The sequence below is a fragment of the Escherichia sp. WS1451 genome, assembly GCF_046487365.1.
Classification (GTDB): Bacteria; Pseudomonadota; Gammaproteobacteria; order Enterobacterales; family Enterobacteriaceae; genus Escherichia; species Escherichia coli.
Genome location: NZ_JBJQJP010000007.1, coordinates 173,015 through 216,373 on the forward strand (window position 1 = coordinate 173,015; position 43,359 = coordinate 216,373).

Annotated in this window: 44 protein-coding genes, 9 tRNA genes and 1 pseudogene (1 of these 54 running past the window's edge); 36 read left to right on the forward strand and 18 right to left on the reverse strand. The window is 48.3% G+C overall.

The features are described 5' to 3' along the window. From cobS to ldtA, 3 genes are all read left to right on the forward strand, one after another. Positions 1–576, forward strand: partial view of an adenosylcobinamide-GDP ribazoletransferase gene (gene cobS, locus ACJHX7_RS11785; RefSeq protein ID WP_001333892.1) — the 3' portion only. Its footprint begins 168 nt before the window's first position; the window shows 576 of its 744 coding nt (coding positions 169–744); the start codon falls outside the window, past its left edge; its stop codon occupies positions 574–576. 11 nt (positions 577–587) lie between these two features. Further along, on the forward strand, positions 588–1,667 hold the full coding sequence (gene cobT / locus ACJHX7_RS11790) for a nicotinate-nucleotide--dimethylbenzimidazole phosphoribosyltransferase (protein ID WP_061092885.1): 1,080 nt from the start codon (positions 588–590) through the stop codon (positions 1,665–1,667). 61 nt (positions 1,668–1,728) lie between these two features. Next, a complete protein-coding gene (gene ldtA / locus ACJHX7_RS11795; protein ID WP_000986329.1) occupies positions 1,729–2,664 on the forward strand; it encodes a L,D-transpeptidase in 936 nt (311 codons plus the stop codon). Positions 2,665–2,719: 55 nt separating this feature from the next. Here the strand turns inward: ldtA and ACJHX7_RS11800 are convergent. Continuing rightward, positions 2,720–2,795 (reverse strand) — tRNA-Asn (locus ACJHX7_RS11800). 325 nt (positions 2,796–3,120) lie between these two features. Here ACJHX7_RS11800 and nac point away from each other — a divergent pair. Both nac and cbl read left to right on the forward strand, forming a co-directional pair. Then, entirely contained in the window at positions 3,121–4,038 is a 918-nt protein-coding gene (gene nac, locus ACJHX7_RS11805; RefSeq protein ID WP_001011472.1) for a nitrogen assimilation transcriptional regulator NAC, read from the forward strand. A gap of 101 nt (positions 4,039–4,139) precedes the next feature. Continuing rightward, positions 4,140–5,090: an HTH-type transcriptional regulator Cbl gene (gene cbl / locus ACJHX7_RS11810; RefSeq protein ID WP_032171479.1), complete on the forward strand. Its 951-nt coding sequence runs from the start codon at positions 4,140–4,142 to the stop codon at positions 5,088–5,090. Between the two features lie 37 nt (positions 5,091–5,127). On the opposite strand, the gene ACJHX7_RS11815 is transcribed toward cbl, so the two are convergent. Continuing rightward, positions 5,128–5,203: transfer RNA gene (locus ACJHX7_RS11815), tRNA-Asn, on the reverse strand. Between the two features lie 160 nt (positions 5,204–5,363). Between ACJHX7_RS11815 and yeeO the strand changes: the two genes are divergently transcribed. After that, a complete protein-coding gene (gene yeeO, locus ACJHX7_RS11820) occupies positions 5,364–6,851 on the forward strand; it encodes a toxic metabolite efflux MATE transporter YeeO (RefSeq protein ID WP_094029880.1) in 1,488 nt (495 codons plus the stop codon). Between the two features lie 100 nt (positions 6,852–6,951). Then, a tRNA-Asn gene (locus ACJHX7_RS11825) sits at positions 6,952–7,027 on the forward strand. A 450-nt stretch (positions 7,028–7,477) separates the two neighbouring features. On the opposite strand, the gene ACJHX7_RS11830 is transcribed toward ACJHX7_RS11825, so the two are convergent. The 3 genes from ACJHX7_RS11830 to shiA form a co-directional block, all read right to left on the reverse strand. Continuing rightward, a complete protein-coding gene (locus ACJHX7_RS11830) occupies positions 7,478–8,194 on the reverse strand; it encodes a YebC/PmpR family DNA-binding transcriptional regulator (protein WP_000532923.1) in 717 nt (238 codons plus the stop codon). 341 nt (positions 8,195–8,535) lie between these two features. Beyond that, complete coding sequence (gene amn, locus ACJHX7_RS11835) at positions 8,536–9,990, reverse strand: AMP nucleosidase (RefSeq protein ID WP_094029881.1); 1,455 nt, start codon at positions 9,988–9,990, stop codon at positions 8,536–8,538. Positions 9,991–10,091: 101 nt separating this feature from the next. Further along, on the reverse strand, positions 10,092–11,408 hold the full coding sequence (shiA, locus tag ACJHX7_RS11840) for a shikimate transporter (RefSeq protein ID WP_000378562.1): 1,317 nt from the start codon (positions 11,406–11,408) through the stop codon (positions 10,092–10,094). 314 nt (positions 11,409–11,722) lie between these two features. On the opposite strand from shiA, the gene ACJHX7_RS11845 reads away from it, so the two are divergent. Next, positions 11,723–12,775 (forward strand): glycosyltransferase family 9 protein, encoded by a 1,053-nt coding sequence (locus tag ACJHX7_RS11845; RefSeq protein WP_094029882.1) that lies wholly within the window; start codon positions 11,723–11,725, stop codon positions 12,773–12,775. A gap of 260 nt (positions 12,776–13,035) precedes the next feature. On the opposite strand, the gene ACJHX7_RS11850 is transcribed toward ACJHX7_RS11845, so the two are convergent. From ACJHX7_RS11850 to mtfA, 3 genes are all read right to left on the reverse strand, one after another. Then, a complete protein-coding gene (locus ACJHX7_RS11850) occupies positions 13,036–20,409 on the reverse strand; it encodes an Ig-like domain-containing protein (RefSeq protein WP_123007015.1) in 7,374 nt (2,457 codons plus the stop codon). A 312-nt stretch (positions 20,410–20,721) separates the two neighbouring features. After that, positions 20,722–20,797, reverse strand: a tRNA-Asn gene (locus tag ACJHX7_RS11855). 100 nt (positions 20,798–20,897) lie between these two features. Beyond that, positions 20,898–21,695, reverse strand: coding sequence for a DgsA anti-repressor MtfA (gene mtfA / locus ACJHX7_RS11860; RefSeq protein WP_001302302.1), 798 nt, complete (start codon positions 21,693–21,695; stop codon positions 20,898–20,900). Between the two features lie 93 nt (positions 21,696–21,788). Between mtfA and ACJHX7_RS11865 the strand changes: the two genes are divergently transcribed. Next, positions 21,789–21,878: transfer RNA gene (locus ACJHX7_RS11865), tRNA-Ser, on the forward strand. A 27-nt stretch (positions 21,879–21,905) separates the two neighbouring features. Here ACJHX7_RS11865 and ACJHX7_RS11870 read toward each other — a convergent pair. From ACJHX7_RS11870 to ACJHX7_RS11910, 9 genes and pseudogenes are all read right to left on the reverse strand, one after another. Next, positions 21,906–22,956 (reverse strand): annotated as a pseudogene (locus ACJHX7_RS11870) (tyrosine-type recombinase/integrase). Next, complete coding sequence (locus tag ACJHX7_RS11875; RefSeq protein WP_000096344.1) at positions 22,956–23,159, reverse strand: DUF4224 domain-containing protein; 204 nt, start codon at positions 23,157–23,159, stop codon at positions 22,956–22,958. The pseudogene ACJHX7_RS11870 and the gene ACJHX7_RS11875 overlap by 1 nt, the downstream one beginning before the upstream one ends. Before the next feature lie 58 nt (positions 23,160–23,217). Then, complete coding sequence (locus ACJHX7_RS11880; protein ID WP_096318097.1) at positions 23,218–25,689, reverse strand: exonuclease; 2,472 nt, start codon at positions 25,687–25,689, stop codon at positions 23,218–23,220. A gap of 92 nt (positions 25,690–25,781) precedes the next feature. Then, complete coding sequence (locus ACJHX7_RS11885; protein ID WP_001090187.1) at positions 25,782–25,973, reverse strand: DUF1482 family protein; 192 nt, start codon at positions 25,971–25,973, stop codon at positions 25,782–25,784. Continuing rightward, a complete protein-coding gene (gene dicB, locus ACJHX7_RS11890; RefSeq protein WP_000449192.1) occupies positions 25,970–26,158 on the reverse strand; it encodes a cell division inhibition protein DicB in 189 nt (62 codons plus the stop codon). Before dicB ends, ACJHX7_RS11885 begins: the two co-directional genes overlap by 4 nt. A 568-nt stretch (positions 26,159–26,726) precedes the next feature. Further along, complete coding sequence (gene ydfC, locus ACJHX7_RS11895; RefSeq protein ID WP_001171942.1) at positions 26,727–26,945, reverse strand: protein YdfC; 219 nt, start codon at positions 26,943–26,945, stop codon at positions 26,727–26,729. 29 nt (positions 26,946–26,974) lie between these two features. Then, entirely contained in the window at positions 26,975–27,103 is a 129-nt protein-coding gene (gene ydfB / locus ACJHX7_RS11900; protein ID WP_000344928.1) for a protein YdfB, read from the reverse strand. A gap of 1 nt (position 27,104) precedes the next feature. Then, positions 27,105–27,260: a DUF1391 family protein gene (locus ACJHX7_RS11905; protein WP_000379575.1), complete on the reverse strand. Its 156-nt coding sequence runs from the start codon at positions 27,258–27,260 to the stop codon at positions 27,105–27,107. 265 nt (positions 27,261–27,525) lie between these two features. After that, a complete protein-coding gene (locus tag ACJHX7_RS11910; protein WP_000362153.1) occupies positions 27,526–27,945 on the reverse strand; it encodes a hypothetical protein in 420 nt (139 codons plus the stop codon). Positions 27,946–28,045: 100 nt separating this feature from the next. On the opposite strand from ACJHX7_RS11910, the gene ACJHX7_RS11915 reads away from it, so the two are divergent. The 21 genes from ACJHX7_RS11915 to ACJHX7_RS12015 all read left to right on the forward strand — a co-directional run bounded on the left by ACJHX7_RS11915 (position 28,046) and on the right by ACJHX7_RS12015 (position 38,481). Then, entirely contained in the window at positions 28,046–28,327 is a 282-nt protein-coding gene (locus tag ACJHX7_RS11915) for a transcriptional regulator (RefSeq protein ID WP_000391950.1), read from the forward strand. Next, complete coding sequence (locus ACJHX7_RS11920; protein ID WP_000693888.1) at positions 28,311–28,736, forward strand: toxin YdaT family protein; 426 nt, start codon at positions 28,311–28,313, stop codon at positions 28,734–28,736. Before ACJHX7_RS11915 ends, ACJHX7_RS11920 begins: the two co-directional genes overlap by 17 nt. Positions 28,737–28,758: 22 nt before the next feature. Beyond that, the gene (locus ACJHX7_RS11925) at positions 28,759–29,721 is read left to right on the forward strand and encodes a helix-turn-helix domain-containing protein (protein WP_000095673.1); all 963 of its coding nucleotides are present in this window, start codon (positions 28,759–28,761) and stop codon (positions 29,719–29,721) included. A 6-nt stretch (positions 29,722–29,727) separates the two neighbouring features. Next, a complete protein-coding gene (locus ACJHX7_RS11930) occupies positions 29,728–30,474 on the forward strand; it encodes an ATP-binding protein (RefSeq protein ID WP_000788950.1) in 747 nt (248 codons plus the stop codon). Positions 30,475–30,495: 21 nt separating this feature from the next. Next, complete coding sequence (locus ACJHX7_RS11935; RefSeq protein WP_000450998.1) at positions 30,496–31,266, forward strand: DUF1627 domain-containing protein; 771 nt, start codon at positions 30,496–30,498, stop codon at positions 31,264–31,266. Positions 31,267–31,281: 15 nt separating this feature from the next. Beyond that, positions 31,282–31,707: a DUF977 family protein gene (locus tag ACJHX7_RS11940; protein WP_001151165.1), complete on the forward strand. Its 426-nt coding sequence runs from the start codon at positions 31,282–31,284 to the stop codon at positions 31,705–31,707. 174 nt (positions 31,708–31,881) lie between these two features. Further along, the gene (locus tag ACJHX7_RS11945; protein WP_000150294.1) at positions 31,882–32,547 is read left to right on the forward strand and encodes an epoxyqueuosine reductase QueH; all 666 of its coding nucleotides are present in this window, start codon (positions 31,882–31,884) and stop codon (positions 32,545–32,547) included. Between the two features lie 236 nt (positions 32,548–32,783). Beyond that, positions 32,784–32,939, forward strand: coding sequence for a type I toxin-antitoxin system toxin HokD (gene hokD, locus ACJHX7_RS11950; protein WP_000813254.1), 156 nt, complete (start codon positions 32,784–32,786; stop codon positions 32,937–32,939). 143 nt (positions 32,940–33,082) lie between these two features. After that, positions 33,083–33,475, forward strand: a complete 393-nt coding sequence (locus tag ACJHX7_RS11955) for a hypothetical protein (RefSeq protein WP_000737634.1) — start codon at positions 33,083–33,085, stop codon at positions 33,473–33,475. Between the two features lie 296 nt (positions 33,476–33,771). Continuing rightward, the gene (locus ACJHX7_RS11960; protein ID WP_024175747.1) at positions 33,772–34,050 is read left to right on the forward strand and encodes a hypothetical protein; all 279 of its coding nucleotides are present in this window, start codon (positions 33,772–33,774) and stop codon (positions 34,048–34,050) included. Between the two features lies 1 nt (position 34,051). Further along, positions 34,052–35,101 (forward strand): DUF968 domain-containing protein, encoded by a 1,050-nt coding sequence (locus ACJHX7_RS11965; RefSeq protein WP_024177899.1) that lies wholly within the window; start codon positions 34,052–34,054, stop codon positions 35,099–35,101. Positions 35,102–35,113: 12 nt separating this feature from the next. Continuing rightward, the gene (locus tag ACJHX7_RS11970; RefSeq protein ID WP_001217424.1) at positions 35,114–35,473 is read left to right on the forward strand and encodes a RusA family crossover junction endodeoxyribonuclease; all 360 of its coding nucleotides are present in this window, start codon (positions 35,114–35,116) and stop codon (positions 35,471–35,473) included. Then, positions 35,470–36,159, forward strand: a complete 690-nt coding sequence (locus ACJHX7_RS11975; RefSeq protein ID WP_001064900.1) for a bacteriophage antitermination protein Q — start codon at positions 35,470–35,472, stop codon at positions 36,157–36,159. The genes ACJHX7_RS11970 and ACJHX7_RS11975 overlap by 4 nt, the downstream gene beginning before the upstream one ends. Positions 36,160–36,353: 194 nt before the next feature. Then, positions 36,354–36,429 (forward strand) — tRNA-Ile (locus ACJHX7_RS11980). Between the two features lies 1 nt (position 36,430). Beyond that, positions 36,431–36,507: transfer RNA gene (locus ACJHX7_RS11985), tRNA-Lys, on the forward strand. A gap of 2 nt (positions 36,508–36,509) precedes the next feature. Then, positions 36,510–36,585, forward strand: a tRNA-Thr gene (locus ACJHX7_RS11990). A gap of 3 nt (positions 36,586–36,588) precedes the next feature. Next, positions 36,589–36,663: transfer RNA gene (locus ACJHX7_RS11995), tRNA-Gly, on the forward strand. A gap of 292 nt (positions 36,664–36,955) precedes the next feature. Then, a complete protein-coding gene (locus ACJHX7_RS12000) occupies positions 36,956–37,171 on the forward strand; it encodes a class II holin family protein (protein ID WP_000839572.1) in 216 nt (71 codons plus the stop codon). 4 nt (positions 37,172–37,175) lie between these two features. Then, positions 37,176–37,490, forward strand: coding sequence for a DUF1327 domain-containing protein (locus ACJHX7_RS12005; RefSeq protein WP_000193292.1), 315 nt, complete (start codon positions 37,176–37,178; stop codon positions 37,488–37,490). A gap of 55 nt (positions 37,491–37,545) precedes the next feature. Continuing rightward, a complete protein-coding gene (locus ACJHX7_RS12010; RefSeq protein ID WP_001274714.1) occupies positions 37,546–38,079 on the forward strand; it encodes a lysozyme in 534 nt (177 codons plus the stop codon). A gap of 216 nt (positions 38,080–38,295) precedes the next feature. Beyond that, positions 38,296–38,481, forward strand: coding sequence for an Rz1 family lipoprotein (locus ACJHX7_RS12015; RefSeq protein ID WP_001228685.1), 186 nt, complete (start codon positions 38,296–38,298; stop codon positions 38,479–38,481). 240 nt (positions 38,482–38,721) lie between these two features. Here the strand turns inward: ACJHX7_RS12015 and ACJHX7_RS12020 are convergent, their stop codons facing one another. After that, positions 38,722–39,207, reverse strand: a complete 486-nt coding sequence (locus tag ACJHX7_RS12020; RefSeq protein WP_001114684.1) for a GNAT family N-acetyltransferase — start codon at positions 39,205–39,207, stop codon at positions 38,722–38,724. 244 nt (positions 39,208–39,451) lie between these two features. Here ACJHX7_RS12020 and ACJHX7_RS12025 point away from each other — a divergent pair, with 244 nt between their 5' ends. The 6 genes from ACJHX7_RS12025 to ACJHX7_RS12050 all read left to right on the forward strand — a co-directional run. Next, positions 39,452–39,652 carry a hypothetical protein gene (locus ACJHX7_RS12025; protein WP_000671993.1) on the forward strand — a complete coding sequence of 67 codons (201 nt, stop codon included), beginning with the start codon at positions 39,452–39,454 and terminating at the stop codon, positions 39,650–39,652. A gap of 7 nt (positions 39,653–39,659) precedes the next feature. Then, on the forward strand, positions 39,660–40,010 hold the full coding sequence (locus tag ACJHX7_RS12030) for an HNH endonuclease (protein ID WP_001140099.1): 351 nt from the start codon (positions 39,660–39,662) through the stop codon (positions 40,008–40,010). A gap of 148 nt (positions 40,011–40,158) precedes the next feature. Next, positions 40,159–40,641 carry a phage terminase small subunit P27 family gene (locus ACJHX7_RS12035; RefSeq protein WP_001317918.1) on the forward strand — a complete coding sequence of 161 codons (483 nt, stop codon included), beginning with the start codon at positions 40,159–40,161 and terminating at the stop codon, positions 40,639–40,641. After that, entirely contained in the window at positions 40,641–42,398 is a 1,758-nt protein-coding gene (locus ACJHX7_RS12040; RefSeq protein WP_001140902.1) for a terminase large subunit, read from the forward strand. Before ACJHX7_RS12035 ends, ACJHX7_RS12040 begins: the two co-directional genes overlap by 1 nt. Before the next feature lie 11 nt (positions 42,399–42,409). After that, the gene (locus tag ACJHX7_RS12045; RefSeq protein ID WP_000478567.1) at positions 42,410–42,592 is read left to right on the forward strand and encodes a hypothetical protein; all 183 of its coding nucleotides are present in this window, start codon (positions 42,410–42,412) and stop codon (positions 42,590–42,592) included. Further along, positions 42,592–43,359, forward strand: a 768-nt coding sequence (locus tag ACJHX7_RS12050) for a phage portal protein (protein ID WP_227481694.1), incomplete at its 3' end; no start/stop codon positions are given. The genes ACJHX7_RS12045 and ACJHX7_RS12050, both read left to right, overlap by 1 nt.

The window sequence follows — 43,359 nt, forward strand, 5'->3', positions numbered from 1 at the left end:
GCATGGTGTGGCGCACCACTGGCGGCACTGTTTAGCGTACTTGTGCTGGCGCTGATGACCGGGGGATTCCATCTGGACGGCCTCGCTGATACCTGTGATGGCGTATTTTCTGCACGTAGCCGCGATCGCATGTTGGAAATCATGCGTGATAGCCGTTTAGGCACCCACGGCGGTCTGGCATTGATTTTTGTGGTACTGGCAAAGATTCTGGTGTTAAGCGAGTTGGCTCTGCGTGGCGAACCGATCCTTGCATCGCTGGCGGCAGCATGTGCGGTCAGCCGCGGGACTGCCGCATTATTGATGTATCGTCATCGTTATGCGCGGGAAGAAGGGCTTGGCAATGTGTTCATTGGCAAAATTGATGGGCGACAAACCTGCGTCACACTCGGCTTAGCCGCTATTTTTGCTGCCGTATTATTGCCGGGTATGCATGGTGTGGCTGCTATGGTGGTGACGATGGTGGCGATTTTCATCCTCGGTCAGCTTCTCAAACGTACGCTGGGCGGGCAAACCGGCGATACGCTGGGAGCAGCCATAGAGCTTGGTGAACTGGTCTTCCTGCTGGCACTGCTATAAAGAGACGTGACATGCAAACACTTGCCAATTTACTGAATACGATCCCTGCCATCGATCCTGCCGCTATGTCGCGTGCACAACGGCATATTGACGGGTTACTCAAACCTGTTGGTAGCCTGGGAAGGCTGGAGGCGCTTGGCGTACAACTGGCGGGAATGCCGGGGTTGAATGGCATACCGCATGTGGGCAAAAAAGCGGTACTGGTTATGTGTGCCGATCACGGCGTCTGGGAGGAAGGGGTCGCTATTTCCCCAAAAGAAGTCACAGCCATTCAGGCTGAAAATATGACCCGCGGAACAACCGGCGTGTGTGTGCTGGCAGCACAAGCGGGCGCTAACGTCCACGTAATTGATGTTGGTATTGATACTGCTGAGCCTATCCCCGGGCTTATCAACATGCGTGTCGCACGAGGTAGCGGCAATATTGCTTCAGCTCCGGCAATGAGTCGCCGTCAGGCTGAAAAGTTGCTTTTGGACGTCATATGTTATACGCGGGAGCTGGCAAAAAACGGTGTCACGCTGTTTGGTGTAGGTGAACTGGGGATGGCAAACACGACACCGGCAGCAGCAATAGTCAGCACAATCACTGGCCGGGATCCTGAAGAAGTGGTTGGGATTGGCGCAAACCTGCCGACAGATAAACTGGCTAATAAAATTGATGTTGTGCGCCGGGCGATTACGTTGAATCAGCCAAATCCGCAGGATGGCGTTAATGTTCTGGCAAAAGTGGGTGGATTTGATTTGGTCGGAATGGCTGGCGTGATGTTAGGCGCTGCTTCCTGCGGTTTACCCGTGTTGCTGGATGGATTTCTTTCTTATGCTGCTGCGCTCGCAGCCTGCCAGATGTCTCCTGCGATCAAACCGTATCTCATTCCTTCTCACCTGTCGGCAGAAAAAGGGGCGCGTATTGCGCTGTCGCATTTGGGGCTGGAGCCTTATCTCAATATGGAGATGCGTTTAGGTGAGGGGAGTGGCGCAGCTCTGGCGATGCCCATCATCGAAGCTGCCTGTGCGATATATAACAACATGGGCGAACTTGCTGCCAGTAATATTGTTCTACCGGGGAATACGACTTCTGATTTGAACAGTTAAAAACGAAAAGTCTGATAAAAGCTATACTTAACGGATAGCTTTCGCGACTTAGGAAAGGGACATGATGCGTCGTGTAAATATTCTTTGCTCATTTGCTCTGCTTTTTGCCAGCCATACTAGCCTGGCGGTAACTTATCCATTACCTCCAGAGGGTAGCCGTTTAGTGGGGCAGTCACTTACTGTAACTGTTCCTGATCACAATACCCAGCCGCTGGAGACTTTTGCCGCACAATACGGGCAAGGGTTAAGTAACATGCTGGAAGCGAATCCGGGCGCTGATGTTTTCTTGCCGAAGTCAGGTTCGCAACTCACCATTCCGCAGCAACTGATTTTGCCCGCCACTGTTCGTAAAGGGATTGTGGTTAACGTCGCTGAGATGCGTCTTTATTACTACCCACCAGACAGTAATACTGTGGAAGTCTTTCCTATTGGTATCGGCCAGGCTGGGCGAGAAACCCCGCGTAACTGGGTGACTACCGTTGAACGTAAACAAGAAGCTCCAACCTGGACGCCAACGCCGAACACCCGGCGCGAATATGCGAAACGAGGGGAGAGTTTGCCCGCATTTGTTCCTGCGGGGCCCGATAATCCCATGGGGCTGTACGCGATTTATATTGGCAGGTTGTATGCCATCCACGGTACCAATGCCAATTTTGGTATTGGACTTCGGGTAAGTCAGGGCTGTATTCGTCTGCGCAATGACGATATCAAATATTTGTTTGATAATGTTCCTGTAGGTACTCGTGTTCAAATTATTGATCAGCCAGTGAAATACACAACGGAACCGGATGGTTCAAAGTGGCTGGAAGTTCATGAGCCGCTGTCGCGCAATCGTGCAGAATATGAGTCTGACCGAAAAGTGCCATTGCCGGTAACCCCATCTTTGCGGGCGTTTATCAACGGGCAAGAAGTTGATGTGAATCGCGCAAATGCTGCGTTGCAACGTCGATCGGGAATGCCTGTGCAAATTAGTTCTGGTTCAAGACAGATGTTTTAAGAGCGTTGGTAATTAGCAAGCAAAAAGCCTGCTAGAAAGCAGGCTTTTTTGAATCTGGCTCCTCTGACTGGACTCGAACCAGTGACATACGGATTAACAGTCCGCCGTTCTACCGACTGAACTACAGAGGAATCGTGTGAACGGGGCGCATATTAATGGCAGTACATGGTGATGTCAAAGGGTGAAATGCATTTTTTTGTTTGTTTGCTGTCAATTTCAACAAAGTGGTGAGCTTTCAATCTTATTGGTAATGAACCATCGTGGTGCATACCCTTCTTTTATGGGGCAGGGGAACGCGACAGCTGATAAAAAGAGCCAATGACGAATCTATCATAATCTCTTATTTGACAGTTGGTTAGCTTGTACATCAACGCCAAAATAAAACTGGCAAGCATCTTGCAATCTGGTTGTAAGTAATGGCGGCACTTGGGCCGATTCTTAAAAACCGGAGGCAACATGAACTTCAGACGCCTGAAATACTTCGTAAAAATTGTAGATATTGGTAGCCTGACCCAGGCTGCTGAAGTATTGCATATCGCACAACCAGCGCTCAGCCAGCAGGTTGCCACACTCGAAGGTGAGTTAAATCAACAACTTTTGATTCGCACAAAACGGGGCGTTACGCCAACTGACGCCGGAAAAATTCTCTATACCCATGCGCGGGCCATTTTACGTCAGTGTGAGCAGGCCCAACTGGCGGTGCATAACGTTGGTCAGGCATTATCGGGGCAAGTCTCGATTGGCTTTGCGCCAGGAACCGCTGCGTCATCCATCACCATGCCCTTATTACAGGCGGTTCGCGCTGAATTCCCGGAGGTCGTTATCTATCTTCATGAAAATAGCGGAGCAGTGCTTAACGAAAAACTGATAAATCACCAACTCGATATGGCGGTGATTTATGAGCATTCCCCTGTGGCTGGTGTATCCAGTCAGGCTTTACTGAAAGAAGATCTTTTTCTGGTAGGAACTCAAGATTGCCCGGGGCAAAGCGTTGATGTTAATGCTATTGCGCAAATGAACCTTTTTCTCCCAAGTGATTACAGTGCTATTAGACTTCGTGTTGATGAGGCTTTTTCCCTACGGCGACTCACGGCAAAAGTCATTGGTGAAATTGAGTCTATTGCCACGCTTACCGCAGCGATTGCCAGCGGCATGGGCGTTGCAGTATTACCCGAATCGGCCGCGCGTTCGTTATGTGGCGCAGTAAATGGTTGGATGTCACGCATTACCACTCCTTCCATGAGTCTCTCTTTGTCATTAAATTTACCCGCCAGAGCGAACTTATCACCACAGGCGCAAGCAGTGAAAGAGTTGTTAATGTCAGTGATGAGTTCTCCAGTGATGGAAAAAAGGCAGTGGCAATTGGTGAGCTAAGCGTTATATCGGGATGGAATAAGATGCGGGTTTTTATTATTTGTTATGCCGGGCATTAGACTTTAACAATAACGGGATATCTGAACTGCCCGGAGTTTACCGTGAATTTCCAACAACTAAAGATAATCCGCGAGGCTGCACGTCAGGATTACAACCTGACAGAGGTTGCGAATATGCTTTTTACCTCACAGTCAGGCGTTAGCCGTCATATTCGGGAACTGGAGGATGAACTTGGCATCGAAATATTTGTTCGACGAGGTAAGCGACTGCTGGGCATGACTGAACCGGGCAAAGCATTACTGGTCATTGCAGAACGTATTCTGAATGAAGCCAGTAATGTTCGTCGGCTTGCAGACCTGTTTACCAACGATACGTCTGGCGTTCTCACTATTGCAACGACGCATACTCAGGCACGTTATAGCTTGCCTGAGGTCATTAAAGCTTTTCGCGAACTTTTCCCGGAGGTTCGGCTCGAGCTGATCCAGGGTACGCCACAGGAAATTGCGACGTTGTTGCAAAATGGCGAAGCTGATATTGGTATCGCCAGCGAGCGTTTGAGTAATGACCCGCAGCTCGCCGCCTTCCCGTGGTTTCGCTGGCACCATAGTTTGCTTGTTCCACTCGATCATCCCTTGACGCAAATTACACCGTTGACGCTGGAATCAATAGCAAAGTGGCCGTTAATTACTTACCGACAGGGGATTACGGGGCGCTCACGTATTGATGACGCATTTGTCCGCAAAGGTTTGCTGGCAGATATTGTATTAAGTGCGCAGGATTCTGATGTCATTAAAACCTATGTTGCTCTTGGGCTGGGGATCGGATTAGTTGCCGAACAATCCAGTGGTGAACAAGAGGAAAAGAATTTAATCCGTCTGGATACGAGGCATCTTTTCGATGCTAATACTGTCTGGTTGGGACTGAAGCGAGGGCAACTTCAACGTAACTATGTCTGGCGCTTTCTGGAACTTTGTAATGCAGGACTGTCAGTTGAGGATATCAAGCGCCAGGTGATGGAGAACAGTGAAGAGGAAATTGATTATCAGATATAGCAAAAAGCCCGCTATAAAAGCGGGCTTTTCAGAAATTTGGCTCCTCTGACTGGACTCGAACCAGTGACATACGGATTAACAGTCCGCCGTTCTACCGACTGAACTACAGAGGAATCGCTGTTGAGGCACATCTTAACGGCGAAAAATCTTTTGTCAAACCCGATTTTTAAATTTCCCAACCGTTTGCCGTTTCTATCAACAGTTTGTTGCATTTGCAGACAATTTGTTGGCGAAAATCTTTGCAGCTTTGCTGATTCTCCCTCATTATTTGAAATGTGGTTTCACTTTCTGCAATTAAGGTCGGCTTTGAATATCTCCTCTGCTTTACGCCAGGTTGTTCACGGCACTCGCTGGCACGCCAAACGCAAGAGTTACAAAGTGTTGTTCTGGCGCGAGATAACCCCGCTTGCTGTTCCTATCTTCATGGAGAACGCCTGTGTCCTGTTGATGGGGGTCCTGAGCACTTTTCTGGTCAGCTGGCTGGGAAAAGATGCGATGGCCGGCGTGGGATTGGCGGACAGCTTCAATATGGTCATTATGGCTTTTTTTGCTGCTATCGATCTTGGTACTACTGTCGTTGTGGCATTTAGTCTCGGTAAGCGGGATCGACGACGAGCGAGGGTGGCGACGCGGCAGTCATTGGTGATCATGACGTTGTTTGCCGTACTGTTGGCAACGCTTATTCATCATTTTGGCGAACAAATTATTGATTTCGTCGCGGGTGATGCCACGACAGAAGTTAAAGCACTGGCGTTGACTTATCTGGAGCTGACGGTACTCAGTTATCCAGCAGCTGCCATCACTTTGATTGGTAGCGGGGCACTTCGTGGTGCAGGGAATACGAAAATACCGCTACTGATTAACGGTAGCCTGAATATTCTTAATATTATTATTAGCGGCATATTGATTTACGGCCTTTTCTCCTGGCCGGGACTGGGATTTGTCGGGGCTGGGTTGGGTTTAACCATTTCTCGTTATATTGGCGCAGTTGCAATTTTGTGGGTGCTGGCGATTGGTTTTAATCCTGCGCTAAGGATTTCGTTAAAGAGCTATTTTAAACCGCTGAATTTTAGCATTATCTGGGAAGTCATGGGGATTGGTATTCCAGCGAGTGTCGAATCAGTGTTATTTACCAGTGGTCGGTTATTAACCCAAATTTTCGTTGCCGGGATGGGGACCAGTGTTATTGCCGGAAATTTTATCGCGTTTTCAATTGCGGCTCTTATCAACTTACCCGGAAGTGCGCTCGGCTCTGCTTCTACGATCATTACAGGCCGAAGGTTGGGGGTAGGGCAGATAGCGCAAGCAGAGATTCAGTTGCGGCATGTGTTCTGGCTGTCCACTCTTGGATTAACGGCCATCGCCTGGCTAACGGCTCCCTTTGCCGGGGTTATGGCATCGTTTTACACCCAGGATCCACAGGTTAAACATGTCGTTGTGATTCTGATTTGGCTAAATGCTTTATTTATGCCTATTTGGTCTGCCTCATGGGTGCTACCCGCTGGATTTAAGGGTGCTCGCGATGCACGTTACGCCATGTGGGTTTCTATGTTGAGCATGTGGGGTTGCCGGGTTGTAGTCGGTTATGTGCTGGGAATCATGCTTGGCTGGGGTGTGGTTGGTGTCTGGATGGGAATGTTTGCCGACTGGGCTGTGCGGGCCGTGCTGTTTTACTGGCGAATGGTTACTGGACATTGGCTGTGGAAATATCCTCGACCTGAGCCGCAAAAGTGTGAAAAAAAGCCAGTTGTGTCGGAATAAACGACAAAGTGCAGATTATTTCAGCAAACGATTTCAAATTTAAAAAACAGGCTTTGACATTGTGGATGAGCGTCGCTAATATTCGCCTCGTTCTCACGATTCCTCTGTAGTTCAGTCGGTAGAACGGCGGACTGTTAATCCGTATGTCACTGGTTCGAGTCCAGTCAGAGGAGCCAAATTTTAGTTTTGAGACATCTCTATGAGTCTCAAGACAGTTAAAAAATAAAAATTATTTTTACCCGGTTACCTTGTAAAAAAGTGACCGGGTTTTTTGATTTCTGTGTTTCGTGCGCTTAATCGAGTCTCACGCTTCAGTGAGCAAATTGCCCCCCAACAGACATCACGATTCGCAAGGTCAAAAACTTCGTTCCGTGAAGTACCGTACAAAGGTATAGAGAAAAATACCTTATGCTGGATGTCGCTGTCGCGTTTTTATCGGGAAACTATGCGTAATTGCCACTTTGCCTTCTGTAATCAGAAAAAGAAAACCTGGAATTTTAATAAATATTATTTCTCTGGGACCGGTATTTTTATAATCAATATGACGAGTTGAATATTATATTTTTTATAAGAATTATATGAGATTAAAGAAATCTGCCATAAAGACAGATTTCTTTAAAATATAATTAGAGATTTGCGACGTTATGATAAACTTTTTGAACATCGTCGTCATCTTCAAGGGCATCAACAAGCCCTTCAAAGATTTCTAAATCTTCTGGGGAAAGCTCAACTTCAGATTGAGCAATCATTTCTAATTCTGTTGTTGAGAACTCAGTGATTCCAGCTGCTTTTAGAGCCGCGATTCCTTTATGAAGGTCAGTAGGTTCAGTATAAATAACAATATTACCTTCTTCTTCAGTCACATCACGAACATCAACTTCAGCTTCAAGTAAAATTTCAAAAATATGGTCAGGGTCTGTTCCTTTAAATACAATCACACCCGTATTGTCAAACATATAGCTGACAGAACCTGCCGCTCCGATATTGCCGCCTTTTTTATTGAAAATTGTGCGAACGTTAGCAATCGTACGGTTAACATTTGAAGTCAAGGTCTCGGCGATAATCATTGAGCCATTAGGACCAAAGCCTTCATAACGGCCCTGCACGAACGTTTCATCTCCGCCGCCTTTGGCTTTATCAATTGCTTTATCAATAACATGCTTTGGAACTTGTGCCTGCTTTGCTCGTTCAATAACGAATTTTAAAGATGTGTTTAATTCTGGATCGGGTTCACCTTGTTTAGCAGCAGCATAGATTTCTACACCGAATTTTGCATAAATTTTAGACGTTGCACCGTCTTTAGCCGTTTTTTTAGCAACAATATTGGCCCATTTACGTCCCACTGGAATGATCTCCTCGAAAATTTATTTACATTACTGGTAAATCGTTAACATGTGTTAATTCGGCATATTATATCATAACAGGAAAAATCTCGTCTATTAGAAATAAAAATATTCTAAAGCCATAATATTATATTTAATCTCATAAAAACTAATGTCGTTGGCGGATTTTTTTATAATTGTGTTTTGAAAGCATACTTGCTTTTAATATGTGGAAATCATTAAGGCTAGAATAAAACTCGTATCCGCCCCAGGAAGCAAACAGCCTGCTTTATTGCAGGCTATTTGCTGGATGACTTACTAAATCCTTCACATCTATTCCTGATAAAAAGGAACAGAACTTATTACCGGAACGGCGGTTCATTAAAGGTTCGTAATTTACGTGAATGCAGTCGGTCGCCTTCTGCGCGCAGCAAATCGATCGCCCGAATGCCAATTTGCAGGTGTTCGGAAATAGCGCCTTCATAAAAACGGTTAGCCTGACCAGGAAGTTTAATCTCACCATGCAACGGTTTATCTGAAACACACAGTAGTGTCCCGTATGGCACGCGGAAACGATATCCTTGCGCGGCAATGGTTGCACTTTCCATATCAATTGCTACGGCCCGGCTTAAGTTAAAACGAAGTGCAGAAGCTGAGTAACGTAATTCCCAGTTCCTGTCATCTGTGGTTACCACAGTGCCAGTACGTAGCCGCTGTTTAACTTCCTCACCGGGCCTGCCGCTGACTAACTTGGTAGCGTCATAAAGCGCACGTTGCACTTCAGCAATGCTCGGAATAGGAATATCGGGCGGCAGTACCGCATCAAGAACGTGGTCATCGCGTAAATAAGCGTGTGCAAGTACATAATCTCCAATGGCCTGGCTTTCACGTAAGCCACCACAGTGACCAATCATCAACCAGACATCCGGGCGTAGCACCGCCAGATGATCGCAGATGGTTTTAGCATTTGACGGTCCCACGCCAATATTCACCAGAGTAATACCCTGACCATCGGCGGTAATTAAATGCCATGCTGGCATCTGGTGTTTTTTCCATGCAAGGTCGGAAATGGCTTCTTCTGGCGCTTCGGTTTCGGCGGTGATCCAGTTCCCGCCAGCACAAGAAAGGGCAATGTAGGGACTATCAGGGTCGAGGATCTGGCTGCATCCCCAACGAACGAATTCATCCACATAACGTGTGTAGTTGGTAAACAAGACGAACGGCTGAAAATGTTCAACTGGCGTACCGGTATAATGGCGCAACCGCGCGAGGGAAAAATCGACGCGGCGCGCATCAAAATGCGATAGCGGGGAGAATTCAGTTGGATGATAAATGCCGTCTGCAGTTTCATCGCCAATTTGCGCCAGTTCTGTTGTCGGGAAGTAGCGAGTTAACCCAGCGCTCATTGAGCGATCAAGTGTCAATTCAGAGCCATCGATGACATAAGGATAAGGGATTTCATGCTGCGAGGGTTGCACCGAGATATGCGCACCATAATCCTGATACAGCAACGTAAGTTGTTCATTGAGATACGAACGAAAGAGAGTAGGGCGAGTAATCGTGGTGGTGTAGCTGCCTGCGTGGGTAAAACGACCAAATGCGCGCGTTTTGGGGGGATTGGTTGTGCTACCGTCCCAGGTTACGGTCAGTGATGGATAGACAAAAAGACCTTGTTTGCGGGCGTTTTCATCAGGTAATTCGCCACTTGTAATATATTTGCCAATGGCGTTGCGTAAAGCGACTACAGATTGCTCATACAGCGTGTCGAGTTTATCCAGTGCCTGAGCTGGGGTCAGACCGGAGCCCTTATTATTCATGTGTGTCTCCTGTTCCATACAATTACCGCACTTCCGATAGTATGTCACAGGAATGTGAAACAAAAGTGTAAGGCGAAGATCGGATGATCTTCGCCAGGCTATTAAGCGCGTTGATTGTCTTTCATCAACAAAGCGGTCATTGCGGAAATCAGGCATCCAGCCAGTAAATAAATGGCGACGCTATGCCAGTTCCCGGCAAAGTAAGTGATAAGTGCAGCGGCAATGAAAGGTGTAAATCCACCGCCAACCACACTGGCAACCTGATATCCGACTCCAGCGCCACTATAGCGATAACTGGCACCAAACATTTCGGTAAACATCGGTTGTTGCACGCACACCACCATGTCATGCGCAATGTTTGCCAGCATTATGGAGAAGAAAACTATCCAGAAAATAGATTGTGCTTCAAGCGCCATAAAGAAAGGAAATGCGCTCAACGTTCCGATCAACGCGCCTGTGATATAAACCCTGCGGCGACCAAAACGATCGGCAAGCCAGGCAAAACAGGGAATTGTCAGGCAGCTTAATCCACCGACCAGCAAACCAATATTAAGGAAAAGTTCGCGCGGTAACCCCATATTCTGGGTTGAATAATTAAGTGCAAAGGCAGTAACGATGTACATCGTCAGCAACTCGCACAGTCGTAGCGCAATAATCTTCAGGAAAGCACCGGGATGTCGTAATAGTGCTTCGATAACCGGGATGCGTTTTTTCGCGGCCGCTTGATTATGTTGCTGTTGTTCAAATTCCGCGGACTCCTCCATGCCATTACGCACCCACAATGCCCCCAGTACCAGTACGATGCTAAACAGGAAAGGAATGCGCCAGCCCCAGCTTAAAAACTGTTCGTCAGTCGTCATCATACTGATCAATGAAACCAGTCCGGTTGAAAGCAGCAAACCTACTCCGTAGCCAACTTGTACACCGCTACTGTAAAAGGCTTTTTTATTTTTCGGCGCACTTTCAACGGAAAGTAACGCCGCGCCTCCCCATTCGCCGCCGACGGCAAATCCCTGAATGGCACGCAGCGTCACCAGTAAAATGGGGGCCCACCACCCAATAGTCGAGAATGAAGGAAGAATACCAATCAAGGCTGTCGCGATACCCATCATCCAGACGGTTAGCATTAACATGCGCTTACGTCCCAGTCGGTCGCCAAAGTGACCGAAAATGACACCGCCGAGCGGACGGAAAAGGAAGCCGACACCAAAGGTGGCAAATGCGGCGAGCGTTCCCATAGCCGGGCTTACTTGCGGGAAAAACTCGCGATTAAACACCAGTGCGGCGGTAATGCCATAGAGTAAAAAATCATACCAGTCGACGACGGCACCAGCGAAACTGCCTAACGCAGCTCGTCGGGCGCGACTTAACGAAAGCGTCCCTTCATCGGGACGAGTGGAGATGAGCGTGGAGTCCATAATGATCCTGTTTGTACTGTCTTTTTATAATTAGTATGGAAAAGGTAACTCACATTGCCGTCGATCTATAAACGAACCTTATGAGACTACCTCGACAGAGCGCATCTGCAAATGATTTTATGGCTGATTTACGGCAACATGAAAAATTCGCTGGAAGATGAAAGCGCAGGAGTTGCTGGTGTTGTTTAAGGATTAAGCAGAGGATCCACAGATTCGAGATATGAAACATAAAAGTCCGCATATGCACAAAATTGCGCCCTGATGAGTCTGATAAACTGCATTGCATTATAACCAGTAGGGAGGCGGGGTTAGTTATGTTTTTAGCATCATTGTTGAGACGTATTGCATTTAGTTACTACGATTATAAAGCTTTTAATTTCAATATTGAAAAAACAGAGTTTGTTGTTATCCATATTCCCGATCAGATTGGCGATGCTATGGCCATCTTTCCAGTTATTCGGGCGCTTGAATTGCATAAAATTAAACATCTTTTAATTGTTACGTCGACAATTAATTTAGAAGTCTTTAACGCGCTCAAACTTGAACAGACTAAATTAACATTAGTCACAATGACTATGCAGGATCACGCAACATTAAAAGAAATAAAAGATTTAGCGAAGAACATAACACAGCAATACGGTACGCCGGATCTTTGTATAGAGGCGATGCGTAAAAAGAACCTGAAAACGATGATATTTATCAGTCAGTTGAAAGCAAAAACGAATTTTCAGGTTGTTGGTTTAACCATGAAGTGCTATTCCCCTTTGTGTAAGAGCGCGTCCCGGATGGATCAGAATCTCCGGGCTCCTGTACCCATGACATGGGCATTTATGATGCGTGAGGCGGGTTTTCCAGCAGTCAGGCCAATATATGAATTGCCACTAAGTAAGGATGTACTCGATGAGGTGCGCGAGGAAATGCGATCGTTAGGATCTTACATTGCGCTTAATTTAGAAGGTAGCTCGCAGGAACGTACATTTTCATTATCGATTGCAGAAAATCTAATAGAAAAAATTCAAAGTGAAACAGATATACCAATAGTGATCGTTCATGGACCAAAAGGGGAAGAAAAAGCCAGGGTGTTAGTGGATTGTTATAATAATGTCTACCGTTTATCCTTATCACCCTCGATTAAACGTTCAGCAGCAATCATAAAAGATGCTTATATCGCAATAACTCCTGACACCTCAATATTACATATGGCAAGTGCCTATAATACCCCCGTTGTTGCAATTTATGCTGATTACAAAACGCGATGGCCAGCAATGGCCGATGTTTCGGAGTCAGTCGTCGTTGGGAAAAAAATTGACAATATAAGTCTGGATGAATTCGCAAAGGCATTAAAAAGTGTTTTGGCGAGAATATGAAGCAGTACGTATGCAAAGTAATGCCGATCTGTTATGAACGGTGGTGTCATCAATACCCTGAGGCTGGTTAATCATCACAGAAGCCAGCCTTTGGATCAAAGCTGTACTCACCGGATACAACCATAGTCACACCGAACGCGAATCTGGCGGTATCGCATTTTTATTTATTCATTTTCTGTGAGAGAAGGGCAAGTTCTGTAGAGGGAATGTAAAAAAGAGTGCCCCGAATGGAGCACTCTTTAAGAAATTATAGCGGAAAATCAGAGGTTTTTATAACATGTCGCATGAGCAAACCCAAGCTTTTCAAATACACTTTGCTCACCTGTTGCCAGAGAAATTACGTATTGTTCGCTTGAGTTTGCGGGACTAGATGACCAATACATATTTGATTGAAAACCAGCTTCAGTCGTGTAATGCCCCATATCTCCCCATTCACTGTACAGTGACCCGATGCCTCGGGAACGACTATGGTTTAAATGGTCTCCAAGGGGAAGTGTGTAGCCATTGCTACTGCAAAAATTTTCAGCAAGGCTGTATATCATGAAAGCATCGCCGGCGTTCACCCACCAACTCTTCACTCGGATTTCGTATATATAGCTAGGGCCGCCTGTTTTTGGCGTCGCCGTAATCCTCTCCCATTTGCTGCCGACATTTTTAAATGTCACTTTACCGGTAGCATCAACATCGACCCAGGAGCCAGAGCTTGAAAACTCATAATCAGCCGCCGTTTTTCCTGGAGCAAAGTTGTCATTATTCAACTGATAATACGCCCCAGTGAATCCCTGCGAAGGGAATGTAGTTGTTGGTAGGTTAGCACCATTGACTAACACTGTACCGCTCATTATTTTGTCTTCTGCGCGAGTGAATTGTATTGTGGTACTCAGACCCGCTTGATGAACACCATTCAATACAGGGATCAGCGTTGCGATACCCTCTCCGCCTCCTGTAACAGTGGCTTTGTAATCACCGTTGATATTTTGACTGTAATCTATTGCGCTAATTTTCACATAGGGCACGTTAGTACCTGATTGCACAAATTCCATCCCTTCAGAAACTTTGATCGGATTGCCTGATATATCGTACAAAACAAGATGTAGCTCAGCACTATCGGTATAGTCCCCTTTCAGTGATGACCGATTGTTCTTAAGGACGGACTGCGAGGCGTCAGCCGAGCCTGCCACCAGCGTTATATCTACTGTTTGCATTCCACCAGCGGTCGTGACTGCGCTTACCGTGACGCTACCTGTCATCGCTCCTTTCACGCTTGTTGTCGCGATTCCGTTTTGATCGGTCACCGCTGTTAATGACGTTAATGTGGCAGAGCCGCTTTTTAAGGCGAAGTACACAGTGAGACCTTCGATCAGGTTACCACTGCCATCCTCAACCGTTGCCTTTAAGGTACTTAAATCACTGTTGGTGGCGGCGATAGTCGATGGATCTGCGATAAAGCTGGCAACATGTGCGGTGCTTGAGTTGCCAGTGACTTTCACGGTTGTCTGTGTCTGTATTGTTACACCGTTATGGAACGATGCAGTCACCGTATATGTACCGACTTTATTGCTGGTCAGAACGACTGGTGCTTGACCTGAAGAGTTGGTTCTCACTTTTCCGCCACTTAACGTTGCACCTTCTGGCGTTACGCTAAAGTTGATGACCTGACCCTCCACTGGCGTGCCATTTGCAGAAGTTAGCGTTGCCGTCAGAGTTGCACCTGTTGGGGAATTGACACCGATAAGCGGGCTGGGCGCCGTGAGTGTCAGTTTTTCATCAATAGCCTCCAGTTGTTTCTCAAGTGAGGCTCCATTCGCCAGTGATGCTTTCACCATATACGAACCGTTTCTTTCGGGCGTCATAGTGACCTCGGCTATACCCTGCGTATTAGTAGAGACCGTATTCTGGCTGATGATCATTTGCGAGGATGGTTCTGCACTGAATGTGACGGGTTGATGCGTAACCGGGTTGCCAAACTGGTCGTTGACGTGAGCTTTAACTGCTACGTCTTGTGCGACCATTACCTGACCTTCAGGTATCTCCAGACTGGTAATCGTCGCAGAATTAACATCTGCACTGGCATTCAGTAATCGTGAGATGACTTCAGTCGGTTTATCTGCCAAAGAGGCTGAAACTGTTTTCAGTCCGACCTCGGTGCTTGTCACAAGAATTTCAGCGAAACCCTGATCATCCGTTTCAACGCTGGTGCTGCTTAGCGTGACGGAGGTTCCGCGGAAATTAACTTTTATGCCTTTTACCGGGTTGCCGTTAGCGTCAGTGACGCTTGCCGTCATGGTCGCGCCCTCGGTCGTGCTGACGACGAATGAGTATACAGAGGTTAAGGAGGCCAGTTTTGCGGTACCTGCATCGCCAATCAACGTCACCTGTTTCGCATCACTGACACCATAATTGTTCACGCTAACTGTCACGGGATAGGTGCCGGATTTTGTACCGCTCAGTGTAACTTCAGCCTTGCCGTTGATGTCAGTAATGGCGGAACCGCCTTGTCCGAGAGTAAAGCTTGCACTCACATCTGCCGGTAGCGTGAATGTCACCGCCTCATTGGCTAACGGGTTGCCGTTTCCATCAGTCACTGTTGCCTGAAGTATGGTCATTCCAATGTTATTGGCGATAAAGTTGTTTTCGGTAACGTTAAGATTAACCTGCGCAGTGAGCGTATCCGCAATAAAGTTCACCACCAACTGCTCACTCTTACCGCCAGCCATCGATGCTGTAACAGTATGAGCGCCTGCTTTTGTACCTTTCAGCGTGACTTTCGCTTTGCCTTCAGTATCAGTAATCGCTTTACCGCCATCGCTCAGCGTGAAGTTCGCCCTCACATCTTCCGGCAGAGTAAATGTTACCTCAGTGTTGGCTATCGCATTGCCCTCTGTATCAGCGACTGTTGCTGTGAGTGTCGTGAGATCGTTATTGTCGGCAATCACCGGATCCTTCGAGGCTGCCAGCGTGATTTCAGCATTCGCGACGTTCGGCACATAGGTCACTGTTTGTTGCATCGAATCGCCATTGTCGAGGGTTGCCGTCACTTGATAAACCCCGGCTTTTGTAGCGGTAAAGCTTGCGTAAAAATAGCCGTAGTAGTTGGTAGTATATATACCGTTATTACTGAGGGTCACGCCTTCACTTGGTGAAACGCTGAGGGTTACCTGATGCTGGGGTACACCATTGCCGTAATTATCCTTCACCTCAATATACAGACTGGTTGTCTCGCCTGCGGAGACTGTATCAAAAAGTGCATGTAGCAAGGTGAGATGTGCTGTAGACGCATCCGCGTTGACATTAATTGATGTGCTAAGCGTGGAGTTACCATTTTCCAGACTGGCCTCAACGGTATCCGGTCTCGCTCCTGATTCTATCGAGGAGCGGGTATTGGTATAAGTGACGGTTGCCTTACCCTGTTCGTTCGTTACGGCTTGGCCGCCATTCGTCATTTCGGCAGAGTTTGTTCGGCTGGTGAAGTTCACAGTCACACCTTTCACCGGAAAGCCATTATTATCAACGACTGTGGCGGTAATGACGCTGCCGGTGCTGTTCTGCGGGGTACCGGCGATTATGCTGTCTGGGACAGGCGTCAACTCGATAATTTTTGCCGCCGCTGTGTCGCCAATAAAATGCACAGTTTTGTTGTCGCTGGCACCAGTATTAGCCAGTGATGCAGTGACCGTCTGCTCACCAAAGGCAACGCCTGCGAGAGTGGCCTGCGCGATGCCAGACTCATTGGTATTACTCACTCCCGGGGTCAGGGTGAGTCCTGAAGAGGCTGAGCTGAATGTTACCGGAAGATTGTTCACCTCATTGTCGAACTGATCTTTAACCGTTGCAGTTAGCGTTGCGTTATCGACGCCATTACCTGTGATCTCATCTTTTGACATCTGCAGGACAACCTGAGCCGAGGTTTTGTCCGCCACAAACGTTACCGGCTGCGAATCACTGGTATTGTTATTACCCAGCGTTGCGGTAACCGTATGCGTGCCCGCTTTTTTGCCTTTGAGCGTGACATGCGCTTCGCCATTGGCCTGAGTGATGGCAATACCGTTATTTTCGAGGGTAAAGTTTGCCGCAACGTCCTGTGGCATGGTGAAGTTCACCGTTATTCCCGCCACCGGATGATTCGACGGATCTTTCACCGTTGCCGTCAGCTGCACGCTGTCACTGTTATTCGTCACCACCTGTTGAGCAGGGATATTCAGCGTGACCTGCGCGTTGCTGGCATCGGGCGCAATATTGACTGTCTTCGTACCGTTGTTGCCGTTAGGTAGTGTGGCTTCGGCTGTATGAACACCCAAAACCGTGCCCTTAAGGGTAACTTCAGCAATACCGTTCTCATTAGTATTACGCGCGTTCAGACTCAGTTGCGTGTCTGCGGGAGAGGTGCGGAAGACTACTGACAGATTTTTAACCACGTTATCAAAAGGATCTTTCACTGTTGCTGTCAGAGTCGTCTCATCCACGCCATTCCCAATGATTTCCGCTTTCGATGTTTGTAGAGCGACAACCGCTCTGTCTTTATCCGCCACAAACGTCATTGGCTGTGCATCGCTGACATTGCTGTTAGCCAGACGAGCCGTGATCATATGCGTGCCCGCTAACGTGCCGGTCAGGGAGGCGATTGCAATCCCGTTGCTATCCGTCATGCCTTTTCCGCTGTTGCTAATCGAGAACCGACTTGCGACGTCGTTTGGCACAGAGAAAGTGATTTCTTTATCTTTTAGTGGGTTGCCATTTTTATCCTGCAAGGTTGCCGTCAGCTGTTGAGGCGCTGTGTCGGTGACGGTGATCTCGCCTGGGGGCACACTGAGGGTCAGGGATGCAGTACTTTGATCACCGATAAAAATCACCTGTTGATTAGCCTGAGAACCAGAGCCCACAGAGGCCGTAACCGTATAATCACCATTTTTCAAACTGGTCAGCGTAGCTGTGGCGATCCCGTCGTGGCTATTCACTTCGGTTTGGCTCAGTTTCGCTGCTGCTGAATTAACATTGAAGGTGACCTTGACGTCATTGAGCAGGTTGCCTTTTGCATCCCGGACTGTCGCGGTCATGGTGGCGCTGTCATTGCCGTCAGCGACCACTTCATTTTTCGACTTTTGCAGATCAACCTGCGCGGTACTCGAGTCACCGACAAAACTGACGATTAACGTTTGTTTCACGCCATTTTCAAGGGTGACTTCAACCGTGTTGTCTTCCTGCTTACTACTTTTCAGATCAAAATTCGCCAGACCATTAACATCCGTTTTTGCGGTGTTTTGATTGTGAAAGGAAGTTGCCGATCCGCTTAATACCGCAAACGTGACGGTATGATCATTGATTGGGTTGCTTCCCTCATCAGCGACATTGACCGAGACGGTGTTTGCTGCATTCTCATTGGCGAGCACACCATTATTGCTGGCAGATAATGTCGCAATTTTCGCTGACTGCGGGTTGGCGTCGATGATAAATCCAGCGGTATGCAAATCTTCATTCCAGTTTTGCATTAACAGCTTCGCAGTAAGCCCACTGCCTTTGGTATAGGCGGTATAGGTTGCCTTGTAGACGCCATCTGCGGTTTCTTTCCAGTCTGTAGTGACACCAGGTTTCACGTTGTCGATGCTGACTGCGGTATTCAGTTGCTGTTTTTGTTCCTTAACAGGTTTGTCATTTTCATCTCTCAGTTCTACCGTCACCTCGATAGGATTCCCGGAGAGATAACGGTCCTTATCAATCTTAATTGACGAGTGAGTTCGGGATGACGAAACAGAAATGATATTCACCACGGCGGGGGCTTTAGCCGCATCCACACCGTTCAGCTGTGGCATCAGCGTCAGCGTGCCAGACATCGCTCCTGTGGTCAGGATCTGGGTATAGCTTCCGTCACCATTATCTTTCCAGTCAGAAAGGGTGATGTCCTGAACACCTTCGTGACGCGTCGAGAGCACCAGCCCGATAACAGGATTACCTGCTGCATCATGCGCAATAAAAGTCAGTGTGGCGGTTGAATGGGAATCCGCACTCAATGTTTGGGTACTTAACGATATCGAGGAATCTTTCTGGCTTAGCGTAGGTGCCTGAACGACTACCATGCTTTGTTCGCGATTCGACAAATTGCCTTTGACATCTTCAGCGGTGACTTCAATCGGCCAGGTGTTATCGGTTTCTGGCGTACTGGTGAACCGGTACGGCGGCAGGGTAACCAGAATATCTTTACCCGTTGTGACCACTTTACCACCGGCAGCTTCCAGAGCGGTGGCTTCGACGTTATAGCCTTTCAGGGCATATTTGGTTTGTAGCGACGAAACCAATGATTTCACTTCTCCTGACTTCCCTGTCACGGGGTCTGTCAGGGTCAGGCGAACCAGTTCTTTTTTGCGATATTCCAGAACGATGTTGTTGTTGCGATCCACCAGATCATAACGGCTGCCTGCAAGGCTACGCCGTGCAGCGATTTCATTCGGGTCAAGCTGTTTCTGCATTGCGCTGCCAGGTTGCCAGGTAAAATCGACGGCAAAACGGGTGTCATTTTCGCCCTGTTTACCCTGGCGTTGCTCCGCGCTGAAGGTCATCAGCGGGAAGGGGGTATAGTTAAGTCCAGCGGTTATGGCATGAGGATTACTTTGCCGATCGTCTTTATCGAACAGGGCCACTTCATCGCCATAATACTGTTCATAGACCAGTTTACCGCCAAGGTGCGGCCAGGCGGGTAACCAGCCTTCTGCGCGTACATCCCAGCCATTGGCCGGGCGTGCTTCATAATCGTTGTCCAGTTCAGGTGCGCTGCGCCAGTTGGTCAGTCGCAAATAGCCGTTACTGCTTAATTTTAGATAGTCGCGCCAGTACTCCGCGCCAATGCCGGCGCGGGAGTGGTAACGGCTAAGATCGTGGTCGAAAAAGAAGTTGATGCCCGACATCCATGTGGGAGTGAAATGACGCCAACCCAAGCCGTTGTTAATCTGCGTACGCTCGTCAGTACGGTGGAGAGTATGCTGGCTGAAAAAGAGATTATCAGGCGTTTCATACCACGGGTGGAGAAAATCGAACTGGGAATTCTTCAGGCTAAAATCTTCATCCACGCCCAGCGTGATTCTTGCGGTACCGAAGCGGCTTAACCAGTCTGTCATTGCGCCAGATGCCTGAGAAGAGGCCCATCCACGCGCCATATTGGCCGCTTGCTCGCTGTTCATATCTTCGGCGAGCAGAGACCCGATTTGCTGTGAAGTACTGGCTATCTGTTGCTCAAGGTTGTCACTGCTATTACCCGGCGGCGGGGTTAATTTTTTTTCACTAACTTGTGCCGGGACATCCAGTTCATCACCCTGGCGGACATTATCAAAACCTCGAGCAAACGTACGAAACTGGTTGAGTTTGCGTAACTCAGCCACCGAAATACCGAAACGTTCGGCAACGCTTTGGGCCGATTCCAGCGCTCCAAGGGTGTAGGGCACCGTATTGGCATTTGCAATGGCGATTTGTGCAGGAACTGGTTGTTGGGTTGCGGCGTTTACCACACCTTGTGCTGCCACAGTCATAGGGAACACAAGTTGAGTTACCAGGCAGATACCCGCAGTTAAGCGGCGTAGTTTAATACCCATCCCGCATAAAATTTGTCGGTCATTTATTTCTTCTCCACTTCTCTTCTTCGTAGCCATGCTTACCTTCCCTGAACGAGCTAACATAAATGCGCCCTTTCTAGCACAGCGAAAAAAAGTAAATCCTGATAGCAATATGATTGAAAATTAATAACTTTTCGTTAAGCAGTTTTGGGTGTGAGTTGCAAGAGGGGAGACTACTGAATTACTCAAGTTTTATAATCGAGGGGAAAATGGTGATGACGTTCATAGCAAAACGCCCTCAACCATAAAGGTTGAGGGCGCTTAAGATGTCAAAAACCCGCTATCCGTTAAAAAGCAATGCTCAACTAAGATCAGTGACATTGCGCTAAAAAGCGAATTTTTAGAATTTGGCTCCTCTGACTGGACTCGAACCAGTGACATACGGATTAACAGTCCGCCGTTCTACCGACTGAACTACAGAGGAATCGTGTGAACGGGGCGCATATTACTTAGCGGTACCTTGTCTGTCAACACTAAATTTCATAAGTCATTTCAATTGGTTAATTAATCTGCAAAGTTGTTAATTAATGAACATTCGTCGCCGAAAACGAGTCTGTATCATTAGCGTGATGCAGTCTCTGCAAAGGATCTTGTTGATAAAATTGGCAGAAACGTTGCCACAATGAAGGGAAACGAGGAGCAAAAAGTTCTGGGGCGCTAAAGAAATATTCAGAAAGTACGGCAAAACATTCAGCAGGATCACTGGCAGCATAAGCATCGATGCTCGCCGCATTCTCGCCAACCAATTCGATTTCTTCCTGAATGTTGTTCATTGCAGCATGAAGATCGTGTTCCCAGCCAGCAACCTCACGCAACGGAATAAAGGGAACTCCGCTGGCGCGATCGCCGTTACGGGTGTCCAGCTTATGAGCGACTTCATGAATAATCAGGTTAAAACCAGAAGCATCAAAAGAATCTTGTATATCCAACCAGTTCAAAACGATAGGCCCTTGCTGCCAGCTCTGACCTGACTGAACAATACGTTGGTTATGCACCAGACCGATATCGTCTTCCCATTCATCATCGACCACAAATGGCGCAGGATAAATTAAGACTTCATGAAAACCATCCAGCCATTCCAGTCCTAACTCCAGAACGGGTAGGCAAAATAGAAGTGCTATCCGGCAGCTTCTTAATGAATCCAGTTCAAAGCCCTGTAAAGGAACAAGCCGCTTTTGCTGTAAAAAACGTTCGGCAAGAGTGACTAATTTGCTTTGTTCCTGTTCCGTCAGACACGTTAAAAGGGGGATCGATAGTGCTTCCTGCCAGGGCAGGGCAGTTTGATGTGCTGATTCTTGTACTTTCCAGGGCCACTTAATCATCGTTTTGCTCGCAAACTCGTCACTTGAACAAAATTGCACGGACAGGGACTGTTAAAATGCCAAATTTCCTGGCATCATGGCAACCATCTGAACGGAGAGATGCCGGAGCGGCTGAACGGACCGGTCTCGAAAACCGGAGTGGGGGCAACTCCACCGGGGGTTCAAATCCCCCTCTCTCCGCCAAAATTCAATCACTTACACATCATTAAGTCAGTGACAAAAATCACACTTGGAATTACTTGGAATATTTTCTTGGAATATTTTCAGGTAACGGGACATCAAGTGTTGGTGAAACTTTAACCTTCCTGTCATAGATTAGCACTTGCCCTTCGGTTTTGTGACCAGAGAAAAGTTGCTTATCCCGGCTGCTTCCTTCATAGTCTGAAATTCCTTTCGCCTTCAGATCATGAAAGGTGAAGTCGGTTAAAATACCTGAAATTTTGCCTGCGCGATTTCTTGCTTCTACCCACATTTCGTTAAAGCCTTTGTACATATATCGGTTGCCGTATTGATTGCTGATTACATAGGCGGATGTTGGTAACTGTTTTGCTTTTTCGATCGCCGCCTGTAATCGTGGACTCCATGCTTTTATCTGTTTTTTCCCTGTTTTCCCTTGCTGGATAAAGATCCCGTCGTTTCCAATCTGCTCCCATTTCAGCGATAACACATCGGAAACCCTCGCTGCACACAGATAGGCAATTTCCATTGCGATAAAAACAGGAAGAGGTGCAACGCTTAATACTGCCTGGTATTCTTTGTCGGTTACATATCGTTCGCGGTTTTTGGCCTTGAATTTACTTACACCTGCACATGGGTTAGCCTTCACGTACCCTCGCTCATACCCCCAACTGTAAACACGGGACATACTGCTTTTTTCATGGTTGGCTTGCGTTTTACTTTGCTCCCCTCTTTTGTCCATGTATCGACGGATGTGTTCTGGTTTTATGGAATCCGCTGGTACCTTACTGAATACGGCAAGCAACTTTTTTTGATGTTGCAGATAATCTTTTTGTGTTCTTGGACTAAGGTCACTGTAATAGGCGCTGGCGAGGAATTTTTCCCACAAGCGACCGAATGTTATTGCACGATCGCGATTATCTACAGTTTCCTCATACTTTTTCCATAAAGCAGCTAAACCATCCTTGATGGCGGTTAGTGTGACAGATTCTCTGGATGTTGGTTTCCATACATAACTATATTTATTTGGGTATACATTTGGAGGTAATTTTTCGTGTTCAGGATTTTTCCTTCGTCTTCCCATCAGATCGCACCAAAATTCGGCTCTACCTCGCGTGGTGGTAAAGTTTTATTGCAGGTAAATAGATCCCGGCTGACAATCGGTTTGCCACTACGATTGGTATAGAACGGAAGCCCGTTTTCCATTAACCATTTTCGCTGGTGGCTTGCATATTTGCAGCCCGTTAATATTAGCAATTCATCTTCGGTTAAAAATAAGCTGCTCATAGCTATATCTCATAACCGCCGCTAACTATATACGGTTAGCGGCAATTAGGGTTGAACATTAAAAATCAGCCTGACTCGGGATCAGTTTTTGCCAGATAACTGAAACGTATTTTGCCTGGTAACGGGCGTCATCAAGTGCATTATGGCGCTCACCTTCGAATGGAATAGCCGTTCTGGCATCGAAGTCTATGGCTTTCCCCAGCTCAACGATTGTGCGTACATCGCGATCGTTGTAGTAACGCCACGGGCAGGGGATCCCCTGCCGTTCGTATGAACGGCGCAAAATCGTGTTGTCGAAGTTGGCTCCATTTCCCCAGACCTGAACAAAAAATTCACCGGAGTTTTCGTCGATAAATTCCCGCAATTGTAACAGTGCATCATCTAACGGGATTTCATCGGTCATAATGGCAGATTGCGCTTCGCGTGATTGCTTAAGCCACCATTTAATGGTGTCCCGATCAATGACTCCGCCAGCAGTTTCCAGATCGATAGTCTTACTAAATTCCGGTCCCATATCTCCGGTTTGCGGATCGAAAAATATTGCACCTATTGAGATGATCGGGGCATCAGGATTTTTTCCCATGGTTTCAAGGTCGATCATTAGATGGTCACACGTCCTGCTGGTGGATGTGATTTCTTGATGACCGTTCACCTTAATTGAGTGATCTGCCGTCTCGCCAGTTTCATTATCGCTATCGTGATGCTGATTGCCGCCAGTGTTCTCCTTGTGTGGATGTTCAGCGCCTTCCATTTCCTCCGGATCATCTTCCTGAACTTCAACCTGATACTCTTCATCGAATGTTTCCTGGTATGTTGCGTCGCCCATCACCGCGCCACAATCAGGGCAGTTGCCGCCGCCGGTCTGACCGCAGGCGGTGCAGATTTTTTCCGGTTCCTGTTGCACTACTGGTTCAGGTTGTTTCGTTTCTGGCTCGTTTTGTTGCGTATTTGGGCTGTTTTGTTCCGCTTTCTGGTCGTTCTGTTCCGTTTCTTGCTGGTTCTGGTTCACAGTATCGCGGGTCTGGATCCCCTTAACCCATTTCGGATCATTCGGGTCGCTAATCCCTTCAATAAATTCACCACGTGATGCAGCAAGCAACTTATCGGCGTCAGGCTGGCTGATATTGGCTGCCTGCATAATTTTGTTTACTTCGTCAGCGGTAACTTTTACCGGCTCTGGTTGTGCGGTCGTGTCAGATGCACCAGTATTTTGTTGTGAACCTGAGTATGTACCGTTTTTGCGGGCGAAATATTCTTCTTTCGTGATTTCAGTAGCCCCTGCAGCCAGTGCCTTATCCAGACCAGAAAGTTTGTTTGCGCGACCGTATTTTTCGCTATCCTTGTCGGTGAAGAGGAAGTAGAACGGCCCTTCACGCTCTACAGATGGTTCGACTTCCACTTTGCATTCGGTTTTTTCGTTGTCCGGAATTGCCGTTTCCACTGCATCAGTTTCTGGTACTGGCGACGAGAGAGTATCAGTTGCGCTCTGATTTCTTCCTTCATCTTCAAACACGCCCTTTGTAGTCAGGTATTCAGTAATGTATTTGTTCAGTGCCACAGGGTCTTTGTGAATGTCGATCGGACGTTCACGGACAAGGCCAAAAATAGTCTGGCGGTCGTAGCGAAGGGCATCAGGCTGTTTGCGCATTGATGCCGAGATACGCTTCCAGTCTTCGCGGTCGTTGTCGATAACTTCATTTTTTGCCCAGCGATGGATGCTGCCGTCAATGTTTCCGGCATCCACATCACCAGGCCAGAGAGCGTAGGCCAGTTCGTCATCCAGTGTTTTCCATGTCTGCTTGTATTCGCGATGAGTGGCAGCAATGACCGGGCTGATTTTTCCTGTTGAATTTTCAGTGTTCTGTTGATTGGCTCTGGCGCGGGCGAGATCAACAACAGACGTGTATTTTCCGGTTTCCTTGCGTTCACCTTCGCGACGTTTTTTCCAGATGCGCATCTCTGCCTGAATTTCGGGCCATTTGGCACCAGGCTTACATTTATGCTTAACCCACCCGATGGCATGCAGCTTAAGCTCCGGATACATGGCGTTAACTTCTGGCATTTTCATCAACGCTTCAACGATATGTCCGTCGAATGTTGCCATGTCTTCCTGCAACAATTCCTGCGCGCTAATCACCATATCAACGGTGATGTTTTCACATGTGTCGAACTTAACCATGACAGCGTTCTGTACTTCAGGGGCCAGCTTGTCAAAAGTGACGTTCATCAGATCGGATTCAGTCTCAACCGGGACAAAAGAAGCAGAATCCTCATCCCAGCGGTTTTCCTGCATATATTCAGCATCCCATGAATCGAGGGCAGGGCGGGGTATGCCAGGTTTATCCTCGCAGATAATAAATTTATAAGCGCAGTCCTGAGCAGCCGGATAATGTTCCAGGAATTGCCAGTGAAATTTTGCGCGGGCGCGACGTTCATCACCGGCTTCAATGGCAGTGGCTACAGCGACTGCACCTTCTTCCTTTATTGCCTGTTCGTCCGGAATGGCGGCGCAAATAAAGACTTTACTCATTTTGTTTTACCTCATTACAGATTTAAGGGTGAACAAATCCCTGCCATTTCTGGCATATAAGAATGAAATCGGATGTTTATTACGGAACTGTTTTAAAGACCTGCCGGGATTTCGTTATTATCCTGGTGAATAACTTTATCGACCGGGTAACAGTTACCGGGAATTTTCTGTTCGGTTGCTGCAGTCACACACTCCTGCATTGTCCTGTGAACACTGACTGCAATATCAACTGGCTCTTCGGAAACAAGAAAAAATGTCAGAACAAGTGCAAATGCTGTATTCATTGCCAGCATCCTTTTTGTATCGGACGTAAACGGGCCAGCATTGAAAGAATGCATATTTTATTTAATAACTCCCGTTCGTGTTTTCTCTTGTTAATGGCATCTTCAGTAAATACAGGGTTACTGATAGTGACACCAATTTCAAAACAACCTTCAGACGTATTAACGTTTGGTAATAACGTTTCCATTATCGCGTCCTCAACAATGAATTTTGTGATGCAGTGCCTGGTGCCTCCAGGTGACGTTAACCAGTTAACAATTAACGCCGGATACAGAGAATCCACCCATAACACTGTTTTTGGTTTTAACTGTTCCGCGTGCGCTTAGCCGCATTCACCGCATCACAAAATTCACTTTAAAAAGGGCGGCAGAGCAGTCACGGAGTAAAACTGATACCGCCAAACGTCACCAGAAAATTGATAACAGAGGGCGTTGCAGCGGGGTTGTCACTTAAGCGTATGGTCAACCTGACAACCCGGTGTCCTCAACGGGGGAAGGAATAACCCCGCCATACTTACCGCCGCGCCATTTCGCGGATTGCCACAACCGGAAGCGCACGGTCGACGAAAATTTAACGACAGGCTATCTATGAACCAGCTACCTCGCCGTGCGCTTTCGCGTTATGGTCTGACTTTTCAGGGAAATATCCTTTCAGTAAACTGTCAGTGCCGGATGCTCACCCGTGTCCGGCGCACGTACTCCACCTCACCCGTGGAGAACTCCTTAATTACCAACCTTAGCTTCGTTGGTTAGCTATTAACGCGGGTATGTAATCATTCTGGCAATGCTTAATGCCGCTGCTTTTTCCAGATTGGTGATATCCTGCTCCAGAGCGGACAGATTTTCAGCCTGCTTAGCCCTGGCTTCATTAGCCCATTTCAGATCCTGCGCTGCATTAATTTTCTGGCGCATCCACTCATAAAGTTCATCATCGGTATAGTCTGGCGCGATTATGACGGGTTCTCGTTTCTGCATACTGATTCCTCGCGGTGCTACTTCGCTTATCAGCCGTTAGATTTTGCCGAGCTGGAAAGCGCCTGTTTAAACTCACTGAAGCTGAGAGCTTCTTCGCCTTCGGCAAGGTCTTCGAAGTATTCTTCGTAAGCCTTTTCCATGATTGTGTCGAAATCCATATCACTCACCTGAGTTTCTTTCCAGCCAGCGACGGGCACCATTTTCGGTTTTAAACGTTTTGCTTTTGGTATACGTCATCGCGGTGAACGTGCCGTCCTGGTTGGGAAACACGCCGTACACCAGAGATTCGTTGTTGCCAAGATCGATAGTATCCATGTTGACCTCATTTCCCCTTAACGCCGGGGTAGCGGAACAAAAACCTGCTGCATAGTTATTAAAGTTGAACCCTGCCGTCATGTTCTTACGCCTCGGGCTGGCTACTTAACCCCTGACCACTGCCTGGTAACTCGAAGTATTGCCCTGCATTCTGTGGGGCGGGGTGGGTTGGTATGAAAAGAAGGATACCCATAGGTATTTAAAAAGTAAATACCTATGGGTAAATTTTTGCGGTGTCTTAACTGGTGACTAGTTGTTTGGTGAGCTATGATGCGTTTTGTGCTTTCTTTTTACGGATTTCTTCGTAGATCATATTGTAATACTGTTTTTTCTCTTCAAGAGTTTTTAATAATTTATCCGCTTCACTTTCTGGCAGTTCGTCTAAGAGATCTAAAAAAATACGTTGTCGTGGCGTTAGAACCCTTGTTTCATAACTGGAGGCTGTGTTCGTTGATGATGAAACGATACCATCCATCCATCCCCGGGGTAACCCAAAGGACTCTTCGATAATCTCCACCATATCATCAGCGATCCGTTTTTTTCCCTTTTTCCCCTCTGGGTACAACATTCTTGATACATAAGAAGGCTCGCGCCCGATCTTTCTGGCCACGTTAACCGCTTTACCATCGCATTTCTCATCACGAATTTTGATGAGTTGCTGTCGTCTAAATTCATATTTATCCATAGGTAAATAATAGATGCGATTACCGCAAGGTAAACAACCTGTGGGTATTGACTTTTGTTTACCTGTGGGTATTCTTTGCTGTGTTTACTAAGGAGTAGCTATGGAAGAATTAAGAATATTTCTCAATTCTCTTTCGTCAGATGAACAGCGTATGTTTGCATGCGAGTGTGGTACCAGCATCGGTTATCTAAGAAAGGCATTGAGTAAAGGTCAAGTGTTAGGGGCATCGTTATGTGTCCTTATTGAGCGAGCCAGTAATGGTGAAGTTACACGTCAGCAACTAAGGCCTTTTGATTGGATGAATATTTGGCCCGAGCTGGAAGATACCAAAACGTTAACACAACCACTTTCTAGGAGCTTGATTCATGAAAATCAAGCATGAACACATCCGCATGGCGATGAATGCCTGGGCGCGTCCTGATGGCGAAAAAGTTCCAGCAGCTGGAATAACCCAGGCTTATTTTGAGTTGGGTATGACGTTCCCAGAACTGTATGACGACAGCCATCCGGAAGCCCTGGCTCGCAATACCCAGAAAATTTTCCGCTGGGTAGAGAAAGACACCCCTGATGCTGTTGAAAAAATGCAGGCTCTGTTACCGGCGATCGAAAAGGCGATGCCGCCTTTGCTGGTGGCCCGTATGCGCAGCCACAGTTCTGAATATTACCGTGAGATCGTCGAACGGAGGGATCGGCTGGTGAAGGATGTCGATGATTTTGTTGCGTCAGCGGTTGTTTTGTATGACCAGATGAATCGCGGCGGCCCGGCAGGGAATGCTGTGGTGATGCACTAAAAGCACGGTGTTCGGGGGTTTTATGAGCAGCAAGCTTCATGGTCTTGTCTGGGAAGGGTGCGCCTTCACCGGCATGATCTTATCCAGGGTGGCGGTTATGGCCCGTCTTGCAGACTACAGCAATGACGAGGGCGTGTCATGGCCTGCCATTGAAACTATCCGGCGTCAGATCGGTGCAAGAAGTGAATCCACAGTGAAATCGGCTATTGCAGAACTGGCGAAAGAGGGCTGGCTGACGAAGGAAGAGCGTAAGGTCGGTGGGCGTAATGTAAGCAATATCTATCGGCTTAATGTGGAAAAACTCGAAGCAGCTGCGGCGGCGGCGCGTGAGTCATATAAACCGAAAAGAAAAATTAGCCCGGCAAAAAATGACCCGTTAACAGTTGACCCGTCAAATATTGACCCCTCAACGGTTGACCCGTCAAATTTTGATGGATCAACTGTTGATAAAAAACTGCCGATTAGGGGGGCGATGATTGACCCCGATCCGTCAGTATTAAAACCTGATCCGTCAGATAAAAGATCTTCTTGTCCGGACGCTTCGCAACCGGACCCGCAGACGGCTGAACAGGATTTTTTAACCCGACACCCTGACGCGGTTGTGTTCAGTGCGAAAAAACGCCAGTGGGGAAGTCAGGAAGATTTGGTGTGCGCACAGTGGATCTGGGGACGAATCGTGAGTCTTTACGAGCAGGCGGCCAGCTATGATGGCGAGATCACTAGACCGAAAGAACCCAACTGGACAGCATGGGCCAATGACGTTCGCACAATGCGGATGCTGGATGGCAGAACTCACAGACAAATTTGTGAAATGTTTGGGCGTCTCCAGCGGGATTCGTTCTGGGTAAAAAACATCATGAGTCCGGCAAAACTCCGGGAAAAATGGGATGAACTGGTTATCCGCCTGGGGCGTTCGCCTGCGCAGCGTTGCGTGAATCACATTTCTGAACCGGACACTGAAATACCGCCGGGATTCAGGGGGTGACGTGTCATGAAAAACATTGCGGCAGTTGGGGTTCTTGAACGTATTCGCAGACTTGCACCACAGGGGTCGGTTCCACCGTACCGGACGGTGGAGGAGTGGCGGGAATGGCAACTTGCTGAAGGACGAAAACGCAGCGAGGAGATTAACCGCCAGAATCGCCAGTTGCGGGTGGAAAAAATCCTGAATCGTTCGGGCATCCAGCCTCTGCACAGCAAATGCTCGTTTGCAAATTATCAGGTGCAGAACGACGGGCAAAAATACGCGCTGAGCCAGGCCAAATCCATAGCTGACGAACTGATGACCGGGTGCACGAATTTTGTGTTCAGCGGTAAAACCGGCACCGGGAAAAATCACCTTGCAGCGGCGATGGGCAACCGGCTGATGGTGAAGGGGCGCAGCGTGATTATCGTCACCGTGTCTGACGTCATGAGCGTGTTGCATGACAGCTACGACAACGGCAAATCCGGGGAAAAATTTTTACAGGAGCTTTGCGGGGTTGATTTGCTGGTCCTGGATGAAATAGGCGTTCAGCGGGAGACGAAAAACGAGCAGGTGGTATTGCACCAGATAATTGATCGCCGGACAGCATCACTGTGCAGTGTCGGGATGTTAACAAACCTGAATCATGCCGCAATGAGTACGCTTCTTGGTGAGAGGATTATGGACCGCATGACCATGAACGGTGGTCGATGGGTGACGTTTAACTGGGATAGCTGGCGTCCAAATGTCAGCAATATGAGGGTTGTGAAGTAATTTTGTCCGGAGGAAATTTTAATGGAAACCGTATCTGACGCACTGAAAGCACTGAAAAAAGCCTCTTCACATGTGGTGGCAGCTCGCCTTGGAATCAGTCGTGAAGAGGCTGTCAACGAGCTGTGGGAACTCAAAAGAAAAGGCGTCGTTGATAAAACTGGTCACACCTGGTTTCTGGCTGGCGAAGGTGAATCCCGGGTAACCGAAGAGCGGCCAGTAAAATCTGAAGCACAGGATATGCTGACCGGGGAGGTCGAACAAAAAGTTACCGCAGACATGATGATTGAGTTTATCGGTCAGGATGGGGCTAAAACGTGTGAGGAACTGGCGGGTAAGTTCGGTGTCAGTACTCGCAAGGTTGCTTCCACGCTGGCGGTGGTAACCGCAACGGGGCGGCTGGCACGCGTTAATCAGAACGGTAAATTTCGTTACTGCATGCCGGGCGATAATTTACCAGCAGAGCCGAAAGCCGCGCTGGTAACGGAAAGTGATGGTAAGGCCTTTCCTCAGCCAGCAGGTGCTGCGTTACCAGTCCGGGAAGCCGCAACACAGGAAGAAATTAAAACAGAAACTGTGGCGGACATTGTGCAGCCGTTGCCATCGTTTACCGAAACGCAAGCAGATGAGCTGATTTTTCCGTCCCTTCGCAGGGCAAACCTGGCGCTGCGCAGGGCGAAAAGTGATGTTCAGAAGTGGGAGCGAGTCTGCGCCGCGCTGCGGGAGCTGAACAAGCACCGGGATATTGTTCGACAGATTACTGATTCTTCCCGCCGTGTTGTATCGGAAAAGTGATTGCCGGAGGCGCTTATGGCAAAAGTATTTACACAAGAAGAGCGGGAAAAAATTAAAGGGCAGGTTGTTGAACTTGTACGTCTGAGCGGTCGCGAGACGTTGCGGCAACTGGAAGCCAGGACAGGTGCGACAAGATATCTGATGAGTGTTCTCGCCAGAGAGCTGGTTGCCAGTGGCGATGTATACAACTCTGGTTACGGGTTATTCCCGTCTGAACAGGCGCGTAAGGACTGGCAAAATGCTCGCAAAAAACTCTCAAGGGCAAAGGTGAAGAAACCTGCAGTGGTTGATCCGGACCTTATCTGGTCGTTACCAGACGGCGAAATACGCCGCTACGACAGGCGCCTGAATATAATCTGTCGCGAGTGCCGGAAGAGCGAAGCTATGCAGCGTGTACTGGCATTTTATCAAGGAAATGTTAGGTATTTTAGACGTTACTAGATTAAAGAGCATTAGTTCAGATGTGAATTGACATTTTCATGGCGCAGGGTAGAGCCAGCGTGGTTGTCCGCTTTGCGTCAAAACCAGATATTACCAGATTTAGACATATATTCCCGATAGACCTGCTCTGATGCTACACTCTGTGCTATTTTCATGACCCCAATAAAAATATTTATGACTATTGCTGATTTCAAACGGCCTAAATTGGAGCTCCCAAACGGGGCAAACAAACTACTACTGCACTCTTGCTGTGCTCCATGTTCCGGTGAAGTGATGGAGGCGCTTCAGGCCTCGGGAATCGACTACACCATCTTTTTCTACAACCCGAACATTCATCCTCAGAAAGAGTATTTAATTCGTAAGGATGAAAATATTCGCTTTGCTGAACAACACGGCGTGCCGTTTATCGATGCTGATTACGACACCGACAACTGGTTTGAACGTGCCAAAGGAATGGAATGGGAGCCTGAGAGGGGGATCCGTTGTACCATGTGTTTTGACATGCGTTTTGAGCGGACAGCGTTGTACGCTGCTGAAAATGGTTTCAGTGTGATCAGCAGTTCACTGGGCATTTCACGCTGGAAAAATATGCAGCAGGTTAACGAGTGTGGGCGGCGAGCTGTTGCGCATTATCCGGGTATGGTGTACTGGGATTATAACTGGCGCAAGCAGGGCGGCTCGTCCCGTATGATTGAAATCAGCAAGCGCGAAAAATTCTATCAGCAGGAATATTGTGGCTGTGTGTATTCTCTGCGCGATACCAATCTACACCGCAAATCTCAGGGACGCCCTCTTATCAAAATTGGCCAACTCCACTACGGAAAAGAAGAGAAGGAGTGATTTTATGGATCACCTTTCTGATTGATTTTATATTGGCGAGGTAACGGGAGTTAAGTAGAATGGCTGCGGGTGCTTGAGGCTATCTGTCTCAGGCATGAACACCAAAGGCAGATAGAGAAAAGCCCCAGTTAACATTACGCGTCCTGCAAGACGCTTAACATTAATCTGAGGCTCAATCTATGAACGGCAAATCTAGGTTAGCCTCTTACGTGCCGAAAGGCAAGGAGAAGCAGGCTATGAAGCAGCAAAAGGCGATGTTAATCGCCCTGATCGTCATCTGTTTAACCGTCATTGTGACGGCACTGGTAACGAGGAAAGACCTCTGCGAGGTACGAATCCGAACCGGCCAGACGGAGGTCGCTGTCTTCACAGCTTACGAACCTGAGGAGTAAGAGACCTGGCGGGGGAGAAATCCCTCGCCACCTCTGATGTGTCAGGCATCCTCAACGCACCCGCACTTAACCCGCTTCGGCGTTTTTTCCGTTGATTAACTCTAGTTATTAGAGAACCGAACTTTTATTGATGGGGCAGGGAGATGAAGAAACTTGTTTTAGTCGCAGGTGTAATGATTGCAACAGTAATGTTGGGAGGGTGTGCAGCAAAGATCGATCCAGCGTTGAAAGCAGAAGCAATGAAGCCACTAACATGTAATGATGAAAAGCAATGTGACTTTTATTGGAAACGAGCGCAATTCTGGTTGGCTAATAATTCCTCATGGAAAATTCAAACGGCGACAGACACGCTAATTTCCACTTATAATCCCTCTCCAAATAGTCCATTCCTCGCTTATCAAGTGAGTAAAATGCCAAATGAAGATGGATCCTCAAGAATTTTCATCAAGCCTTTTTGCGATAATATGTTTGGCTGTCAACCAAACCCCTATCAGGCAGTTGTTTCCTTTAAAAACTTCGTTAAAACAGGGCAGTAGTGTATAGCTTGGACGATAAATTATTAGTGAAAACGCCGTAAACCCTCACCCAATGTGGACTAAGTCTATCAAACATGACTGTGATGATTAGTCCGTAGTTGTTGTCTATGAAATCTGGATTGAGTCAGGGTTTAATCCAATAATTATTCTATCGTTCCTTTACAAGTCCGGTATATTACTTTCAGTTTGTTTTAGCATACCCGCTTCGGCGGGTTTTGTTTTTTCCTGGCATTCTGGTTTACAATTCGCACGCCAGCCTGAACAACTGGCACCTGCTGCGCCAGCAGAGACAACCGATGGCGCACGATACCAAATTACACAATTCTGATGATTCTGCCGTCTTTGCCAGCAGGCACGGGCGGCGTTCCCGCACTTTCAAATCTGACTGGTTCCAGCATGACCCATGTACTGAAGAACAGGCCGAATGGCTAATTCATAACTATCGCAGACGCGGATACGAGATTAAGAAAGCCCTCAGCCTCGATTATCGTCACTGGATAATCTATGTCAGGCTCCCTTATTCCGAACGCCCACCGCGCCCATCCCGCACATACCAGCAACGGATCTGGAGGTAACGTGCGGATATTACTTCGACCTGTTCTGGTACCGGAACTCGGGCTGGTGGTCCTTAGGCCGGGCCGTGAATCCATGCAAGTATTTCATAACCCTCGAGTGCTGGTGGAGCCTGAACCGAAAAGCATGCGCGGTCTGCCGTCCGGAGTCGTCCCTGCCGTTCGCCAGCCGCTGGCGGAGGATAAATCATTACTGCCATTTTTCAGCGATGAGCGGGTGATTCGTGCTGCTGGCGGCGCTGGGGCGCTGTCTGACTGGCTGTTGCGTCATGTCAAATCCTGCCAGTGGCCTCATGGTGACTATCATCACAGTGAAATCGTCATACATCGTTACGGTACCAGCGCGATGGTGTTGTGCTGGCACTGCGACAACCAGTTGCGTGACCAGACATCCGAATCACTCGGGCAACTTGCTCATCAAAACCTGTCAGCATGGATGATTGACGTCATACGCCATGCAATGAATGGCACGCAGGAGCGGGAATTGTCGCTGGCTGAATTATCTTGGTGGGCGGTCTGCAATCAGGTGGCGGACGCGCTTCCGGAGGCAGTATTACGTCGTTCTCTGGGGGTACGTGCGGAAAAAATCCGCTCCTTGTACCGCGAAAGCGACATCGTACCGGGAGAGCAGACCGCCACCAGCATACTGAAGCAGCGCACAAAAAATCTTGCGCCGTTGCCTCATGCCCACCAGCAACAGAACCCACCACAGGAAAAGACGGTGGTATGCATCACCGTTGATCCGGAGTCTCCGGAATCTTTCATGAGGCGACCTAAACGTCGCCGTTGGCTAAATGAGAAATATACGCGCTGGGTGAAGACACAGCCGTGTGCGTGTTGTGGTCAGCCAGCCGACGATCCCCATCACCTGATTGGTCACGGTCAGGGAGGGATGGGAACAAAGGCCCACGATATTTTCACGCTACCGTTGTGCCGGGAACATCACAACGAACTTCATGCGGATCCGCTGGCGTTCGAAGAAAAGCATGGTTCCCAGGTTGATTTAATTTTTCGTTTTCTTGATCACGCCTTTGCAACCGGCGTGCTCGGGTAAAAGAGGTTACTGATGCGTATAGAGTTTGTTTTGCCTTATCCGCCGACGGTGAATACTTACTGGCGACGTCGTGGCAACACATATTTTGTATCAAAAGTCGGTGAGCGTTATCGCCGTGATGTGGCACTAATTGTTCGCCAGCAGCGGTTGAAATTAAACCTGTCCGGAAGGCTGGCAATAAAAATTATTGCAGAGCCACCGGATAAGCGCCGCCGCGACCTGGACAATATCCTGAAGGCACCACTGGATGCGCTGACGCATGCCGGACTTCTCATAGACGACGAGCAGTTTGATGAAATCAATATTGTGCGCGGACTGCCTGTTCCTGGTGGTCGGCTGGGGATAAAAATCACAGAACTGGAGTGCGCATGAATAACCAGTATTTACAGTTTGTGCGTGAGCAGCTCATTATCGCTACCGCTGATTTGAGTGGGGCAACAAAAGGTCAGCTTGAAGCCTGGCAGGAGAATGCCATGTTTGATACAGGGCGTTACAGGCGTAAAAAAATCCGGTACCGCGATGAAGTGACTGGAAGAATGATAACGCGGGATAGTCCACCGATACCGGGAAAACAATCACTGGCGAAAGGCTCATCAATTGCTCTGGTAAGTCAGGTTGAGTTTTCGACATCATCATGGCGACGGGCAGTTCTGTCTCTTGAAGAACATCATAAAGCCTGGTTGTTGTGGTGTTACAGCGGGAGTATTTGTTGGGAATATCAGATCGCGATAACACAGTGGGCGTGGAATGAATTTAATACTCAATCCGGTACCAGAAAAATTGCAGGGAAAACGCAGGAACGCCTGAAAAAATTAATCTGGCTGGCGGCGCAGGCATTAAAAGCAGAACTTTTTGGTGGGGAAGGTTATGAATACCAGGAGCTGGCATTACTGGCGGGAGTGACAACTAAAAACTGGTCCAAAACATTTACTCGTCACTGGGTTGCAATGAAACACATTTTTCACCGACTTGATAGTGAGGCTTTATTGTTTGTAATGAGAACACGTTCAAAACAAAAGGCGGCATTTTCAAAGCAAAGTGTTGCAAAAGTAGATTGAAAGGCATATATTTCATGCAAATCTGATATTTTGCCGATTTTGTACGTGATGGCAAAAGCAAACAAAACCCGCCCACAAGCGGGTTTTTTGTGCCACTTATCTCGGATAGACATGGTGAATGCGCTGGTGGAGGAGATAAGGGTGATTTTTGAATGCTTGCAACATTGATTTCGTAACGTTATTATCCTGCGCCCGGCCCTTTAGCTCAGTGGTGAGAGCGAGCGACTCATAATCGCCAGGTCGCTGGTTCAAATCCAGCAAGGGCCACCAGCCGCCACTAGCTCATCAGGAAAGAGCGTCAACCCTTTAAGTTGAGTGTGCGAGGTTCGAGTCCCCGGTGGCGGTCCAGTGCCGACTTAGCTCAGTAGGTAGAGCAACTGACTTGTAATCAGTAGGTCACCAGTTCGATTCCGGTAGTCGGCACCATATGCGGGCATCGTATAATGGCTATTACCTCAGCCTTCCAAGCTGATGATGCGGGTTCGATTCCCGCTGCCCGCTCCAGTTAGAGTCTTTCAGTCTGCGATGATGGGAAATCCCGGAGTGACTGAAAGACGTTTAAGTTATGAATGATCGCCTTTTTTTGCAAAATTGCTGTGCAGAAATACTAACCTTCGGGCAGGCGATCATTCATAAGCACTCTGCTTTTATTCCGATTAACTGTGGGTGGTTTGTTGGATAGAGTGCTTTCCTTTCTGTATATATCGTTTCGCCCGCTTTTGCGGTTTTTTCTTTTCAAATCCCTTTCATTTCTCAGTGTAAAACTACGCCATCCGTTATTTGCGGAGGTGAGGCTATGAAATCCATGGACAAAATTTCAACGGGCATTGCCTACGGCACCTCCGCAGGCAGTGCTGGCTACTGGTTTTTACAGTGGCTTGATCAGGTCAGTCCGTCACAGTGGGCTGCGATTGGTGTACTGGGGAGTCTGGTTCTGGGCTTCCTGACTTATCTGACAAATCTGTACTTCAAAATCAGAGAAGACAAGCGTAAGGCTGCACGGGGAGAGTAATTCAATGACTCAAAACTATGAACTGATTGTGAAAGGGATCCGCAATTTTGAGAATAAAGTTACGGTAACTTTAGCGTTACGGGACAAAAAACGCTTTGACGGTGAAATTTTTGGCTTGGACATCTCGCTGGACCGTGTTGAAGGTGCCGCGCTGGAGTTTTATGAGGCAGCAGCCAGAAGGAGCATCAGACAGGTCTTCCTGGATGTTGCTGCCGGGTTATGTGAAGGGGACGAGCTGTTGCCAGAAACGCGCCCCTGTTCAGAGGCGCGGTATACCATAAAAATTAACAGTTCTGATAACTCGATTACAGGTTGTTAGCTTTTTGCAGTTGGCTTTCCAGTATCTTTCATTGGTAGCATCCTGATAAATATCCATGAGCGCAAAAATCAAATACGGCCTGTCAGCTGCTGTTCTGGCGCTGATTGCTGCAGGCGCGTCTGCTCCTCAAATACTTGACCAGTTTCTGGATGAAAAAGAGGGTAACCACACTACGGCATACCGCGATGGTTCCGGTATATGGACCATCTGTCGTGGTGCCACAATGGTGGATGGTAAGCCCGTCATACCGGGAATGAAGCTGTCGAAGGAAAAATGCGACCAGGTTAACGCTATTGAACGTGATAAGGCGTTGGCATGGGTGGAGCGCAATATTAAAGTACCACTGACCGAACCACAGAAAGCGGGTATAGCGTCATTCTGTCCCTATAACATTGGCCCCGGTAAGTGTTTCCCGTCGACGTTTTATAAGCGGCTGAATGCCGGTGATCGTAAGGGCGCATGCGAGGCGATTCGCTGGTGGATAAAAGATGGTGGGCGCGATTGCCGCATACGTTCAAATAACTGCTATGGACAGGTTATTCGTCGTGACCAGGAAAGCGCATTAGCCTGTTGGGGGATAGATCAGTGAGCAGAGTCGCAGCGATTATTTATACTCTGGTTATCTGCACCATCGTCTGCCTGTCGTGGGCGGTCAATCATTACCGTGATAACGCCATCGCCTACAAAGAACAGCGTGATAAAAAAGTCAGTGAGCTGAAGCAGGCGACTGCCACCATCGCTGACATGCAACAGCGTCAGCGTGATGTTGCTGCGCTCGATGCAAAGTACTCGAGAGAATTAGCCAATGCGAAAGCTGAAAATGAAACTCTGCGCGCTGATGTTGCCGCTGGTCGTAAGCGCCTGCGGGTCAATGCCAGTTGCTCCGCAGCCGTGCGTGAAGCCACCGGACCCACCAGCGTGGATAATGCAACCAGCCCCCGACTGGCAGACACCGCTGAACGGGATTATTTCACCCTCAGAGAACGGTTGATGACGATGCAGAAGCAACTGGAAGGGGCACAGCTATACATTCGTGAGCAATGTCTCAGATAAAAAACGGCCAAGGATAATCCGCTAAAGATTCGCCGGTGGCGAAAGAGAGCCAAGGTGTCAACCTACGCTATTACTTATGATAATGCAACAGACGAAGCGGGACATTCAGGTGCATAACAAAGCGTGGCAGGTGAACTGCAAACCTGAAAAGGCGCAAAAATCTGCGCCAGAATGGTAGTTATTTTGTGGTTTTGAAAAGTTTCATGTACTGATTGATAGGTTTTCCTGAGTAAGAATCTGTCCCTGGCTCAGGAGTATCAGATAAAACTTTTGCAGCTAATTTGTTGGAGGCTTGATTACCAACCCCGACAATAGCCTCTACATAGAATTCATTGAAGGAATTTCTAAATCCGTATTGCATTTCTTCAATGCTGGCGATGAGAAGTTGAGTACCGATGCCTTGCGCTTTATATTCATCGGCTACTGCATAGCCAACGCCAAAGCATGGTTTACCTTCAACAAACTCTGCAGGGACATATATAGCAACACCTTTAACATTTTCTCCTTCAAAGAATGCATAAGTAAACCGTGGTGTACCCTCTGCATCATCCAAAAGCACCTTCATATTTGGGTGAACTATGCATGGTGAAGGCTTAATCAGACCATTAGAAAAGGCGTATTGAAAACTAATTAATGAGTCTGTTGGATCAACGAGTTCTGGCATTTTGAGTCCTATGTATTTTGATATAAGCGATTCAACATACTACTTTCTTACGTTTAATTCTTTAACATTAACGAGCCAGGATTCGAAATTTTGAAAAAGAGTAAAGTTTTTAATAATTCATTCAAAGCATATCGCATGTGCACATCTAAGAAAGGCTTTCAGCTGTGAGCCTGGGTAAACCGTAAACTTTCGGCGACTCTGCCGTGCGACAGGTTCACGTCTAACATGTCTAAAAGGAAGAGTTATGAAGTTTCAGGTCGCTAAACTGTATCGTGGTAAACATTTCGCAGGGTATGGGATTGCAGTTGATGGTGAGTTACTGGAAGGGCAGCTTTCCGCCAGGACAGAGTCACGCGGAGGCGAGCCACCAACAGTCACTGTGACTTTCAGACTGACAGCAGAACATATCGAGAATCAGCCCGTCATTCAACTGAACAGGGGGTGAGGTATTTATGCCATCACGAATCCCACGCGCCTGCCGTAAGCGTGGATGTGCAGGTACAACCACAGACAGTTCTGGTTACTGCGATAAACATCGTGGCGAAGGATGGGTACAGCATCAACGCGGACTGAGCCGCCACCAGCGTGGCTATGGCTCGAAATGGGATGCCATACGTGCGCGCATACTGAAGCGTGATAATCATCTGTGTCAGAACTGCCTGCGCAATGGGAGAGCCGTTGAAGCCAGAACTGTGGACCACATCATTCCGAAAGCTCATGGTGGCACGGATGCAGACAGTAACCTGCAGAGTCTGTGCTGGCCCTGTCATAAAGCAAAAACAGCGCGCGAACGCATCAATTGATAACAGTTCCCATCTGTAGGGGAGGGGCGGGTCAAATCTCTGCAACCCTGGCTGCTCAGTACCGCCGCCTGACCCTTCCTCACATCGCCGCAGGTTCGAAAACTTTTTTTTGGAAATGTGAACAAACGATTGATAGGTAAGACCGATTATGTCAGGACCTCCGAAAACCCCGCCACGCCTGCATTTGATTCGAGGCAACCCCTCAAAGCGCCCCGTTAAAGACCACAAAAAAACCGCTAAAAAGGATGAAAAAGGTCTTCCTAAAATTCCGCAGCATTTAGGGGCTCAGGGGAAGTACTGGTTCAGGCGAATGGCGGAAGAGCTGAATGCGGAAGGGATCATTTCTCAGCTTGATGCGCGTGCGCTCGAGTTGCTGGTGGAAGCCTACACCGAATATCGGCATCACTGCGAAACACTCGATGTTGAGGGGTATACCTACCGCACGGAAACGCAGAGCGGTGATGTACTGATTAAGGCGCACCCCGCGGCGGCAATGAAAGCGGATGCCTGGAAGCGGATCCGGGCAATGCTTGCAGAGTTTGGTATGTCACCGGCAAGCCGGGCTAAAGTAAATATCGCCGGACCGGATGATGTTGATCCGCTGGCGGAGCTTTTAAAAGCGAGAGACTGATGGCAAAAGTGGCTGACGGGATCCGCTACGCCGAACGTGTTGTCGCAGGAGAAATTGTTGCTGGCGAATTTGTCCGCTTGGCCTGCCAGCGTTTTCTTGATGATCTGAAGTACGGCGAAGAGCGGGGGATTTATTTCAGTGAACCCCGTGCGCAGCACATCCTGAATTTCTACAAATTTGTGCCTCATGTAAAAGGGGCGCTGGCAGGCCAGCCCATTGAACTGATGGACTGGCATGTATTTATCCTCATTAATATTTTTGGTTTTGTCATTCCGCTGGTGAATGAAGAGACCGGGGAAGTTGTCATGCGCAGCGATGGCAGCGGACGTCCGGTGATGGTGCGCCGGTTCCGGACGGCGTACAACGAAGTCGCCCGTAAAAACGCAAAATCAACTCTGTCATCGGGTATCGGCCTGTATATGACGGGGGCAGATGGTGAAGGCGGTGCTGAGGTGTATTCAGCCGCCACCACGCGTGACCAGGCCAGAATTGTGTTTGAAGACGCCAAAAATATGGTCAGAAAAGCCCGGTCGACACTCGGGCGGTTGTTTGATTTCAACAAGCTGGCGATTTACCAGGAGCAGAGCGCATCAAAATTTGAACCGCTTTCCTCGGATGCAAACAACCTGGATGGTCTGAACATCCACTGCGCCATTATTGATGAGCTGCATGCACATAAAACCCGCGACGTGTGGGACGTTCTGGAAACGGCAACCGGTGCCCGCCTGCAGTCCCTGTTATTTGGTATCACCACGGCAGGGTTTAACAAGGAAGGGATTTGTTACGAGCAGCGTGATTACGCCATCAAGGTATTGCGTGGCTATAACAGCGATGTGGAGGGCGCTGTAAAAGACGACTCCTACTTTGCGATTATTTACACCCTCGATGAGGGAGATGATCCGTTTGATGAAACGGTCTGGCAGAAAGCGAATCCCGGCCTGGGCATCTGTAAACGCTGGGATGATCTGCGTCGCCTGGCGAAAAAAGCGAAAGAACAGGTCTCTGCGCGGGTGAATTTTTTTACCAAACACATGAATGTGTGGGTAACAGCAGAGTCTGCCTGGATGGACATGATTAAGTGGGAGAAGTGCGAATACATTGCCCCACGACATGAGCTGAAAACGTATCCCATGTGGGTCGGCGTTGACCTTGCTCATAAGATTGATATCTGTGCGGCGGCAAAACTCTGGCGAACGGATAACGGGCATGTTCATGCCGATTTTAAATTCTGGCTTCCGGAAGGACGGCTGGAACGATGCTCGCGGCAGCAGGCAGAACTTTACCGGAAGTGGGCGGAGATGGATAAGCTGATTCTGACGGATGGTGATGTTATCGATCATGCTCAGATAAAAAGTGACTTACTGGAATGGATTGGTGGTGAAAACCTCAGGGAACTGGGATTTGACCCGTGGAGCGCGATGCAGTTCAGCCTGGCACTGGCTGAAGAAGGGATACCGCTGGTGGAGGTTCCGCAGACGGTTCGCAATCTGTCAGAGGCCATGAAGGAAACGGAATCACTGGTCTATGCCGGGCGTTTCCATCACAGCAATCATCCGGTCATGAACTGGATGATGTCTAACGTTACGGTAAAACCGGACAAAAACGACAATATCTTCCCGAATAAATCCACGCTGGAAGCCAAAATCGACGGCCCTGTTGCGATGTTTACAGCAATGAGCCGGATGCTGGTCAATGGTGGTGAACCGGAGCTGGATCTGTCTGAACATCTGGTCAGCGTGGGCATCCGTTCGCTTTAACCGAGGTCATTATGTTTCTGATAATTCTCGCGCCACTGGTGGGCGTGCTGGGTGCGCTTTTGCTGGCGTATGGTGCCTGGCTGATTTATCCCCCGGCGGGTTTTGTTGTTGCCGGGGTGCTGTGCCTGTTCTGGTCGTGGCTGGTGGCGCGATATCTCGACCGTACACAGCCGTCTGTCGGCGGAGGTAAATAGTGTTCTTTTCGGGATTATTTCAACGAAAAAGTGACGCGCCGGTGACCACGCCAGCAGAGCTGGCGGATGCCATCGGGTTGTCTTACGACACCTATACCGGAAAGCAGATCAGCAGTCAGCGGGCCATGCGACTGACGGCGGTTTTTTCCTGCGTCAGAGTGCTGGCAGAGTCGGTCGGGATGTTGCCCTGCAATCTGTATCACCTGAACGGCAGCCTGAAACAGAGAGCCACCGGCGAACGTCTGCATAAGCTGATCTCCACGCATCCCAATGGCTATATGACGCCGCAGGAGTTCTGGGAGCTGGTGGTCACCTGTCTGTGCCTGAGGGGAAACTTTTACGCCTACAAAGTGAAAGCATTTGGCGAAGTGGCTGAACTGCTGCCCGTCGATCCCGGTTGTGTGGTACCGAAGCTTAACAGTCGCTGGGAGCCGGTCTATCAGGTCACATTCCCGGACGGTTCCACGGATGTACTGAGCCAGGAAGATATCTGGCATGTGCGCACGCTGACGCTGGACGGTCTGGTGGGACTGAATCCCATCGCCTATGCCCGCGAGGCAATATCGCTGGCAGCAGCGACCGAAGAGCACGGGGCCAGACTGTTCAGCAATGGTGCGGTGACGTCCGGTGTGTTGCGTACAGAACAGACGCTGTCGGATCAGGCTTATGAGCGCCTGAAGAAAGATTTTGAGGAGCGTCACACCGGGCTTGGCAATGCTCACCGCCCGATGATCCTTGAGATGGGGCTGGACTGGAAGTCGATGGCG

Bases quoted from the DNA above. Each gene is read 5' to 3' on its own strand.
- ACJHX7_RS11940 (WP_001151165.1), top strand. From the start codon at position 31,282: ATGGCAAAAGTATTTACACAAGAAGAGCGGGAAAAAATTAAAGGGCAG.
- ACJHX7_RS11850 (WP_123007015.1), bottom strand. From the start codon at position 20,409: ATGGCTACGAAGAAGAGAAGTGGAGAAGAAATAAATGACCGACAAATT.
- ydfC (WP_001171942.1), bottom strand. From the start codon at position 26,945: ATGCAGAAACGAGAACCCGTCATAATCGCGCCAGACTATACCGATGAT.
- ACJHX7_RS12010 (WP_001274714.1), top strand. From the start codon at position 37,546: ATGAGCGCAAAAATCAAATACGGCCTGTCAGCTGCTGTTCTGGCGCTG.
- hokD (WP_000813254.1), top strand. From the start codon at position 32,784: ATGAAGCAGCAAAAGGCGATGTTAATCGCCCTGATCGTCATCTGTTTA.
- ACJHX7_RS11975 (WP_001064900.1), top strand. From the start codon at position 35,470: ATGAATAACCAGTATTTACAGTTTGTGCGTGAGCAGCTCATTATCGCT.
- ldtA (WP_000986329.1), top strand. From the start codon at position 1,729: ATGATGCGTCGTGTAAATATTCTTTGCTCATTTGCTCTGCTTTTTGCC.
- ACJHX7_RS11905 (WP_000379575.1), bottom strand. From the start codon at position 27,260: ATGGATACTATCGATCTTGGCAACAACGAATCTCTGGTGTACGGCGTG.
- yeeO (WP_094029880.1), top strand. From the start codon at position 5,364: ATGTGGTTTCACTTTCTGCAATTAAGGTCGGCTTTGAATATCTCCTCT.
- ACJHX7_RS11970 (WP_001217424.1), top strand. From the start codon at position 35,114: ATGCGTATAGAGTTTGTTTTGCCTTATCCGCCGACGGTGAATACTTAC.
- ACJHX7_RS12020 (WP_001114684.1), bottom strand. From the start codon at position 39,207: ATGCCAGAACTCGTTGATCCAACAGACTCATTAATTAGTTTTCAATAC.
- dicB (WP_000449192.1), bottom strand. From the start codon at position 26,158: ATGGAAACGTTATTACCAAACGTTAATACGTCTGAAGGTTGTTTTGAA.
- ACJHX7_RS11935 (WP_000450998.1), top strand. From the start codon at position 30,496: ATGGAAACCGTATCTGACGCACTGAAAGCACTGAAAAAAGCCTCTTCA.
- ACJHX7_RS11945 (WP_000150294.1), top strand. From the start codon at position 31,882: ATGACTATTGCTGATTTCAAACGGCCTAAATTGGAGCTCCCAAACGGG.
- ACJHX7_RS12005 (WP_000193292.1), top strand. From the start codon at position 37,176: ATGACTCAAAACTATGAACTGATTGTGAAAGGGATCCGCAATTTTGAG.
- ACJHX7_RS12045 (WP_000478567.1), top strand. From the start codon at position 42,410: ATGTTTCTGATAATTCTCGCGCCACTGGTGGGCGTGCTGGGTGCGCTT.
- amn (WP_094029881.1), bottom strand. From the start codon at position 9,990: ATGAATAATAAGGGCTCCGGTCTGACCCCAGCTCAGGCACTGGATAAA.
- ACJHX7_RS12025 (WP_000671993.1), top strand. From the start codon at position 39,452: ATGAAGTTTCAGGTCGCTAAACTGTATCGTGGTAAACATTTCGCAGGG.
- ACJHX7_RS11845 (WP_094029882.1), top strand. From the start codon at position 11,723: ATGTTTTTAGCATCATTGTTGAGACGTATTGCATTTAGTTACTACGAT.
- ACJHX7_RS11875 (WP_000096344.1), bottom strand. From the start codon at position 23,159: ATGAGCAGCTTATTTTTAACCGAAGATGAATTGCTAATATTAACGGGC.
- ACJHX7_RS11930 (WP_000788950.1), top strand. From the start codon at position 29,728: ATGAAAAACATTGCGGCAGTTGGGGTTCTTGAACGTATTCGCAGACTT.
- ACJHX7_RS11920 (WP_000693888.1), top strand. From the start codon at position 28,311: ATGAAAATCAAGCATGAACACATCCGCATGGCGATGAATGCCTGGGCG.
- ydfB (WP_000344928.1), bottom strand. From the start codon at position 27,103: ATGGATTTCGACACAATCATGGAAAAGGCTTACGAAGAATACTTCGAA.
- ACJHX7_RS12030 (WP_001140099.1), top strand. From the start codon at position 39,660: ATGCCATCACGAATCCCACGCGCCTGCCGTAAGCGTGGATGTGCAGGT.
- ACJHX7_RS12040 (WP_001140902.1), top strand. From the start codon at position 40,641: ATGGCAAAAGTGGCTGACGGGATCCGCTACGCCGAACGTGTTGTCGCA.
- ACJHX7_RS11910 (WP_000362153.1), bottom strand. From the start codon at position 27,945: ATGGATAAATATGAATTTAGACGACAGCAACTCATCAAAATTCGTGAT.
- cobT (WP_061092885.1), top strand. From the start codon at position 588: ATGCAAACACTTGCCAATTTACTGAATACGATCCCTGCCATCGATCCT.
- ACJHX7_RS12015 (WP_001228685.1), top strand. From the start codon at position 38,296: ATGCGAAAGCTGAAAATGAAACTCTGCGCGCTGATGTTGCCGCTGGTC.
- ACJHX7_RS11925 (WP_000095673.1), top strand. From the start codon at position 28,759: ATGAGCAGCAAGCTTCATGGTCTTGTCTGGGAAGGGTGCGCCTTCACC.
- ACJHX7_RS11880 (WP_096318097.1), bottom strand. From the start codon at position 25,689: ATGAGTAAAGTCTTTATTTGCGCCGCCATTCCGGACGAACAGGCAATA.
- ACJHX7_RS11955 (WP_000737634.1), top strand. From the start codon at position 33,083: ATGAAGAAACTTGTTTTAGTCGCAGGTGTAATGATTGCAACAGTAATG.
- shiA (WP_000378562.1), bottom strand. From the start codon at position 11,408: ATGGACTCCACGCTCATCTCCACTCGTCCCGATGAAGGGACGCTTTCG.
- nac (WP_001011472.1), top strand. From the start codon at position 3,121: ATGAACTTCAGACGCCTGAAATACTTCGTAAAAATTGTAGATATTGGT.
- ACJHX7_RS11915 (WP_000391950.1), top strand. From the start codon at position 28,046: ATGGAAGAATTAAGAATATTTCTCAATTCTCTTTCGTCAGATGAACAG.
- ACJHX7_RS12000 (WP_000839572.1), top strand. From the start codon at position 36,956: ATGAAATCCATGGACAAAATTTCAACGGGCATTGCCTACGGCACCTCC.
- mtfA (WP_001302302.1), bottom strand. From the start codon at position 21,695: ATGATTAAGTGGCCCTGGAAAGTACAAGAATCAGCACATCAAACTGCC.
- ACJHX7_RS11960 (WP_024175747.1), top strand. From the start codon at position 33,772: ATGGCGCACGATACCAAATTACACAATTCTGATGATTCTGCCGTCTTT.
- ACJHX7_RS11885 (WP_001090187.1), bottom strand. From the start codon at position 25,973: ATGAATACAGCATTTGCACTTGTTCTGACATTTTTTCTTGTTTCCGAA.
- ACJHX7_RS12035 (WP_001317918.1), top strand. From the start codon at position 40,159: ATGTCAGGACCTCCGAAAACCCCGCCACGCCTGCATTTGATTCGAGGC.